This is a genomic window from Micromonospora sp. bgisy143, assembly GCF_057708145.1.
In genome coordinates this window covers 1-55,694 of the sequence record NZ_JBYIRN010000016.1, presented here as the reverse complement: position 1 = coordinate 55,694, position 55,694 = coordinate 1, and the positions used below count along the sequence as shown (strand labels likewise).

General features: G+C 72.0%; 53 protein-coding genes and 2 tRNA genes (1 of these 55 running past the window's edge). 37 read left to right on the top strand and 18 right to left on the bottom strand.

All coding sequences use genetic code 11. From position 1 onward, the window contains the following. Window positions 1–1,186 carry the 5' portion of a transglycosylase domain-containing protein gene (locus tag AC3EN4_RS19350; protein WP_422736538.1) on the bottom strand. It extends 947 nt beyond the left edge of the window, so only the first 1,186 of its 2,133 coding nucleotides appear in the window; it begins with the start codon at window positions 1,184–1,186; its stop codon lies beyond the left edge, outside the window. Window positions 1,187–1,308: 122 nt separating this feature from the next. Between AC3EN4_RS19350 and cobC the strand changes: the two genes are divergently transcribed. From cobC to cobA, 3 genes are read left to right on the top strand one after another with little or no spacing between them, the layout of a single operon-like run. After that, window positions 1,309–2,391: an Rv2231c family histidinol phosphate aminotransferase CobC gene (gene cobC, locus AC3EN4_RS19345; protein WP_435207191.1), complete on the top strand. Its 1,083-nt coding sequence runs from the start codon at window positions 1,309–1,311 to the stop codon at window positions 2,389–2,391. Next, complete coding sequence (gene cobT / locus AC3EN4_RS19340; protein ID WP_435207260.1) at window positions 2,391–3,497, top strand: nicotinate-nucleotide--dimethylbenzimidazole phosphoribosyltransferase; 1,107 nt, start codon at window positions 2,391–2,393, stop codon at window positions 3,495–3,497. The genes cobC and cobT overlap by 1 nt, the downstream gene beginning before the upstream one ends. A gap of 31 nt (window positions 3,498–3,528) precedes the next feature. Next, window positions 3,529–4,749 carry a uroporphyrinogen-III C-methyltransferase gene (cobA, locus tag AC3EN4_RS19335; protein WP_435207190.1) on the top strand — a complete coding sequence of 407 codons (1,221 nt, stop codon included), beginning with the start codon at window positions 3,529–3,531 and terminating at the stop codon, window positions 4,747–4,749. A gap of 278 nt (window positions 4,750–5,027) precedes the next feature. Here the strand turns inward: cobA and otsB are convergent, their stop codons facing one another. Further along, on the bottom strand, window positions 5,028–7,589 hold the full coding sequence (gene otsB / locus AC3EN4_RS19330; protein WP_435207259.1) for a trehalose-phosphatase: 2,562 nt from the start codon (window positions 7,587–7,589) through the stop codon (window positions 5,028–5,030). 41 nt (window positions 7,590–7,630) lie between these two features. Next, on the bottom strand, window positions 7,631–9,031 hold the full coding sequence (locus AC3EN4_RS19325) for an alpha,alpha-trehalose-phosphate synthase (UDP-forming) (RefSeq protein WP_422736535.1): 1,401 nt from the start codon (window positions 9,029–9,031) through the stop codon (window positions 7,631–7,633). A 329-nt stretch (window positions 9,032–9,360) separates the two neighbouring features. Between AC3EN4_RS19325 and ettA the strand changes: the two genes are divergently transcribed. The 4 genes from ettA (at window position 9,361) to AC3EN4_RS19305 (ending at window position 12,909) form a co-directional block, all read left to right on the top strand. Next, window positions 9,361–11,037 (top strand): energy-dependent translational throttle protein EttA, encoded by a 1,677-nt coding sequence (ettA, locus tag AC3EN4_RS19320; protein ID WP_422736534.1) that lies wholly within the window; start codon window positions 9,361–9,363, stop codon window positions 11,035–11,037. Then, window positions 11,030–11,476, top strand: a complete 447-nt coding sequence (locus AC3EN4_RS19315) for an acyl-CoA thioesterase (protein ID WP_422736533.1) — start codon at window positions 11,030–11,032, stop codon at window positions 11,474–11,476. The genes ettA and AC3EN4_RS19315 overlap by 8 nt, the downstream gene beginning before the upstream one ends. Beyond that, window positions 11,473–12,192 carry a DUF8185 domain-containing protein gene (locus AC3EN4_RS19310; protein ID WP_435207189.1) on the top strand — a complete coding sequence of 240 codons (720 nt, stop codon included), beginning with the start codon at window positions 11,473–11,475 and terminating at the stop codon, window positions 12,190–12,192. Before AC3EN4_RS19315 ends, AC3EN4_RS19310 begins: the two co-directional genes overlap by 4 nt. Window positions 12,193–12,324: 132 nt before the next feature. After that, the gene (locus tag AC3EN4_RS19305; protein WP_422736531.1) at window positions 12,325–12,909 is read left to right on the top strand and encodes a type III secretion system chaperone family protein; all 585 of its coding nucleotides are present in this window, start codon (window positions 12,325–12,327) and stop codon (window positions 12,907–12,909) included. A gap of 34 nt (window positions 12,910–12,943) precedes the next feature. Here the strand turns inward: AC3EN4_RS19305 and AC3EN4_RS19300 are convergent, their stop codons facing one another. The 3 genes from AC3EN4_RS19300 to AC3EN4_RS19290 all read right to left on the bottom strand — a co-directional run bounded on the left by AC3EN4_RS19300 (window position 12,944) and on the right by AC3EN4_RS19290 (window position 16,115). Continuing rightward, complete coding sequence (locus tag AC3EN4_RS19300; RefSeq protein WP_422736530.1) at window positions 12,944–13,372, bottom strand: globin; 429 nt, start codon at window positions 13,370–13,372, stop codon at window positions 12,944–12,946. 69 nt (window positions 13,373–13,441) lie between these two features. Next, window positions 13,442–14,821, bottom strand: coding sequence for an MFS transporter (locus AC3EN4_RS19295; protein WP_422736529.1), 1,380 nt, complete (start codon window positions 14,819–14,821; stop codon window positions 13,442–13,444). Between the two features lie 235 nt (window positions 14,822–15,056). Beyond that, the gene (locus AC3EN4_RS19290; RefSeq protein WP_435207258.1) at window positions 15,057–16,115 is read right to left on the bottom strand and encodes a mechanosensitive ion channel family protein; all 1,059 of its coding nucleotides are present in this window, start codon (window positions 16,113–16,115) and stop codon (window positions 15,057–15,059) included. Window positions 16,116–16,382: 267 nt separating this feature from the next. On the opposite strand from AC3EN4_RS19290, the gene AC3EN4_RS19285 reads away from it, so the two are divergent. Beyond that, window positions 16,383–16,919 carry an HNH endonuclease gene (locus AC3EN4_RS19285; protein WP_422736528.1) on the top strand — a complete coding sequence of 179 codons (537 nt, stop codon included), beginning with the start codon at window positions 16,383–16,385 and terminating at the stop codon, window positions 16,917–16,919. A gap of 70 nt (window positions 16,920–16,989) precedes the next feature. Here AC3EN4_RS19285 and AC3EN4_RS19280 read toward each other — a convergent pair whose 3' ends face one another. Then, window positions 16,990–18,579, bottom strand: a complete 1,590-nt coding sequence (locus AC3EN4_RS19280; RefSeq protein ID WP_435207188.1) for a DUF6194 family protein — start codon at window positions 18,577–18,579, stop codon at window positions 16,990–16,992. Between the two features lie 54 nt (window positions 18,580–18,633). Between AC3EN4_RS19280 and AC3EN4_RS19275 the strand changes: the two genes are divergently transcribed. Then, a complete protein-coding gene (locus AC3EN4_RS19275; RefSeq protein ID WP_435207187.1) occupies window positions 18,634–19,413 on the top strand; it encodes a TioE family transcriptional regulator in 780 nt (259 codons plus the stop codon). On the opposite strand, the gene AC3EN4_RS19270 is transcribed toward AC3EN4_RS19275, so the two are convergent. The 3 genes from AC3EN4_RS19270 to AC3EN4_RS19260 all read right to left on the bottom strand — a co-directional run bounded on the left by AC3EN4_RS19270 (window position 19,359) and on the right by AC3EN4_RS19260 (window position 21,553). Continuing rightward, window positions 19,359–20,210 carry a class F sortase gene (locus AC3EN4_RS19270; protein WP_435207186.1) on the bottom strand — a complete coding sequence of 284 codons (852 nt, stop codon included), beginning with the start codon at window positions 20,208–20,210 and terminating at the stop codon, window positions 19,359–19,361. The two genes, AC3EN4_RS19275 and AC3EN4_RS19270, sit on opposite strands and share 55 nt — an antisense overlap. A gap of 12 nt (window positions 20,211–20,222) precedes the next feature. Further along, window positions 20,223–20,744, bottom strand: coding sequence for a hypothetical protein (locus AC3EN4_RS19265; protein WP_422736524.1), 522 nt, complete (start codon window positions 20,742–20,744; stop codon window positions 20,223–20,225). A 371-nt stretch (window positions 20,745–21,115) separates the two neighbouring features. Next, entirely contained in the window at window positions 21,116–21,553 is a 438-nt protein-coding gene (locus AC3EN4_RS19260) for an Lrp/AsnC family transcriptional regulator (protein ID WP_435207185.1), read from the bottom strand. Between the two features lie 146 nt (window positions 21,554–21,699). Here AC3EN4_RS19260 and AC3EN4_RS19255 point away from each other — a divergent pair, with 146 nt between their 5' ends. The 14 genes from AC3EN4_RS19255 (at window position 21,700) to AC3EN4_RS19190 (ending at window position 34,875) form a co-directional block, all read left to right on the top strand. Continuing rightward, window positions 21,700–22,602, top strand: a complete 903-nt coding sequence (locus tag AC3EN4_RS19255) for a tryptophan 2,3-dioxygenase (protein ID WP_422736523.1) — start codon at window positions 21,700–21,702, stop codon at window positions 22,600–22,602. A gap of 14 nt (window positions 22,603–22,616) precedes the next feature. Further along, a complete protein-coding gene (kynU, locus tag AC3EN4_RS19250) occupies window positions 22,617–23,897 on the top strand; it encodes a kynureninase (protein ID WP_435207184.1) in 1,281 nt (426 codons plus the stop codon). Then, window positions 23,894–25,231, top strand: coding sequence for an FAD-dependent oxidoreductase (locus tag AC3EN4_RS19245; protein ID WP_435207183.1), 1,338 nt, complete (start codon window positions 23,894–23,896; stop codon window positions 25,229–25,231). The genes kynU and AC3EN4_RS19245 overlap by 4 nt, the downstream gene beginning before the upstream one ends. A gap of 23 nt (window positions 25,232–25,254) precedes the next feature. Continuing rightward, a complete protein-coding gene (locus AC3EN4_RS19240) occupies window positions 25,255–26,736 on the top strand; it encodes a 2-hydroxymuconic semialdehyde dehydrogenase (protein WP_435207257.1) in 1,482 nt (493 codons plus the stop codon). Between the two features lie 20 nt (window positions 26,737–26,756). After that, complete coding sequence (locus AC3EN4_RS19235) at window positions 26,757–27,554, top strand: 2-keto-4-pentenoate hydratase (RefSeq protein ID WP_435207182.1); 798 nt, start codon at window positions 26,757–26,759, stop codon at window positions 27,552–27,554. Further along, window positions 27,551–28,483: an acetaldehyde dehydrogenase (acetylating) gene (locus tag AC3EN4_RS19230; RefSeq protein ID WP_422736519.1), complete on the top strand. Its 933-nt coding sequence runs from the start codon at window positions 27,551–27,553 to the stop codon at window positions 28,481–28,483. The genes AC3EN4_RS19235 and AC3EN4_RS19230 overlap by 4 nt, the downstream gene beginning before the upstream one ends. Further along, window positions 28,480–29,580: a 4-hydroxy-2-oxovalerate aldolase gene (gene dmpG, locus AC3EN4_RS19225; RefSeq protein WP_435207181.1), complete on the top strand. Its 1,101-nt coding sequence runs from the start codon at window positions 28,480–28,482 to the stop codon at window positions 29,578–29,580. Before AC3EN4_RS19230 ends, dmpG begins: the two co-directional genes overlap by 4 nt. Next, window positions 29,577–30,350 (top strand): 2-keto-4-pentenoate hydratase, encoded by a 774-nt coding sequence (locus AC3EN4_RS19220; RefSeq protein ID WP_435207180.1) that lies wholly within the window; start codon window positions 29,577–29,579, stop codon window positions 30,348–30,350. The genes dmpG and AC3EN4_RS19220 overlap by 4 nt, the downstream gene beginning before the upstream one ends. After that, a complete protein-coding gene (locus tag AC3EN4_RS19215) occupies window positions 30,347–30,769 on the top strand; it encodes a RidA family protein (RefSeq protein WP_422736516.1) in 423 nt (140 codons plus the stop codon). Before AC3EN4_RS19220 ends, AC3EN4_RS19215 begins: the two co-directional genes overlap by 4 nt. Continuing rightward, entirely contained in the window at window positions 30,766–31,290 is a 525-nt protein-coding gene (locus tag AC3EN4_RS19210; RefSeq protein ID WP_355052291.1) for a 3-hydroxyanthranilate 3,4-dioxygenase, read from the top strand. The genes AC3EN4_RS19215 and AC3EN4_RS19210 overlap by 4 nt, the downstream gene beginning before the upstream one ends. Then, the gene (locus AC3EN4_RS19205) at window positions 31,290–32,297 is read left to right on the top strand and encodes an amidohydrolase family protein (RefSeq protein WP_435207179.1); all 1,008 of its coding nucleotides are present in this window, start codon (window positions 31,290–31,292) and stop codon (window positions 32,295–32,297) included. Before AC3EN4_RS19210 ends, AC3EN4_RS19205 begins: the two co-directional genes overlap by 1 nt. 348 nt (window positions 32,298–32,645) lie before the next feature. Beyond that, on the top strand, window positions 32,646–34,112 hold the full coding sequence (locus AC3EN4_RS19200; protein ID WP_435207178.1) for an amidase: 1,467 nt from the start codon (window positions 32,646–32,648) through the stop codon (window positions 34,110–34,112). 54 nt (window positions 34,113–34,166) lie between these two features. Next, window positions 34,167–34,481, top strand: a complete 315-nt coding sequence (gene ctaJ, locus AC3EN4_RS19195; protein WP_433114935.1) for an aa3-type cytochrome oxidase subunit CtaJ — start codon at window positions 34,167–34,169, stop codon at window positions 34,479–34,481. Further along, window positions 34,468–34,875, top strand: coding sequence for a DUF5130 family protein (locus AC3EN4_RS19190; protein WP_422736513.1), 408 nt, complete (start codon window positions 34,468–34,470; stop codon window positions 34,873–34,875). Before ctaJ ends, AC3EN4_RS19190 begins: the two co-directional genes overlap by 14 nt. A gap of 144 nt (window positions 34,876–35,019) precedes the next feature. Here the strand turns inward: AC3EN4_RS19190 and AC3EN4_RS19185 are convergent, their stop codons facing one another. Together AC3EN4_RS19185 and pepN are read right to left on the bottom strand one after the other, a co-directional pair. Beyond that, entirely contained in the window at window positions 35,020–35,583 is a 564-nt protein-coding gene (locus tag AC3EN4_RS19185; protein WP_435207177.1) for a Uma2 family endonuclease, read from the bottom strand. 81 nt (window positions 35,584–35,664) lie between these two features. Next, window positions 35,665–38,214, bottom strand: a complete 2,550-nt coding sequence (gene pepN, locus AC3EN4_RS19180) for an aminopeptidase N (protein ID WP_435207176.1) — start codon at window positions 38,212–38,214, stop codon at window positions 35,665–35,667. Between the two features lie 222 nt (window positions 38,215–38,436). On the opposite strand from pepN, the gene AC3EN4_RS19175 reads away from it, so the two are divergent. The 4 genes from AC3EN4_RS19175 to AC3EN4_RS19160 all read left to right on the top strand — a co-directional run bounded on the left by AC3EN4_RS19175 (window position 38,437) and on the right by AC3EN4_RS19160 (window position 41,619). Further along, complete coding sequence (locus AC3EN4_RS19175; RefSeq protein WP_435207175.1) at window positions 38,437–39,060, top strand: mycothiol-dependent nitroreductase Rv2466c family protein; 624 nt, start codon at window positions 38,437–38,439, stop codon at window positions 39,058–39,060. Between the two features lie 169 nt (window positions 39,061–39,229). Next, entirely contained in the window at window positions 39,230–39,775 is a 546-nt protein-coding gene (locus AC3EN4_RS19170) for a hypothetical protein (RefSeq protein WP_435207174.1), read from the top strand. A gap of 89 nt (window positions 39,776–39,864) precedes the next feature. Continuing rightward, window positions 39,865–41,064, top strand: coding sequence for a DUF1015 family protein (locus AC3EN4_RS19165; protein ID WP_435207173.1), 1,200 nt, complete (start codon window positions 39,865–39,867; stop codon window positions 41,062–41,064). A gap of 87 nt (window positions 41,065–41,151) precedes the next feature. Continuing rightward, window positions 41,152–41,619, top strand: coding sequence for a ribose-5-phosphate isomerase (locus AC3EN4_RS19160; RefSeq protein WP_422736507.1), 468 nt, complete (start codon window positions 41,152–41,154; stop codon window positions 41,617–41,619). Window positions 41,620–41,646: 27 nt separating this feature from the next. On the opposite strand, the gene AC3EN4_RS19155 is transcribed toward AC3EN4_RS19160, so the two are convergent. Beyond that, on the bottom strand, window positions 41,647–41,988 hold the full coding sequence (locus tag AC3EN4_RS19155; RefSeq protein ID WP_435207172.1) for a hypothetical protein: 342 nt from the start codon (window positions 41,986–41,988) through the stop codon (window positions 41,647–41,649). A gap of 219 nt (window positions 41,989–42,207) precedes the next feature. On the opposite strand from AC3EN4_RS19155, the gene AC3EN4_RS19150 reads away from it, so the two are divergent. Beyond that, complete coding sequence (locus tag AC3EN4_RS19150) at window positions 42,208–42,756, top strand: hypothetical protein (RefSeq protein WP_435207171.1); 549 nt, start codon at window positions 42,208–42,210, stop codon at window positions 42,754–42,756. Window positions 42,757–42,904: 148 nt separating this feature from the next. Here AC3EN4_RS19150 and AC3EN4_RS19145 read toward each other — a convergent pair whose 3' ends face one another. Then, on the bottom strand, window positions 42,905–45,052 hold the full coding sequence (locus AC3EN4_RS19145) for a M14 family zinc carboxypeptidase (protein ID WP_435207170.1): 2,148 nt from the start codon (window positions 45,050–45,052) through the stop codon (window positions 42,905–42,907). Between the two features lie 155 nt (window positions 45,053–45,207). Here AC3EN4_RS19145 and AC3EN4_RS19140 point away from each other — a divergent pair, with 155 nt between their 5' ends. Next, window positions 45,208–46,329: a hypothetical protein gene (locus AC3EN4_RS19140; RefSeq protein ID WP_435207169.1), complete on the top strand. Its 1,122-nt coding sequence runs from the start codon at window positions 45,208–45,210 to the stop codon at window positions 46,327–46,329. A gap of 52 nt (window positions 46,330–46,381) precedes the next feature. On the opposite strand, the gene AC3EN4_RS19135 is transcribed toward AC3EN4_RS19140, so the two are convergent. Then, window positions 46,382–46,759 (bottom strand): winged helix-turn-helix transcriptional regulator, encoded by a 378-nt coding sequence (locus AC3EN4_RS19135; protein ID WP_435207168.1) that lies wholly within the window; start codon window positions 46,757–46,759, stop codon window positions 46,382–46,384. Window positions 46,760–46,860: 101 nt separating this feature from the next. Between AC3EN4_RS19135 and AC3EN4_RS19130 the strand changes: the two genes are divergently transcribed. Next, a complete protein-coding gene (locus AC3EN4_RS19130) occupies window positions 46,861–47,484 on the top strand; it encodes an NAD(P)-dependent oxidoreductase (protein ID WP_435207167.1) in 624 nt (207 codons plus the stop codon). 44 nt (window positions 47,485–47,528) lie between these two features. Here the strand turns inward: AC3EN4_RS19130 and AC3EN4_RS19125 are convergent. Further along, window positions 47,529–47,602 (bottom strand) — tRNA-Gly (locus tag AC3EN4_RS19125). Window positions 47,603–47,918: 316 nt separating this feature from the next. Here AC3EN4_RS19125 and AC3EN4_RS19120 point away from each other — a divergent pair. From AC3EN4_RS19120 to clpX, 5 genes are all read left to right on the top strand, one after another. Further along, window positions 47,919–47,992, top strand: a tRNA-Pro gene (locus tag AC3EN4_RS19120). A 117-nt stretch (window positions 47,993–48,109) separates the two neighbouring features. Next, window positions 48,110–49,456: a trigger factor gene (gene tig, locus AC3EN4_RS19115; protein WP_435207166.1), complete on the top strand. Its 1,347-nt coding sequence runs from the start codon at window positions 48,110–48,112 to the stop codon at window positions 49,454–49,456. Between the two features lie 193 nt (window positions 49,457–49,649). After that, on the top strand, window positions 49,650–50,291 hold the full coding sequence (locus tag AC3EN4_RS19110) for an ATP-dependent Clp protease proteolytic subunit (RefSeq protein WP_088988027.1): 642 nt from the start codon (window positions 49,650–49,652) through the stop codon (window positions 50,289–50,291). Between the two features lie 10 nt (window positions 50,292–50,301). Further along, a complete protein-coding gene (locus AC3EN4_RS19105; protein WP_357133539.1) occupies window positions 50,302–50,964 on the top strand; it encodes an ATP-dependent Clp protease proteolytic subunit in 663 nt (220 codons plus the stop codon). Window positions 50,965–51,175: 211 nt separating this feature from the next. Further along, a complete protein-coding gene (clpX, locus tag AC3EN4_RS19100; protein ID WP_421472742.1) occupies window positions 51,176–52,471 on the top strand; it encodes an ATP-dependent Clp protease ATP-binding subunit ClpX in 1,296 nt (431 codons plus the stop codon). Between the two features lie 27 nt (window positions 52,472–52,498). Here clpX and AC3EN4_RS19095 read toward each other — a convergent pair whose 3' ends face one another. After that, window positions 52,499–53,119: a helix-turn-helix domain-containing protein gene (locus AC3EN4_RS19095; protein WP_435207165.1), complete on the bottom strand. Its 621-nt coding sequence runs from the start codon at window positions 53,117–53,119 to the stop codon at window positions 52,499–52,501. 41 nt (window positions 53,120–53,160) lie between these two features. On the opposite strand from AC3EN4_RS19095, the gene AC3EN4_RS19090 reads away from it, so the two are divergent. Both AC3EN4_RS19090 and AC3EN4_RS19085 read left to right on the top strand, forming a co-directional pair. Continuing rightward, on the top strand, window positions 53,161–53,994 hold the full coding sequence (locus AC3EN4_RS19090; protein ID WP_435207164.1) for an EamA family transporter: 834 nt from the start codon (window positions 53,161–53,163) through the stop codon (window positions 53,992–53,994). 39 nt (window positions 53,995–54,033) lie between these two features. Beyond that, a complete protein-coding gene (locus AC3EN4_RS19085) occupies window positions 54,034–54,831 on the top strand; it encodes a carbon-nitrogen hydrolase family protein (protein ID WP_435207163.1) in 798 nt (265 codons plus the stop codon). A 3-nt stretch (window positions 54,832–54,834) separates the two neighbouring features. Here the strand turns inward: AC3EN4_RS19085 and AC3EN4_RS19080 are convergent, their stop codons facing one another. Continuing rightward, window positions 54,835–55,059: a hypothetical protein gene (locus AC3EN4_RS19080; protein WP_435207162.1), complete on the bottom strand. Its 225-nt coding sequence runs from the start codon at window positions 55,057–55,059 to the stop codon at window positions 54,835–54,837. Between the last annotated feature and the right edge of the window lie 635 nt (window positions 55,060–55,694).

Genomic DNA, 55,694 nt, shown 5'->3' with positions numbered 1-55,694 from the left:
CGGGGTTGGAGCTGGGTGGATTGTCGGCCAGGTCCAGGGAGTAGTTCCGGTTCACCGCCATCGCCTTGACCCGCCCGGTGCCCGGCTCCGAGACCACGATGCCGTTGGCGAACGGGCTGCCGGTGCCCTCCTTCGCGCCGACGTTCTTCTCGGCCGCCTCCTGGACCTTGGGGTCGAGGCTGAGCACGATCCGGTACCCGCCCCGGCGCAGCTTGTCCATCCGTTCGAGGCGGTTGCTGCCGAACGCCGGTTGGGCGCTCCACCAGTTCTTCACGTAGTCGCAGGCGAAGCCCCAGCTCTGGTACTTCTCGACGATCGAGGCGCAGTCGCTCGGTGGCGTGGTGAGCTTCAGCCGGATCGGTTCGGACTTGGCGGCGGCGGCCGAGTCGGGGGACATGTAGCCGAGCTGGCTCATCCGGTCCAGGACGTAGTTGCGCCGCCCGGTGGCCTCCTTCTGGTCGGAGTCCGCCGGGTCGTACTCGGAGGGGGACTTGACCAGGCCGGCGAGGGTGGCCGCCTCGACCGGGGTGAGGTCCTTCGGGGTCTTGGAGAAGAAGATCTCGCTGGCCGCGTAGATGCCGTACGCCCGGTGACCGAAGTACGCCGAGTTCAGGTACCGCTCCATGATGTCTTCCTTGCTCATCTCCTTCTCCAGGTCCAGCGCCATGCGCATCTCCTTGACCTTGCGCAGGCTGGTCTGCTGGGTGGCCTCCTGGACCTCCTTGGGGGTGGTGGCGCTGTCCCGCAGGGCCATCCGGACGTACTGCATGGTCAGCGTCGACGCGCCCTGGGACACCCCACTGGAGTGGGCGTTGGCCACGAACGCGCGGGCCACGCCCTTCGGGTCGACACCGTGGTGCTGGTAGAAGCGGGAGTCCTCGGCGGCGACGATCGCCTGCTGGATGTTCGGCGACATGTCCGACAGCTTCGTGTACTGCCGGTACTCCTCGTAGAACATGGTCAGCACGGTCTTGCCGTCCGGGGCGTACAGGTAGGAGGTCTCGGCGGGCAGGGCTCTGGTCAGCAGCCGGGTCTTCTGCTCCGTGGCGTGGGCGGTGGCCTTCGCGCCGAGCCCGGTGAGGGCGACCAGCGGATAGGCGGCGGCGGCGATCACGATGCCGGCGATGAGCCCGGCGCGCAGGAGAGGAACGAGTCGACCGGCGGCAGCAAGGGGTCGGTTGCTCACGTCGCCAAGTTATGACATTTCCGATTCGTACATGAGAAGAACTCATAAACCCGCGAGGTGGTGACATGGCTTACGTCGACATCGACTGTCCTGGCGGCCACCTTCCCGGCAGGATCGCGGACATGCGTGATCAGCCGAGCGGCATGTCGCCGTTCGCCGGTGCCGGGCCCGACCTGGCGCACCACGGCGACGCCGAGGCCAGCGCCGGTCTGGTCGACCTCGCCGTCAACGTCCGCCGGGCACCGATGCCGGCCTGGTTGGCCGATCCGATCGCCGCCACCCTCACCGATCTGGCCCGCTATCCGGACCCGGCGCCGGCCCGCGCCGCCGTCGCCGCCCGGCACCGGCGTCCCCCGGACGAGGTACTGCTCACCGCCGGGGCCGCCGAGGGCTTCGTGCTCATCGCCCAGGCGCTGCGCGGCGTCCACCGGCCCGTGGTGGTGCACCCGCAGTTCACCGAACCGGAGGCGGCGTTGCGGGCCGCCGGGCACCCGGTGGAGCGGGTGCTGCTGGACCCGGCCGACGGCTTCCGCCTCGACGCGTCCCTGGTGCCCGCCGACGCGGACCTGGTCATGATCGGCAACCCGACGAACCCCACCTCGGTGCTGCACCCCGCGCGGACCATCGCCGCGCTCGCCCGTCCCGGCCGGGTGCTGGTGGTCGACGAGGCGTTCGCCGACACCACGGACGGCGGGGACACCGGCGAACCGGAGTCGCTCGCCGAGCGGCGCGACCTGCCCGGGCTGCTCGTCCTGCGCAGCCTCACCAAGACCTGGGGCCTGGCCGGGCTGCGGATCGGCTACCTGCTCGGCGAGGCGGCCCTGCTGTCCCGGCTGGCCGCCGTCCAGCCGCTCTGGGCCGTCTCCACGCCCGCGCTGGCCGCCGCCGCGGCCTGCGCGACGCCCGTCGCGGTCGAGGCCGAACGCGCGATCGCCGCCGAACTCGCCGCCGACCGCGACCACCTGGTCGCCCGCCTGTCCGACCTGCCGGGGGTACGCGTCGCCGGCCGCCCCGCCAGCGCGTTCGTCCTGCTGCGCCTGCCCGACGCGACAGGGGTACGGGTCGCCCTGCGCGAGCGGGGCTGGGCGGTCCGCCGGGGTGACACCTTCCCCGGGCTGGGCCCGGACTGGCTGCGGGTGGCGGTACGGGACCGACACACCACCGACGCGTTCATCGCGGTGCTGCGCGAGATCATGGAGGCATGATGCTGGAGACCACGACGTCGGCGATCCGGCCCCCGGACGAGGCGGCGATGGCCGCCGCCCGCGAGCTGCACAGCCGGCTGACCAAGCCGGCGGGCTCGCTGGGCCTGCTGGAGGACCTGTCGGTACGCCTCGCCGGGCTGGCCGGGGTCTGCCCGCCGCCGGTGCCCGAACCGGCCGCCGTGGCGATCTTCGCGGGCGACCACGGGGTGCACGCCCAGCGGGTCACACCGTGGCCGCAGGAGGTCACCGCGCAGATGATCGGCAACTTCCTGGCCGGCGGCGCGGTCGTCAACGCGTTCGCCCGGCAGGCCGGCGCGTCGGTCACCGTGGTCGACGTCGGGGTGGCCCATCCGCTGCCCGTGCCTGAGCCCGCCGGGTCCGAGCCCACCGAGCCCGCCGGGTCCGCGTCGGACCTGGCCGCGCCGCGGCTGATCGACGCGTCCGTGCGGCGGGGCACCCGGGATCTGTCGGTGACCGCCGCGCTCACCCGGGACGAGGCGCTGGCGGCGGTCCTGACCGGCGTCCGGGTCGCCGACGAGCTGATCGACGCCGGCGCCGGCATCCTGCTCACCGGGGACATGGGCATCGGCAATACCACCCCGGCCGCCGCGCTGATCGCCGCGTTCACCGGCGCCGACCCGCTCGACGCCACCGGTCGCGGCACCGGCGTGGACGACGAGACGTACGCCCACAAGGTGGCCGTGGTGCGGGCCGCGCTGGCCCGGCACACCCCCGACCCGTCCGACCCGCTCGGAGTGCTGGCTGCCGTCGGTGGCCTGGAGCACGCCGCGCTGGCCGGGCTGATCCTGGGTGCGGCCGCGCGCCGTACGCCGGTCCTGCTGGACGGGGTGATCGCGGTGTCCGCCGCGCTCGCCGCCGCCGCGTTCGCGCCGGACGCGGTCGCCGCCATGGTCGCCGGACACCGCTCGGCCGAGCCGGGCGCGACGGTGGCGTTGCGGCACCTCGGTCTCGACCCGCTCATCGACCTGGGGCTGCGCCTCGGCGAGGGCACCGGCGCCCTGCTGGCGCTGCCGGTGGTCACCGGCGCGGTCCGGGTGCTGCACGAGGTGGCCACGTTCGACTCGGCCGGCGTGGCCGAGAAGTGAGCGCGTCCGGCGAGCGGTCGGGTGGTGCCGGATGAGCGCCAACCCGTACCCCCTTGGTCTGCGGCTCGACGGCCGGCGCGTGGTCGTGGTGGGTGGCGGTGCGGTCGCCACCCGGCGCGTGCCGGCGCTGCTGGACGCCGGCGCGGACGTGCTGCTGGTGGCACCGGAGCTGACCCCGGCGTTGCAGGCCCGGGTCGACGCGGGTCGGCTGCGCTGGGTGCCGCGCCGGTTCGTGCCCGAGGACCTGGACGGGGCCTGGCTGGTCCAGGTGGCGATCGACGACCCGATCGCGGCGGCCGCGGTCAGCGCCGTCGCGGCCGAGCGACGGATCTTCTGCGTACGCGCCGACGACCGGGCGGCCGCCACCGCCTGGACTCCGGCGGTGACCCGGCAGGGGCCGGTCACCGTGGCGGTGCTCGGCGGTGGCGACCCTCGGCGGGCGATGAGCGTCCGGGACGCCATCCGCGACCTGCTCGCCGTGCGCGACGCCGCACCGCCGGAGGCCCGGCGCGAGGCCGAGGCGACCGGCGGACGGGTGGCACTTGTCGGATCCGGGCCGGGGGATCCGGAGCTGATCACCGTGAAGGGTTGGCGGCTGCTCACCGAGGCGGACGTGGTGGTCGCCGACCGGCTGGTGCCCGGCCTGCTCCTGGACGAGCTGCGCCCCGATGTCGAGCTGGTGGACGCCTCGAAGATCCCCTACGGCCCGTCGCGGGCCCAGGAGGAGATCAACCAGATCCTGGTCGACCGTGCGCTGGCGGGCGCTGCCGTGGTACGGCTCAAGGGCGGCGACCCGTACGTCTTCGGTCGGGGCGGCGAGGAGCTGCTGGCCTGCGCGGCGGCCGGCGTACCGGTGACCGTGGTCCCCGGGGTGACCAGCTCGATCGCCGCGCCCGCCGCGGCCGGCATCCCGGTCACCCACCGGGGGGTGGCGCACGAGTTCACCGTGGTCTCCGGGCACGTCGCGCCCGACTCACCGGCCTCGCTGGTGCGCTGGGACGCCCTCGCCGGCCTGCGCGGCACCCTGGTGATCCTGATGGGGCTCAAGAACCTCGCCGCCATCACCGAGACGCTGATCGCGCACGGCCGACCACCGGAGACGCCGGCCGCCGTGATCCAGGAGGCCACCACGGGCTCCCAGCGGGTGCTCCGCTCGACGCTCGAAGCGGTGGCCGCCGACGTGCACACGGCCGAGGTGCGCCCGCCCGCCGTCGTCGTGGTGGGCGACGTGGTGGGCGCGCTGGACGGCTGAGCGAGCGGACACGTGCTCGAGCCCGCAGCCCTCGCCGATCATGGAGTTGTGGTGGGCAACAAAGCGCCCGTAAAGCGCCAAGTCAGGCACCGCAACTCCATGATCGCCGTACCTGATGCGCCGATCTTGCACTTTCTGTGCGGACATAAGGGGTATTCATCCCATGTCGACAACCGAAACTGCAAGATCGGCGCGATCCACGACGTACAGCGTGGACAAAGCGGTACGACGGAGGGGCCGGAGCGCTGTGTGCTCCGGCCCCTCCGTTCGTGCTGTCGTTACTGCTTGAGCATGTTGTCCAGCAGCAGGGCGCAGCGGATCAGCCCGAGGTGGCTGTACGCCTGCGGGTGGTTGCCCAGGCCGCGCTCGGCGAGCGGGTCGTACTGCTCGGGGAGCAGGCCGGTCGGGCCGGCGGTCAGCACCATCTGCGCGAACAGTTCCTCGGCGTCGGTGCGGCGTCCGGTGCGCAGGTACGCCTCGATCAGCCACGCCGTGCAGATGTGGAAACCGCCCTCGCGGCCGGGCAGGCCGTCGTCCCAGTGGTACCGGTAGACGACCGGGCCGCTGCGCAGGTCCGCCTCGATCTTCAGGACCGTGGACAGGAAGCGCGGGTCGTCACCCGGGAGCAGGCCGGAGAGGCCGATCCAGAGCGACGAGGCGTCCATGTCCTCGTCCCCGTACGCGACGCTGTACGCCTCGACGTCGCCGTGCCAGCCGTGCTCCAGCACGTTGGCGCCGATCCGGTCGCGCAGGTCCTTCCACTCGGGCCGGTCCTCGCCACCGTGCTGACGCATGACGTGCAGCGCCCGGTCGACGGTCATCCAGCACATCACCTTGGAGAACACGTGGTGCCGGGGTGGCAGCCGCGCCTCCCAGATGCCGTGGTCGGGCTCGTGCCAGCGGCGGCGGACCGCCTCGACCATGTTCTCCAGGACCCGCCACTCGTCGTCGCGGACCGAGCCGCGCGCGTCGGCGACGGCCGCGATCAGGTCCGCGATCGGGCCGAACACGTCGAGCTGGAGCTGGTGGTTGGCGAGGTTGCCGACCCGGACCGGCCGGGAACCGGCGTACCCGGGCAGCGTGTCGATGACCGCCTCGGCGCCCAGCTCGTACCCGTCGATGGTGTAGAGCGGGTGCAGCCGCTCCGGATGACCGCCGGTGCGCTCGATGCAGCCGTCCACCCAGCGCAGGAACGCCTCGGCCTCCGCGACGGAGCCGAGGTCGACGAGCGCGCGGGCGGTCAGCGCGGCGTCGCGCAGCCAGCAGTAGCGGTAGTCCCAGTTGCGGACGCCGCCCAGCTCCTCCGGCAGGGAGGTGGTGGCGGCGGCGAGGATCGAGCCGGTGGCCTCGTGGCAGAGCCCGCGCAGGGTGAGGGCGCTGCGCGCGACCAGGTCACGAGAGGTGGACGGCAGCCGCAGCGAGGCCACCCAGTCCTTCCACGGTTGCTCGGCCGCGGCCTGCCGCTCGTGGATCGGTACCCGGTGGTGCTCCAGGCTGTGCGTGCCGAAGCGCAGCTCCAGCACGACCTGCCCGCCCGCGGCGGAGAGGTCGACGACCGCCTTGGCGGTCTCGTACCCGCCGTCGTTGTTGACCTGCCACTCCACGCCGGGGGCGTAGAGGGCGACCGGCTCGTTCGAGCCGAGCACCAGCAGGCCGTCGCCGACGGGCTGCAACTGCACGGCCACCTGGCCGAACTCGGGACGCGGCGCGAACTCCACCCGGACCCGGCCGTTGCCGCTGAGCACCCGCACCAGGGTCGAGTCGCCGGTCACCACGGCCGGGCCGTCCGGCGTCGTCTCGCGGGCCGGCTTGTCCAGCCAGTCGGTGACGGTGAGGCCGGACCACCGGGTCTCGACCGTCATGGTGCCGGAGCGGTAGCGCTGGCCCAGCGGGATGCCACCCCGCTCCGGGGCGATGCTGAAGTGGCCGGCCGGGCTGCCGCCGACCAGGTCGGCGAAGATCGCCGCCGAGTCCGGCTTGGGGTGGCAGAGCCAGCTCACCTTCGCCTCGGGAGTGAGCAGCGCGACGGTACGACCGTTGGACAACATGGAGTGCCGCTCGATGGGTACCGCGCGCTCGCCGAACAGCCAGTGCCGGCGGGTCTCCAGCAGCAGCCCGAGCGCGCGGGCGGCCTCGATGGGCTCGGCCACCCGGAAGGCGGCCTTGGTCTCGCCCGGGCCGATCTTGATGCCGAGGTCCGGCCCGTGCAGATTGCCGAAGGCGTTCTCGTCGGTGACGTCGTCGCCGATGAAGAGCACCGCGCTGGCCGAGAGCTGGGTCCGTAGCTGGTCGACGGCCGTGCCCTTGTGGGTGGCCACCACGGACAGTTCGATGACCTCCTTGCCCTGCGTCACCGTGACGCCGTCGAAGGTGGCCGGGCCGTTGCGCACGGCCTCGATGGCGGCGGCGGCGACCTGCGGGTCGACGCCCCGGGTGTGCACCGCGACGCTGGCCGGCTTGCGTTCGAGCCGGATGCCCGGGTGTTCGGCGGCGATCTCGCGCAGCGCGTTGCGCACCTGGGTGCGGACCGCGACCAGCTCGGGGGAGAGGCGCTCGACGAAGCCGATGTCGAACTCGGAGCCGTGGCTGCCGACGAGGTGCACCTCGCTGGGCAGCCGGGAGAGCGCGGCCAGGTCGCGCAGGGCGCGGCCGGAGACCACGGCCACGCTCGTCTGCGGCAGGGCGGCGAGCGCGCGGATCGCGGCCACCGACTCCGGCAGCGGTACGGCGGTGCTGGGATCCTCCACGATCGGCGCGAGTGTGCCGTCGTAGTCGCAGGCGATCAGGAGCTGCGGAACCCGGGCGATCCGGCCGATGGCGGCTCGCAGCTCGGGGTCCATCACCCCGGTGTCGATCGCCGTTCCGTCGTTGACGGCCGTGTTCACGCGGCCTCCGCCTCGGAAACTCCCAGTTCGGAGAGGAAAGACTTGGCCCAGTGCCCCACGTCGTGGGTACGCAGGTGACGTTGCATTGTCCGCATCCGGCGGCGTGCCTCGGTTTTCTCCACGTGCACGGCCCGGAGCAGGGCGTCCTTGACCGCGTCCGGGTCGTGCGGGTTACAAAGGAATGCCTGGCGCAGCTCCGTTGCGGCGCCAGCGAACTCGCTGAGCACGAGCGCACCGCCCTGGTCGGCACGGGATGCGACGTACTCCTTGGCCACGAGATTCATGCCGTCTCGCAGCGGGGTAACCATCATCACGTCCGCAGCAACGTACATCGCGGCCAGTTCACTGCGACTGTACGACTGATGCAGGTAATGCACGGCCGGCACGCCGACTCGGCCGAATTCGCCATTAATCCGACCAACCTCGCGCTCGACCTTGACCCGAAGTGCCTGGTAGTGCTCGACGCGCTCGCGGCTCGGCGTGGCGACCTGCACCATAACGGCGTCCGGAACTGTCAACTTTCCGTCAGACAGCAACTCGCGGAACGCCTTGAGGCGCAACTCGATGCCCTTGGTGTAGTCGAGCCGGTCCACGCCCAGGATTATCGTCTTCGGGTCGCCCAGCTCGGCGCGGATCTGCTTGGCCCGCGCCTGGACCGCCGGGTCGGCCGCCATCCGCTCCATCTCCTGCGTGTCGATGGAGATGGGGAAGGCGCCCGCCTTCACCTGCCGGCCGTCGACCTGGATCATCTGACCCTCGTAGCGGAGCCCGAGCAGGTGTCGGGCCAGCCGAACGAAGTTCTGTGCCGCCAGTCGCTGCTGGAAGCCCACCAGGTCCGCGCCGAGCAGACCGCGCAGCAGTTCGGTGCGGAACGGCATCTGCATGAACAGCTCGATCGGCGGGAACGGGATGTGCAGGAAGAAGCCGATCCGCAGGTCCGGGCGTAGCTCGCGGAGCATGGCCGGCACCAGCTGGAGCTGGTAGTCCTGCACCCAGACCGTCGCGCCCTCGGCCGCCACGTCGGCCGCCGCCTCCGCGAACCGGGCGTTGACCAACCGGTACGCCTCGCGCCAGCGACGCTTGTACGCCGGTGTCTCCACGGCGTCGTGGTAGAGCGGCCAGATCGTCGCGTTGGACTGGCCCTCGTAGTAGCGCTCCAACTCCTCGGCGCTGAGCGGGACCGGGTGCAGCCGGATGCCCTCCAGGTCGAACGGCTCGGGCGCGGCGCCGGTGCCACCGGCCCAGCCGACCCAGGTGCCCTGGTGCTCGGCGAGTACGGGATGCAGCGCGGTGACGAGCCCGCCGGGGCTGCGTCGCCACTGCCGTCCCTCGGGTGTGCTCACCTCGTCGACCGGCAGACGGTTCGCCACTACGACAAAGGAGCTACGGACGGTCACGATCGGCCACCTCCGGGTACTGACGGGTCCACCGCGATGAGCGTACTGAGCGTAGCTGCGGTGTCTGGGCCCCCGTGCCGGAGTCTCCTACCCGCCCCGCGTGCGGCGAATCCTGAAGGTGATCTTGTCGACAGCCCGACGGTCAGGGGCGGCGCGGCTCGCCGGCGTACTCCTGGGGCGGGGTGATGTGGGCGAAGCGCGCCGTACCTGTCAGGATTGACGATGGCGTGCGCGCGGCCGGCTCCCGGCCGGCGGCGGCGGGCGGAGGTCTCAGCTCGCGCCGCGCCGCCCACTCAGGCGACAGCAAATCGACGGAGGTAGCCCGCACCGTGGCCCAGTTCATCTACGTCCTGGAAAAGGCGCGCAAGGCGCACGGCGACAAGGTCGTGCTGGACAACGTGACGCTGAACTTCCTGCCGGGCGCCAAGATCGGTGTGGTCGGCCCGAACGGCGCCGGTAAGTCCAGCCTCCTCAAGATCATGGCAGGCATGGACAAGCCGAGCAACGGCGAGGCCCGGCTCATGCCCGGTTACACCGTCGGCATGCTCGCGCAGGAGCCCCCGCTCAATGACGCCAAGACGGTGCTCGGCAACGTCGAGGAGGCGGTCGCCGAGACCAAGGCCAAGCTGGAGCGCTTCAACAAGATCGCCGAGCAGATGGCGACCGACTACTCCGACGAGCTGATGGAGGAGATGGGCAAGCTCCAGGAGGAGCTGGACCACCTCGACGCGTGGGACATCGACTCCAAGCTCGAACTGGCCATGGATGCCCTGCGCTGCCCGCCGCCGGACGCCGACGTCACCCAGCTCTCCGGTGGTGAGCGCCGCCGGGTCGCGCTCTGCAAGCTGCTGCTGGAGGCGCCCGACCTGCTGCTGCTCGACGAGCCGACCAACCACCTGGACGCGGAGAGCGTCTCCTGGCTGGAGCAGCACCTGGCCAAGTACGCCGGCACGGTCATGGCGATCACCCACGACCGGTACTTCCTCGACAACGTGGCCAACTGGATCCTCGAGCTGGACCGCGGCCGGACCTACCCGTACGAGGGCAACTACTCCACCTACCTGGAGAAGAAGGCCGCCCGGCTGGCCGTCGAGGGCCGACGCGACGCCAAGATGAAGAAGCGCCTCACCGAGGAGCTGGAGTGGGTCCGCTCCAACGCCAAGGCCCGGCAGACCAAGTCCAAGGCCCGCCTGGACCGGTACGACGAGATGGCCGCCGAGGCGGAGAAGACCCGCAAGCTGGACTTCGAGGAGATCCAGATCCCGCCGGGCCCGCGCCTGGGCGGCACGGTCATCGAGGCGAACAACCTCAGCAAGGGCTTCGGCGACCGGCTGCTCATCGACAACCTGTCGTTCTCGCTGCCGCGTAACGGCATCGTCGGCATCATCGGCCCCAACGGCGTCGGCAAGACCACGCTGTTCAAGACGATCGTCGGGCTGGAGGAGCCGACCGGCGGCGAGGTGCGGGTCGGTCCGACCGTCTCGCTGTCGTACGTCGACCAGAACCGCGAGGGCCTCAACGGCGACAAGACCGTCTGGGAGGTCGTCTCCGACGGTCTCGACTACCTGATGGTGGGCAAGGTCGAGATGCCGTCGCGGGCGTACATCGCGGCGTTCGGTTTCAAGGGCCCGGACCAGCAGAAGCCGACCAAGGTTCTCTCCGGCGGCGAGCGCAACCGGCTCAACCTGGCGCTGACCCTGAAGATCGGCGGCAACGTCATCCTGCTCGACGAGCCGACGAACGACCTGGACGTGGAGACGCTGTCCAGCCTGGAGAACGCCCTGCTGGAGTTCCCCGGCTGCGCCGTGGTCATCTCCCACGACCGGATGTTCCTGGACCGGGTCGCCACGCACATCCTGGCCTGGGAGGGTGACGACCAGAACCCGGCCAAGTGGTTCTGGTTCGAGGGCAACTTCGAGGCGTACGAGAAGAACAAGATTGACCGTCTCGGCGCGGAGGCCGCCCGACCGCACCGGGTGACCTACCGCAAGCTGACCCGTGACTGACCGTTTCATCTACCACTGCACGCTGCGCTGGTCCGACCTGGACGCGTACGGCCACGTCAACAACTCGCGCTTCCTCACCCTGTACGAGGAGGCGCGGGTGGCGTTGATGTTCGCCGGCGGCCGGGCCTGGGGAGTGGGCTCGTTCGCCGACGGGGTGGTGATCCGCCGGCACGAGGTCGACTACCTGCGCCCGGTCGACTACGCGCTGGGTCGGGCCACCGCCGAGGCCGCGCCCACGGTCCGCATCGAGCTGTGGGTGGAGGAGATCAAGGCGTCGCGGTTCACCGTCGCCTACGAGCTGTACGACGGTGACGTGCTGGCCAGCCGGGCCCGCTCGGTGCTGGTGCCGTTCGACCTGACCCGTCAGGTGCCCCGCCGCATCACCGTCGAGGAGCGGGACTTCCTGCTGACGTACGCCCCGCAGGGCGGCGGATCGTGACGCGGCCGGGAGCGGACCGGGTGGCGTCGCCGTCCGGTCACGGCCTGGCCGGCGTGGCCGACGCGGGCGCCTTCCTGGCCCGGCTGGTCCGGCTGGACCCGGTCGCGCCGGTGCGGCTGCGCCCGGCCGGCGCTCCCGGGCGGGTCGTCCTCTGGGCCCGGCTGCCGTGGCAGGTGCTGGTCACCCGCACGGTGGCCGGCGACGCCGCCGGGGACGTCACCGTGGGCGCGGCCGACCTGCTGGCCGAGCTGGGACGCGGCGGTGCGGCGCTGCCCGAGCGCCGGGACGCGCAGTGGCGCTGGCCCCTGCCGCCGTCGCGCAGCGAGCCGGTCGAGGTGCTGCCCGGCGTCGAGGTGCGTCGGATCGCCGTGGCGGCGGCGGGCACCCTGCGGACGGCGAGCCAGGAGGGGGTGGCGGGCCGCGCGGTGGGTCAGCGGGCCCTGCGCGACGCGCTGCTCGACCACGTGGCCGTGGTGGTCACCCCGGACGACCCGCCGGGCCCGCCGGTCGAGGTGCCGCAGCGGCTGGTGCAGGGGCTGGTCCGGATGGGCTTCCTCGGTACGGTCGACGACCCGAGCGCGCCTTCGGCGCGTGCCGAGGTGCGGGTACGGGTCGCCGGCCGCTGGGTGGGCCTGGTGGGACCGTACGGAGCCGCCTGGTTGCAGAAGGCCACCGACCTTGCCGTGACCCCCCTCACTCCTCGTCCGAACGGATGACCCCCGTTCATTCTTCTGGGCCGGTGGGGTCGTTGGGGGGGTGCTTCAACCCGGCTGTCCGGGTACCGTCCATCCTCGGATCCAACGCACCGTAGGCGGCTGGATCCGCTGGGGAGTGAGGTGCGACGAGCGATGCCGTGGTGGTCATGGCGCCCCGGTCCCGCCGACGGCGGTGATCCGGAAACCCGAAGCGGGATCACAGTGGAGAGCGCGGTCCGGGTCGGGCCGCCGAGTCCTCGCCAGCCGGGAGACGACTGCCCGGGCAGCGACCGACCCGCACTGGCCGAGATGGCGGCCACCATCGAGCCGGTGAGCCTGCGTCGGGTCTGCGACGCACTCGACCTGCTCGACGTGCGGTACCTGGCCGACGGCGACGGCAACCTGCTGGCCATGTGGGAGCGCCACGCCGTGCTGGTGACCCTCGAGGGCCCGGAGGACGAGATCCTGGTGATGCGGGCCCGTCCGCACGCCACGGTTCCGCCGGACTGGGCCGACCGGGCCTACCGGGTGGTCAACGAGTGGAACCACACCCGCCGCTTCTGCAAGGCGTACATCGGCGATCCGACCGAGCGCGGGCAGCTACCGATCTACGCCGAGTTGCAGGTGCCCCTCGGCGCCGGCACGCACGACGCGCTGCTGGTCGAGATGCTCGACTGCGGTGCGGCCGTGGCGACCAGCTTCGTGGACTGGCTGCACGACGAGGGCGCGCTGCTCTGACACCGGCCGCGGCCCGGGTGCCCGGTGCGCGCCGTCAGGCGCGCTCGGCCGGGTCCTCCATGACGTTGACCATGAAGTACGCGGCCCGCTCCAGGTAGTCCCAGAGGGCGACGGCGAGCTGCGGTTCCAGGTCGAGACGGTCCACCGCCTGGCGCATGTGCCGCAGCCAGGCGTCCCGCTCGGCCGCGCCGATCCGGAACGGCGCGTGCCGCATCCGCAGCCGCGGGTGCCCGCGCTGCGCGGAGTACGTGTTCGGCCCACCCCAGTACTGCATCAGGAACAGGGTCAGCCGGTCGGCCGCCGGGCCCAGATCCTCCTCCGGGTACATGGGTCGCAGCAGCGGGTCGCTGGCGACGCCGAGGTAGAACTCGTCCACCAGCCTGCGGAAGGTGGGCTCGCCGCCGACCGCTTCGAAGAGCGTCGTCGACGCGTCGGGACGGTCGGATTCACCTGCGGGGTTCACCGTTCCATCCTGCCAGGCGCGTCGGCCGTGGGCCCGACCCGGAGGCCGTGCGTCGGCTCACGCCGTGGCTCAGGTGACCGCGTGCCGGCGCTGGCCGCCGGCCGCACGTGGATCGGCGAGTGCCGGCGTGCCGCTGGCACCGACGTCGCCCGTCTCGCGGGCCTGCGCGATGTTGGCTGCCCTGGCTGTCGATATCGCGTCGTCCACCGTCTGCCGGTCCGGCCAGCGCACGGCCACGACAGTCATCAGCAGCACCCCGGCCGCGCTCCAGAGGCCGACCACCACCGGGATGGGGAACCGCTCCGCGAGCAAGCCGGTGACCAGCACGGCCATCCCCTGGATGACCTGTAGGCCGGTGGCCATCACGCCGAACGCGCGAGCCCGGAAGCCGTCCGGCAGCGCCTGGACGAACAGCCCGTTGGCCATCGGGAGCATGCCCGCGACCGCGAATCCGCACAGGGCGGCCAGCAGCGCCACCACCAGCGGTGGCGGATCGAACAGCGCCGGCACCAGCGCCAGCGGGGCGAGCACCGCGAGCGGCCGCATCAGGGCCAGCCGGCGGGTGGGGCCGAACAGCCGGCTCACCAGCAGTCCGCCGAGGACGAAGCCCACCGGACTCGCAGCCATGATCACCGCCTGCGCCGTGCCGGCGGCCATGCCGCTCCTGGTGTCCGCGTTCGCCCAGGCGGCGGCCAGCCCTTCGGGGACGATCGAGAAGAGCGTCGCGCTGAACACCAGCACCGCGATGGCCCGCAACACCGGTGTGCGGAAGACGATCCCGAAGCCCTCGGCGGTCTCCCGCAGCAGGTGGCTGCGGTGGGCGGTCCTCATCGTGGCCGGGCGGTCCCGCACGCCGAAGCGCAGCAGCAGCGCCGACAGCCCGAAGGTGGCCGCGTTGAACAGCAGCGCGACCGGCGGGTTGATCGAGGCGACGGCGGCGCCGAGCAGGTAGCCGACGACCTGCGCGGCCTGCCCGACGCTGCCGTTGAGCGACAACCCGACCACCAGCCGGTCACCGGCGAGGATCTGCGGCATCAGCGCGGACTTCGCCGCCTGGCTGGGCGGGTTGGCCAGGGTGGCGGCGAAGACGAGCACGAGCACCACCGGGACCGGCAGTCCGGGGAGGGCGATGAGCACCATGAGCGCCATCCGGACGACGTCGCACGTCACCATCACCCGCCGGTACGGGTGCCGTTCGGCCAGCGCGGCGAGCAGTGGACCGCCGAGCAGCCACGGCAGGTAGCTCACCGCGAACGCGGCGGCGGAGAGCGCGACGGACCTGGTCTGCTGGTAGACGAGGAGGGTCACGGCGGCCTTGGCCACGTAGTCGCCGACCCAGGACAGGGACCCGGCCGTGAAGACGGCCCGATACTCACGTTGGGCGAACACTTCGCGAAAAGTGGCCGGACCTTCCACGGAAGGTCGCTCGTCGGGCACCGTCGCCTCCATCGGCCCCCGGATGCGGCTGCTTGTGGCCGCCGGGCCGGGAACACTCGTCAGATTCGCGGATCAGCGAGGATGTGACCGCGCTCCAGCGGGAACGCGTGCTTCGGGATTCTGCCCGATCGTCTGACAACTAGCTAGGGCGAACGGATCGTTCGTCGCATCCCCGACTGAACGAACGGACGATACTCCAGGGGCCGGGTGGACCGCGACCCCTGGATTGCCGGCCAGTGTCGCCGGGTCAGGTGGCACCACCCTGACCGGTCTCACCGTCCGACAGCGGTCGGTTCGGGATACCGGGGTAGCTGCGGGCGGCGGCTATCTGCGCGGTGATGCCCGAGTTCTCCAACGCCTCGGCCAGCCGGCGCCGCAGCTCGCGGCCCACCGCGAACTGGCCGTCGGCGGTCGTCTTGACCACCGTACGGATCACGGCGCCGTCCACGGTCATCTGCTCGACGCCCAGCACCTCCGGCGCCTCCACGATCTCCGGCGACAGCTCCGGGTCCACCGCCACCGAGGCGGCGGCCGTCCGGAGCACCGCGTTGGCCTCCTCCGTGCCGCTGAAGCCGATCGGCAGGTCCACCACCACCAGCGCCCAGCCCTGGCTCTTGTTGCCCACCCGGATGATCTCGCCGTTGCGGATGTACCAGAGCACGCCGCGTCCGTCCCGGACTGTGGTGACGCGCAGCCCGACCGACTCCACCACGCCCGTCGCCTCGCCCAGGTCGACGTTGTCGCCCACGCCGTACTGGTCCTCGATGAGCATGAAGAGCCCGGCGATCAGGTCCTTGACCAGGCTCTGCGCGCCGAAGCCCAGGGCGACGCCGGCGATACCGGCGCTGGCCAGCAGCGGCGCCAGGTCGAAGCTGAACTCGCGCAGGATCATCAACAGCGCGATGCCGAAGACGAACGCCGTGGTCAGGCTGCGCAGCACCGAGCCGATCGCCTCGGCCCTCTGCCGCCGCCGTTCCGGCACGAACTCGGCCGGGTCGACCGCGGCGGTGGGCACCCGTTCGCGCAGCGGTCGCAGCATCGTCGGCACCGCGCCGTCGGTGGTCGTCCGGACCAGCCGGTTGATCGTCCGGTGCAGCGCCCACCGCGCCACCATCGCCAGCGCCAGGATCAGTACGACCCGCAGCGGCTTGAGCAGGATCCAGTAGCTGCCCTCGGCGAACCATTCGGACCTGGTCATGCGGTAGAGGAACTCGCAGGAGGTGCTGCCCTGACAGTTCACCGACACGGCATCGGGCAGGGCAAGGGGCGTCACGCTGGCGGTACTCACCCTGTCTTCGTACCGCAACACTCCGGGCCGGCCGCCGCCGACCCACCAGCCGGGTGAGATGCCCCGGAGCGCCGGGTCGGACCGGGGCGAACCGGCCATCGTGACAGGTGGGGAAAAGAGCTTCACATCCGACCCCGGATTAGTACGTGCAATCCGGGGTCCGATCAGGGACTATTGGCGCAACGGACGTCGGTGATCGAACGGGCGTCGACGGTGCGGGCCCTCGTGCCCAACTCCGGTCGGCGGCAGGTTCGCAGCAGCCGCTGAACCGGGAGGGTGAGCGCGATGCCTGACATACGACCCGCGGTGGGCTCCGGCGCGCTGGTTCTCAACGCCACCTACGAGCCGCTGTGTGTCGTGTCGGTGCGTCGCGCCGCGATCCTCGTCCTCTCGGCCAAGGCCGTCTGTGTCGCCGATGGCGACGGCATCCTGCACAGTGCCCGGGACGCGCTGCCGGTGCCGTCGGTCGTGCGGCTGACCCGCTTCGTCCGGGTGCCCTACCGCACCCACGTCGGGCTGTCCCGCCGTGCGATCTTCGCCCGGGACGGCTGGCGGTGCGCCTACTGCCGGGGCCCGGCCGAGACCATCGACCATGTCTTCCCGCGCAGCCGGGGTGGCCGGCACGCCTGGGAGAACGTGGTCGCCGCGTGCGCGCGGTGCAACCACACCAAGGGCGACAAGACCCCGGCCGAGCTGGGCTGGCGGCTGCACGCCCTGCCCGCCGCGCCGAAGGGCACCGCGTGGCGGGTCCTCGGACACCGCGCCCCGGACCCGCGCTGGGCCGACTGGCTCGACCTGCGCGAGCCCGAAGCGGCGGCCTGACCCGTACCCGTGCGGGCCCGGCCGCATCCGCGCGGGCCCGGCAGCCCGGGACGGCCGACGGCGGTCGCGCTCAGTCCTGTTGGTCGGCCGCCCGACGCGTCGCGCGCTCGTGTCGGTCGACCGCCCGCCGGTGCGCGATCGCGATGAGCCGGTCGATCTCGGGCAGCATCTGCGGACCGGGCATCACGATGCTGGCGAAGCCGTACAGCGCGTAGTCCGGATGCGGCGTGAGGGTGTCCAGCCGGGCGTAGTCGAAGTCGTCCCGGTGTTCCTCGAAGGCAGCCGGCGCGAAGCCGAACTTCTTTTCGAACTCGGCCCGGCCCAGCTCCAGGTTGAGCCGGAAGACCCCGGGGCGGTCGAGCTGCCCGGCCTCGTCGAAGCCCGGGACGTCGTGCTCGACGATGGTGGCGAACGGTTGACGACGGTCCGGCCCGACGTGGAAGAACCGGTCGCCCCAGGCGCCCTCGGGTGATCCGTTCTCCGCGCTCGCCACCACCTGCTCGACGCCGGGCAGCGCGCCGATCCGTTCGGCGAGCACGGCCGCGTCGACGCCGGTCGGGATGTGCAACACCGCGTCGGCGTTGTCGATGCTCGCCTGGTCCAGCGGGACGTAGCGGTAGTCGTGCGATCTGCGCTCGGCCGGCACGACGTCGCCGGCCCGCACGTACCCGGGGAGGTCGCCCCGCTGCTGGAGCCGGCCCTCGAAGGTCGACGCCGCGGGCGCGTCGATGCCGAGTGCGGGACTCACGCCGAGGCTGCCGACGACCACCGCGTACCGCTCACCGAGCAGCGCCCCGACGATCGCGCCGGCGCCGGCCCAGGACACCGTCGCCGCACCGACCGTCATGGTGCTCGGATGGCGTTGCAGGTGCGTGTTGTGCGCGAAGACCAGCGTGGGTCCCCGGTCCGCCTCGACCGCCCGGATCGCGAGCAGGTTCTCGGCCATCAGCGCGTCCCGGACCCCGGCCAGGTAGGCGAACCGTTCCTCCTGGGCGAGGTCGGCCGCCGCGGCGGCGGCGTGGTAGCGCAGCAACGCGATCGCGGAGGTGGCCTGCACATGCGCCTCCCACCAGCCCGTGGGGCGGCGGTGCGCCTGGCGGTACAGCTCGGTCAGCAGGTCGTCGGCGAGGACCCGCAGCCGCTGGGCGTCGGTCGAGCGTCCGACCGACCGGCCCGGCTCCCAGACGGCGGCGGTGTCGCTCCACCGGGCCTCGTCCCCGACCAGGTCGTCGATCTCCGCCGACCGGTCGAGGCCGAGGAAGTCGCACACGAGCGTCAGGTGCCGGCGCGGGCTCGGGGCGCCCTCCATCTCCAGCGGCGCGTCGAAACCGTGAAACCTCAGCTGCTGCGCGGCGGGCCGTTCGGCGTTCCACTCGCGCATGCGCAGCAGCAGGTCGCGGTTGGCCGGTGCGGCGCCGAAACCGTGACTGAACCCCTCGGCGAGCGCGCGGTCGAGCGGCACCGCCCCACCGCGCACGAACTCGTCGGCGAGCAGTCCGGCGGCCCGGTCGCTCTCTAGGGCGATGGAGCGGTAGCCGTGCTCGGCCAGCGTCAGGAAGGTGTCGTTGCGGATCTGGAGGAAGGCGGACTCACCGTGCGTCGGCTCGCCCAGCGCGAGCAGGGTCGGTCGGCCGGCCAGCAGGTCGAGAAGAGTGGTCATTGCATCGACCGTATCGTTGAACCAGCGGTTGAGACTTTTCAGTGACGGAGCACGGTGGCAACCACGAAACCCTCAAACCCAGGGGTACGGCGACCGATCGACCTCGCGCGGCGGCACGGGCTGTCGGCACAGGCCGTCCGCAACTACGAACGCGACGGTGCGCTGCCACCGGCCGAGCGCACCGGCACCGGGTACCGCCGGTTCACCGAGGTGCACGCCCGGGCGCTGGACGCCTACCTCGCCCTCGTCGCGGGCCACGGTCACGCGGCCGGCGGCGACATCATGCGCGCCGTCAACCGGGGCGAGATCGACGCGGCGTTCCGGACCATCGACCACGGCCACGACCTGCTGCGACGCGACCGGGAGACGCTGGACGCGGTCGAGGCGGCGGTCACCACGCTCACCGCCGGCACGCCCGCGCCGCCGACCCGGCAGGCGGTACCCATCAGCGTGCTCGCGCACCGACTCGGCGTACGACCGGCGACGCTGCGCAAGTGGGAGTCGGCCGGGATCCTGCGACCGGAGCGTGATCGGGTCACCCGCCACCGCGTCTACTCGCCCGACGACGTCCGGGACGCCGAACTCGCCCACCTGCTGCGCCGGGGCGGGTACCGACTGAGCCACATCGCCGACGTGCTGCGCCGGGTACGGGACGCCGGCGGCGCCGAACCACTGGCCGCGTCGCTCGCGCAATGGCGGGCACGGCTCACCGAGCGCGGCCGGGCCATGCTCACCGGTGCCGCCCGGCTCGCCGCGTACCTCGACGGCGGCGCGGGCGGTCACCCGTCACGGGCCTTGACCAGCGAGGCGAAGACCACCAGGTTGTCCGAGTAGCCGGTCTCACCGCCCACCCACCGGCCACCACAGGTGATCAGCCGCAGGCTGGGACGGCTGAAGTCGCCGTACACCTCGTCCACCGGCAGCCGTTCCTTGTCGAACCGCTCCACCGAGTCCACCTCGAAGACCGCCACCCGACCGTCGGCCCGGGTGATGTCGACCTCGTCGCCGGAGCGCAGTTCCCGCAGCCGGTGGAAGACCGCCGGCCCGGTGGTGGTGTCCACGTGCCCGACGACCACCGCCGGTCCGTACTGCCCCGGGGTGGGACCCTGGTCGTACCAGCCGGCCTCCTGGGCGCGGGCCACATCGGGCACCGCGATGGTGCCGTCCGGGGCGATGCCCACGTCGTGCAGCGGCGCCCGCAGGTCGATCGTGTCGATGGCGAGGGCGGTCGGTGGGCTGGCCGGCAGCACCGGAAACTTCTTCGGTGGCGGCCGCAGGCCGGCGCTGATCCGGTCCGGCAGCAGACTCACCCCGGTCACCCGCTCGACGCCGAGCATCGCCACGATCACCACCATCAGTGCGGCGATGACCAGCACCGGCAACCCTGGCCGGTCGGCGAGCCGATGCCGGGCCAGCGGTGGCCCGCCGGGACGGCGCGGCGGCAGCGGTCGGGCGTCCGGGTCGGTGGTGGCGACACTTGCGGAGACCGCCTGCCCGGCGACCCGGCGCAGCCGGGCCATCAGCCTGCGGGTGGCGCGCAGCGCCCTCGCGGCCCGGACGCGGGCCGGATGGCCCGACCGCGTGGAGCGGGCAGGGCGATCCGACCGCGCACGCGCGGATCTGCGGGTCATGGCAGCTCCGGGTCAGGAGCCGGCTCCGGGCCGACGCCGACTGCCCACCATGCCGAGCGCGACCGCGGCGGCCACCAGGGCCACGCCGCCGAGGACCAGGACCGAGCCGGTGCCCCGTCCGCCGGCGGTGCCGCCGCCCCCGGTCGCCGGCCCCTTACTGGGCGAGGCCATGTTGAGCACGGTCAGCATCGTCTGGGCCGTCTGGTTGTTCTGGCAGCGCAGGTCGACCTGGTAGTCACCGGGCTCCTTGTTGCCCGGAACGGTGACCTCACCCTTGAGGAAGCCGTTGTCCGGCCTGAGCATCACGTGCCCGAACGCGTCAGAGTGCACGTTGGCCTGCCGGTCGTTGTTGTTGTCGCAGCTCGCCCGGATCGTCACCCGGCCGCCCGCCGGGACGCTGTTCGGTGTCACCTCGACGAAGGTGTTCTCACCGGCGCGCGCCGGTGCGACCGACAGCAGGACGAACGCCCCGATGAGCCCGACCAGCGTCAGTGCGGACGAGAGCGCGCGGTTGATCGTGCGAAGACCCTGCATGATTTCCCCCCAACCGGCGACGACCGCCGGAACCCTCCCCTGGGCACGCGCGCTGCTTTCCCCGTCCCGCAGAGGCAAACCCCGCCCCACCCCGCGCCCGGGCCCACGCGCCCTCCCGCCCCACCCCGCGCCCCCGCCCCGCGTCGATCATGGAGTTGTGGAGCCCCGCAAAAGGTGCATCTCGTCACCACCCACCCAGCAAGACTGCATGATCGACCCCGTGCACCGCTCGGGTCCCCGCGATCTTGCACTTGCTGTTGCGACAAAGCGGGGCACAAGGGGCTTTTCGGCAACAGAAAGTGCAAGATCGGCGGGGGAGGGAGGGCGGGGTGCGGCGGGTGCGCGGGGCGGGGGGAGGGAGGGGTGCGGGGTCAGGGGTGGGGGGTTATGGGGTGCCAGGGGAGGGGGGAGGAGAGGACCATGGTGCTCGACGGTTGGCCGTACGGGGCCAGACGGTCGATGACCGCCTCGAAGTCCCCGATCGAGCCGGCGGCGACCTTGAGCATGCTGCACGCGTCGCCGGTGATCCGGTGGATCTCCAGGATCTCCGGCCAGTCGGAGACCTCCGGGTCGTGCAGGATGCAGCGGGCCCCGTAGCAGGACATCCGGATCAGGGCGACCACCGTACGGCCGGCCCGGGTCAGGTCGACGTGGGCGTGGTAGCCGGTGATCACACCGGTCTCCTCGAGCCGGCGGACCCGCTCGGCGACTGCTGGCGGGGACAGGTGCACCCGGCGGGACAGTTCGCTGAACGAGAGCCGGGCGTCGGCCTGCAATTCGCGCAGCAGCGCCCAGTCCATGTCGTCCACGCTCGAACCTTACTTTCGTGAACCGGATTCGCCCAGCTGCCTTCTGTTCGTCAGGTCAGGACGGCAAGTCCCGTTGATCCGGCATTCCGTACGCCGATCCCACCGCGAGATCATGACGTCGGCAGTCCGGGGAAGGGAGACGACTGGTGGAATCGACGGAGCGGCGGGCCGGGAACCGCGTCGCCACGGTGCGACCGGTGACCCCGCGACAACGGGCGGCCCGGGCGGCGCGCAACGGTGGCGAGCCGACCCTTGAGTTCGCCGACCTGGTGCCGTACGACGCGTACGTACGGGCGAGCGCGCTGCACCAGTTGCAGCAACCCCTGAGCGACGACCCCGGCGAGATGTCGTTCCTCATGGTCAGCCAGATCATGGAGCTGTACTTCGGGCTGACCTGCCACGAGTTGCGGGAGACCCAGCGGCTGCTGCGCGCCGACCGGATCTGGGACGCGCTGGCCCCCCTGCGCCGCGCCACCCTGCACCTGGAAGGGCTGAACGCCGCCTGGCAGGGCCTGCGCTGGATGACGCCGGCCGACTTCAACCGGTTCCGCAACCTGCTCGGCGAGGGCAGTGGCTTCCAGTCCGCCATGTATCGGCACCTCGAGTTCCTGCTCGGGCTGCGCGACCCGGCGCTGATCCGCCCGTTCCGTCGGCAGACCGAGGTGCATGCCGCGCTCAGCGCCGCGCTGGCCGCACCGAGTCTCTGGGACGACGTCGTCGCGCTGTTGGCCCGGCGTGGCTTCGACATCCCCGCCGACCTGCTGAACCGCGACGTGGCGGTGGAACACGAACCGCAGCCGGAGGTCGAGGCCGCCTGGGTGCGGATCTACGCTGACGGCGGCCCGGACAACCACCTGCGGCTGCTCGGCGAGGCGCTCAGCGGTGTCGCCGAGGAGTTCGGCGACTGGCGCTGGAACCACGTCAAGGCGGTGCAGCGGACGATGGGCGCCAAGGTCGGCAGCGGCGGCTCCGCCGGCCTGGCCTGGCTGCAACGCAGCATGGCCCGGGTGGTCTTCCCGGAGCTGTGGTCGGCCCGCACCGCGATGTGACCGGAGAATCAGACATGCACACCCCACAACACGAGGCGCACCGCCTCGACGAGGCCGACCCCGGTCACCGGCACCTCTTCCTCGTGCCGCCCGCCGACGGGGGCGACCACCCCGAGTCGGCGTACCTGGCCGGCAACTCGCTCGGCCTGCAACCCCGGGCCACCCGCGACGAACTCCTCGCCGATGTGGACGCCTGGGGGCGGCTCGGCGTCGAGGGGCACCTGGAGGCCGAGCGCGCCTGGCTGCCGTACCACGAGCTGTTGACCGGCCCGGCCGCCCGACTGGTCGGCGCCCGGCCCGCGGAGGCCGTGGTGATGAACTCGCTCACCGTCAACCTGCACCTGCTGATGGTCAGCTTCTACCGCCCGGCCGGCGCGCGCACCCGCATCGTCATCGAGGACAGCGCCTTCCCCTCGGACAGTTACGCCGTGCGCAGCCAGGCCCGGTTCCACGGCCTGGACCCGGACGACACCGTGGTCCGGCTGCGCCCCCGCCCCGGCGAGGACGCGCTGCGTACCGAGGACGTCACCGACTACCTGGCCGCCGAGGGCGACCGGGTGGCGCTGGTGCTCCTGGGTGGCGTCAACTACCTGACCGGTGAGCTGCTGGACATCCCGGCGATCACCGCCGCGGGCCGGGCGGCCGGCGCGGTGGTCGGTTGGGACCTGGCCCACGCGGTCGGCAACGTGCCCCTCGCGCTGCACGACTGGGACGTCGACTTCGCGGCCTGGTGCTCCTACAAGTACCTGAACGCAGGTCCCGGCGCCCTGGCCGGCGTCTTCGTGCACGAGCGCCACCTCGGCGATCCCGACCTGCCCCGCTTCGAGGGCTGGTGGAGCACCGCGGCGGCCACCCGGTTCGAGATGACGCCGGTGTCCCGCCCACCGTCCACCGTGGAGGCGTGGCAGATCTCCAACCCGCCGATCTTCGCGATGGGTCCGGTGCGTACCTCGCTGGAGCTGTTCGAGGCGGTCGGCATGCCGGCGCTGCGCGCCCGCAGCCTGCGCCTCACCGGCTGGCTGGAGTCGCTGCTCGACGAGGTCACCGCCGACCGGCCGCTGCGGGTGGTCACCCCGCGCGACCCGGCCCGGCGGGGCTGCCAACTCTCGGTCCGTGTCGGTGCCGGCAACGCCGCCGAACTGACCAAACGCCTACGGTACGAACACGGCGTGATCGCCGACGCCCGGGAGCCGGACGTGGTCCGTTTCGCCCCGGTGCCGCTCTACTCGACGTACCTGGACTGTTGGCGGGCCGCCGCCGCACTGGAGGCCACCGTGGGACAGGTGAACCCGTGACGGCCCGGCGCGACGAGGTCGCGATCATCGGCGCCGGCCTGGCCGGCTGTCTGGCCGCCTGCTTCCTGGCCCGGCGGGGCTATCCGGTGGCGCTCTACGAGCGGCGGCCGGACCCGCGCACCGGAACGGCCGAGCGGGGGCGTTCGATCAACCTGGCGCTCTCCGAGCGCGGGCTGGACGCGCTGCGCCGGATCGGCCTGGCCGACCAGGTGATGGCCGACGCGCTGCCGATGCGCGGCCGGATGATCCACCCGGTCGAGGGGGAGCCGCAGTTCCAGTCGTACAGCGCGGCCGGTGACCGGGCGATCAACTCGATCAGCCGGGGCGCGTTGAACAACGCCCTGCTGGACGCCGCGAACGCGCTGCCCGGGGTACGGGTCGTCTTCGACCACCGTCTCGTCGGGCTCGACCCGACCGACGGCTCGCTGAGCTTCGACACCCCGCACGGCACGGTCGCCGCCAAGGCGTCCGTGGTGCTGGGCGCGGACGGCGCCGGCTCCGCGGTACGCGGGCAACTCCTGGCACACGGGTCGCTGCGCGAGAGCGTGGACTTCCTGGACTACGGCTACAAGGAGCTGACGATCCCGCCGCTGGGTGGGGACTTCGCCCTGGACCCGGACGCCCTGCACATCTGGCCCCGGGGCACCTCGATGATGATCGCGCTGCCGAATCCGGACCGCTCGTTCACCTGCACGCTGTTCTGGCCCAACGAGGGGGCCGGCAGCTTCGCCGCCCTGGACAACCCGGCCGCGATCAGGGCGCACTTCGCGCAGCGGTATCCGGACGTGGTCCCGCTGGCCCCGAACCTGGTGGACGACTACCAGCACAACCCGGTGGGCGTGCTGGGCACGGTCCGTGCCACGCCCTGGCAGGTCAACGGCACCGTCGGCCTGATCGGCGACGCCGCGCACGCCATCGTGCCGTTCTACGGCCAGGGCGCGAACTGCGCCTTCGAGGACGTCGTCGAACTGGACCGCTGCCTGGACGAGTGCGCCGACGAGTGGGCGGCGGCGCTGCCGCTGTTCCAGCGTCGCCGCCAGGAGAACGCCGAGGCCATCGCGCAGATGGCGCTGACCAACTTCGTGGAGATGCGCGACAAGGTCGCCTCACCGGTCTTCCAGACCCGGCGACGGGTGGAGCACGCACTGGAACGGGCCCTGCCCGGCCGGTACGTTTCGCAGTACGAACTGGTGTCCTTCTCCACCACCCCGTACGCCGAGGTGCGCCGCCGGGTGCGCCGGCAGCACCGGGTGCTCGGCGCGGTCGCCGGTGGGGCGGCGCTGCTGCTGGCCGGCGCGATCACGGCGGTGCTCAACCGAGGGAGGCGCGCGTGACGAACTTCTGGGACCCGACGTTGATGACCGGCCGCGCGCCGGCCGGGCCGCCCCGGCTGCGCAACTTCGTGGCCGGCGGGTTCGTCGACGGCGGAACGACGTTCACCAAGGTCAGCCCGGTGACCGGGGAGCCGGTCTTCGAGGTGGCCGAGGCGTCCCGGTCCACCGTGGACGACGCTGTCGCCGCCGCCCGCGCGGCGCTCGCCGGTCCGTGGGGTCGGATGGGCGAGCGGGAGCGCGCCGAGGTGCTGCGTCGCGTCGCCGACGAGTTGGAACGCCGCTTCGACGACCTGGTGACCGCCGAGGTCGCCGACACCGGCAAGTCCATCGCTCAGGCCCGCACGCTGGACATTCCGCGCGGTGCCGCGAACTTCCGGGCGTTCGCCGAGATCGTGGCGACCGCGCCCACCGAGTCGTTCACCACGGTCACCCCGACCGGCGGGCGCGCCCTGAACTACGCGGTCCGCAAGCCGGTCGGCGTGGTCGCGGTGATCGTGCCGTGGAACCTGCCGCTGCTGCTGCTCACCTGGAAGGTCGCCCCGGCACTGGCCTGCGGCAACGCCGTGGTGGTCAAGCCCAGCGAGGAGACGCCCGCCTCGGCGACGGTGCTGGCCGAGGTGATGGCCGCCGCCGGCGTACCCGAGGGGGTGTTCAACCTCGTGCACGGCTTCGGTCCGGACTCGGCGGGGGAGTTCCTGACCCGCCACCCCGGCGTGGACGCGATCACCTTCACCGGCGAGTCGGCGACCGGCGGCGCGATCATGCGGGCCGCCGCCGACGGGGTGAAGGCGGTCAGCTTCGAGCTGGGCGGCAAGAACGCCGGCCTGGTCTTCGCCGACGCGGACCTGGACGCGGCGGTCACCGGCTCGGTGCGGTCCAGCTTCACCAACGGTGGCCAGGTGTGCCTCTGCACCGAACGCATCTACGTGCAGCGGCCGGTCTTCGAGGAGTTCACCGCCCGGCTGGCCAAGCGGGCCGGCGAGCTGGCGTACGGCTGGCCGACCGACGAGGCGACCGCCACCATGCCGCTCATCTCCCTGCAGCACCGGGCCAAGGTGCTCGGGGCGTACGACCTGGCCCGGTCCGAGGGCGCCGAGGTGCTGACCGGCGGGGGTACGCCCACCTTCGGCGACGCCCGGGACGGTGGCTCGTACGTGCAGCCCACCGTGCTCGCCGGCCTCGACGCGGACGCCCGCACCAACCGGGAGGAGATCTTCGGCCCGGTCGTGCACGTCGCGCCGTTCGACACCGAGGACGAGGCGTACGCGCTGGCCAACGGCACCGACTACGGCCTGGCGGCGACGGTGTGGACCCGGGACGTCGGGGTGGCGCATCGGGCCGGGGCGCGGCTGGACGCCGGCATCGTCTGGGTCAACACCTGGTTCCTGCGGGATCTGCGGACCCCGTTCGGTGGGGTGAAGGCGTCCGGCATCGGCCGCGAGGGCGGCGTGCACTCGCTGGACTTCTACTCCGAGCTCACGAACGTCTGCGTGGACCTGTCGTGAGCCGTAACGAGGGAGCGGGCATGGAAGCCGACATCGAGGCCGCGAACCGGGAGTTGGCCGAGGCGCGGAGCAGCGGCAAGCCCTGCCCGCCGCTGCGCGGCCGGTTGCTGCCGGAGGGGGACGTCGAGTCCGCGTACCGCGTGCAGCAGTTGCAGACGCGGGCCTGGCAGGGCCGGGGCGAGCGCCGCGTCGGCGCGAAGATCGGGCTGACCTCCCGGGCGGTGCAGGAGAGCTTCGGGGTGTTTCAGCCGGACTTCGGGATGCTGACCGACGAGATGGCCGTCGGCGACGGGGTCGAGGTGCCCATCGACCGGCTGCTCCAACCGCGGGTCGAGGCGGAGGTCGCGTTCGTGCTGGGCGGCGACCTCACCGAGGAGCGGATCACCACTGTCGACCTGATCCGCGCGGTCGACCATGTGCTGCCGGCCATCGAGATCGTCGACTCACGGGTCGCCGGCTGGGACATCTCCATCGTGGACACGATCGCCGACAACGCCTCCAGCGGACTGTTCGTGCTGGGTACCACGCCGCGTCGGCTCGCCGACGTCGACCTGCGGCTGTGCGGGATGGTGCTGGAGCACGCCGGTGAGCCGGTGTCGGTCGGCGCGGGCGCGGCCTGCCTGGGCAACCCGCTGCACGCCCTGCACTGGCTGGCCGCGACCCTCGCCCGGGCCGGTGATCCGCTGCGCGCCGGGGACGTGGTGCTCTCCGGGGCGCTCGGCCCGATGCTCCCGGTCACCCCCGGGGCCGCGTACGAGGCACGGATCTCCGGGCTCGGCTCGGTCCGCACGTCCTTCAGCAAGGAGGTCTCGTCATGACCACCGGTGTGGCGGTCCTGGGATCGGGAAACATCGGCACCGACCTGATGATCAAAGTGTTGCGACTGAGCGACACTCTGCGGATGGTGGCGATGGCCGGCATCGATCCGGCCTCGGACGGCCTGGCCCGGGCCCGCCGCCTCGGTGTCGTCACCACCGCCGACGGCGTGGACGGCCTCGTCGCGTTGCCCGAGTTCGCCGACGTGGAGCTGGTCTTCGACGCCACCTCGGCCGGCGCGCACCGCCGCCACGACGAGGTGCTGCGGGCACACGGCCGGACCGTGGTCGACCTGACCCCGGCCGCGATCGGCCCGTACGTGGTGCCGCCGGTCAACCTCGACGAGCACCTGCACGAGCCGAACGTGAACATGGTGACCTGCGGCGGGCAGGCGACCGTGCCGATCGTCGCCGCCGTCGGTCGGGTGACCCCGGTGGCGTACGGCGAGATCGTCGCGTCGATCGCCTCGAAGTCCGCCGGGCCGGGTACCCGGGCCAACATCGACGAGTTCACCGAGACCACCGCCCGGGCGATCGAGGTGGTCGGCGGGGCCGAGCGGGGCAAGGCGATCATCGTGCTGAACCCGGCGGACCCGCCGCTGCTCATGCGGGACACCGTCTACTGCCTCTGCCCGGACGCCGACGCCGACCGCGCCGCGATCGCCGCCTCGGTCGGCGAGATGGTCGCCGCGGTGCAGGAGTACGTCCCCGGCTACCGGCTCAAGCAGGACGTGCAGTTCGACCGGGTGCAGGCGTACCTGCCGTCGCTGGGGCGTCAGCTCACCGCCCTGCAGGTGTCGGTCTTCCTGGAGGTCTCCGGCGCCGGGCACTACCTGCCCGCGTACGCCGGCAACCTGGACATCATGACGTCGGCCGCGCTGCGCACCGCCGAGCGGCTGGTGGCCCTGCGCGCGACGGGAGCGGTGGCATGACCGACCTGTACATCCAGGACGTGACCCTGCGCGACGGCATGCACGCCATCGCCCACCGCTACACCGTCGACCAGGTACGCACCATCGCCGCCGCGCTGGACGCCGCCGGTGTGGCCGCCATCGAGGTCGCGCACGGCGACGGGCTCGCCGGGTCCAGCGTCAACTACGGCCACGGCGCGGCCAGCGACGCCGAGTGGATCTCCGCGGCGGCCGAGGTGCTGACCTCGGCAAAGCTGACCACCCTGCTGCTGCCCGGCATCGGCACCATCGCCGACCTCAAGGCGGCCAAGGCGCTCGGGGTGACGAGCGTCCGCATCGCCACCCACTGCACGGAGGCGGACATCTCCGCCCAGCACATCTCCTGGGCCCGGGAGAACGGCATGGACGTGGCCGGGTTCCTGATGATGTCGCACATGAACGATCCGGCCGGGTTGGCCGGGCAGGCCAAGCTCATGGAGTCGTACGGGGCGCACTGCGTCTACGTCACCGACTCCGGCGGCCGGCTGCTGATGTCCGACGTGGCGCAGCGGGTCGACGCGTACCGGCAGGTCCTCGACCCGGACACGCAGATCGGCATCCACGCCCACCACAACCTGTCCCTCGGGGTGGCCAACAGCGTGCTCGCCGTCGAGCACGGCCGCGTCCTCGGGGCCGCACCGGCCGGCCCCGACGCTCCGCACGGCCGGACCGTCCGCGTCGACGCGTCCCTCGCCGGGATGGGCGCGGGCGCCGGCAACGCCCCGCTGGAGGTCTTCGTGGCGGTCGCCGAACTGCACGGCTGGAAGCACGGCTGTGACGTCTTCGCGCTGATGGACGCCGCCGACGACCTCGTCCGCCCGTTGCAGGACCGGCCCGTGCAGGTCGACCGGGAAACCCTCTCCCTGGGCTACGCCGGGGTCTACTCCAGCTTCCTGCGGCACGCCGAGCGGGCCTCGGCGAAGTACGGCGTGGACGTGCGCTCGATCCTGGTCGAGCTGGGTCGGCGTCGGATGGTCGGCGGCCAGGAGGACATGATCGTCGACGTGGCACTGGACCTGGCCGGTGCGGAGGCTGGTGCGCGCGCCCCGCAGCCGCGAACGGAGGATGACGCAGCATGATCGGACCGGACATCGCGGGGATCGCCGAGAAGTTGGGCGCGGCCGCCGCCACGGCCACCGCGATCCCGCAGCTCGCCGCCGAGACCGGCCTCGACGTGGACGGCGCGTACGCCGTGCAGGCCGCGCTGGTCCAGCGTCGGGTCGACGCCGGCGAGCGGCTGGTCGGGCTGAAGATGGGGCTGACCAGCCGGGCGAAGATGGCCCAGGTCGGCGTGGACGAAATGATCTGGGGACGGCTCACCGACTCGATGCGGATACCCGACGGGGGCGCGGTCGAGGTGTCCGCGTACATCCATCCCCGGGTCGAGCCCGAGGTGGCGTTCCTGCTGGACCGGCTGCCCGAGCCGGGCGAACCGGTCGGCGACTTCGCCACGGCGGTCCGCGCGGTCGCCCCGGCCATCGAGCTGATCGACTCCCGGTACGCGGACTTCCGCTTCTCGCTGCCGGACGTCGTCGCGGACAACACCTCGGCCGCCGCGTTCGTGATCGGCCCGTGGTCCCCGGTGCCGGCCGGGCTGGACAACCTGGGCGTGCTGTTGGAGGTCGACGGGCGGGTGGCCCAGGTCGGCTCGACGGCGGCGATCCTCGGCGATCCGCGCCGAGCGCTCGACGAGGGCATCCGGCTGGCCGGCCGGCACGGGGTGCGACTGGAGTCGGGTTGGGTCTTCCTGGCCGGCGCGGCCACCGCCGCCGTGCCGCTGCGCCCGGGCGCGCACGTCCGTGCGGTCGTCGAGAAGCTCGGCACCGCCTCGTTGCGGGCGTCGTCGTGAGCGGGGTGGTGGTGGCCGGCAAGGCCGTGCCCCGGGGGGCGTTTCCGCACGTCAAGGTGGCGGGTGGGTTCGTCTTCGTCTCCGGTACGTCGTCCCGCCGGCCGGACAACAGCTTCGCCGGTGTCGAGGTGGACGAGTTCGGCACCACGAACCTCGACATCCGGGCGCAGACCCGGGCCGTGATCGAGAACATCGGTGACCTGCTGCGCTCGGTCGGCGCGGACCTCACCGACCTCGTCCAGGTGACGTCGTACCTGGTCAACATGAACGACTTCGGTGGCTACAACGAGGTCTGGGCGGAGTTCTTCGACGCGTCCGGGCCGACCCGTACGACGGTGGCGGTGCACCAGTTGCCGCACCCGCACCTGCTCATCGAGATCCAGGCCGTGGCCCTTCTTCCCTCGGGAGGTCAGTCGTGAGTGAGATCGCCGAGCCGTTCAGCTTTCCGGGCTGGATCGCGGAAAACCAGCACCTGCTGAAGCCTCCGGTGGGCAACAAGGAGATGTTCCCCGGCGGGGACGACTTCATCGTGATGGTGGTGGGCGGGCCCAACCAGCGCACCGACTTCCACGTGGACCCGTACGAGGAGTTCTTCTACCAGGTCAAGGGCAACATGCACATCAACCTGATGACCCCGCAGGGGCCGCGTACGGTGCATGTGCGCGAGGGTCAGATGTGGATGCTGCCGCGCAACACCCCGCACTCGCCGCAGCGACCGGAGGCCGGCTCGATCGGTGTGGTCGTGGAGCGGGTCCGCGAGGAGGGCACGCTGGAGACGTTCCAGTGGTACTGCCCGGAGTGCGGGCACAAGGTGCACGAGGTGGAGCTGCAGGTCCGCGACATCGCGGCCGACCTGCCCCCGGTGTTCCAGGCGTTCTACGCCGACGAGTCGGCGCGTACCTGCGCCAACTGCGGCACCCTGCACCCGGGCAAGGGCTGATGCCGGCTGGTGTGGTCGACGTGCACACGCACGTCGTACCCAAGGGATGGCCGGACCTCGGCGCGGCGTGCGGCGGGTCCGGCTGGCCGTGGTTGCGGGTGGACTCCGAACGCGCCGCCATGATCATGGTGGGGGAGACGGAGTTCCGCCCGATCGGCGCGGAGTGCTGGGACGCGTCCCGCCGACTGGCCGACATGGACGCCGACGGTGTCGCCGTGCAGGTGGTCTCGCCGACGCCGGTCTTCTTCAGCTACGACCGGCCGGCCGACCAGGCGGTGAAGGTAGCCCGGATCTTCAACGACCTGACCCTGGAGGTCACCGCCGGCGGTGGCGACCGGCTGGTGCCGTTCTGCCAGGTGCCCCTGCAGGACCCGGACGCCGCCTGCGCCGAGCTGGACCGCAGCCTGGCCGCCGGGCACGTGGGCGTGGAGATCGGCAACCACGTCGGGGACCGGGACCTGGACGACGCCGGGGTGGTGACGTTCCTTCAGCACTGCGCCGAGGTGGGTGCCCCGGTCTTCGTCCACCCGTGGGACATGCCGGGCAGCCCTCGGCTGGACCGCTGGATGGCCCGCTGGCTGACCGGGATGCCCGCCGAGACACACCTGTCGGTGCTGGCGATGATCCTGGGCGGGGTCTTCGACCGGGTGCCGGAGACGCTGCGGATCTGCTTCGCGCACGGCGGGGGCAGCTTCCCGTTCTGGCTCGGCCGCGCCGACAACGCCTGGCACCGCCGGGGTGACCTGGTCCGGGGTGCGTCCGCCGCCCCGCCGAGCAGCTACCTCGACCGGTTCCTCGTCGACTCGGTCGTCTTCGCGGCACCGGCGCTGCGGCTGCTGGTGGACACGCTCGGGGAGGACCGGGTGCTGGTGGGCAGCGACTACCCGTACCCGCTGGGGGAGCGGCCCGTCGGCGCGGTCGTCGAGGTGGCCGACTTCCTCACCGACGCCCAGCGCGACAAGCTGCGATCCACCAACGCCCTGCGCTTCCTGTACGGGCGGCGCTGAGGCGACCCGAGACTGTCCCCGCGCTGGGTCGCCCTGCTGGCGGCCCGCCGGGGCGGCGTCCCTGCGTTCGGTCGGCGGGGGCGGGCACGTGTTCTGCTTCCTTTGCTCTGCTTCACCCCACGCAACACCGGGTGTCCGGTAATCGGACGTCTGCTGTTGCCTCTGTTGAAGCAGAGCAAAGGACCGACAGGGAGGTGCGGCGGTCGGCAGCGCGGCGGGACCCGGCGGCCGGGCTGCGCCGAGCGGGTCGGGCGCGGCCGGGGCGGGCCGGGCGGATTCCGGAGCTGCCGCAGAGGCCCACGCCGTGTCGGCCCGCCGACGGCCGCTCCCAGCGGGCAGGATGAGGAGATGGCCGAGCCGCACGACCTGACCGCGTTGGAGCAGGCCGCCGCCGTCGCCCGCGGCGAGCTGTCCAGCGTCGAGCTGGTCGAGCATTACCTGCGCCGGGTCGCGGCGCTCGGCGACACCGTGGGCGCGTTCGTCACGGTCACGCCGGACCTCGCCCGGCAGGCCGCGCGCGCCGCCGACGCGGTGCCCATCGAGGCGCGCGGCCCGCTGCACGGCGTACCGACCGCCTTCAAGGACCTCACCCTGACCGCCGGGGTACGCACCACCTTCGGTTCGGCCGCCTTCGCCGACTTCGTTCCGCCGGTCGACGCCGACGTGGTCCGGTTCATCAAGGCCGCCGGCCTGGTCAGCCTCGGCAAGACAACCACCTCCGAGCTGGGCTGTTCGCTCTACTCGGAGGGCCGCGTCGCGCCACCGGCCCGCAATCCGTGGCAGTTGGCGTACACCGCCGGTGGTTCCAGCGGCGGCGCGGCGGCGGCGGTCGCGGCCGGCCTGGTGCCGGTCGCCCAGGGGTCCGACGGTGGCGGCTCGCTGCGCATCCCGGCGTCGCTCTGCGGTCTGGTCGGCTACAAGCCGAGCCGTGGCCTGGTCTCCGGCGGGCCGCTCGGCTCCGGCGCGTTCGGGCTGCCCACCAGCGGTCCGCTCGGGCGGACGGTGGCCGACGTCGCCGCGCTGCTCGACGTCATGGCCGTCCCGGTGCCCGGCGAGCCCTACCTGCCGCCGCCCGCGCCGCCCGGCGGATACCTGGCCGCCGCCCGCCGGGCCGAGCCCGGCCGCCTGCGGATCGGCCGGTTCACCACGCCGATGCTCGCCGACGAGCCGGTGCACCCCGACTGCGTCGCGGCCGTCGACTCCGCCGCCGCGCTGCTCACCGCCGCCGGCCACGAGGTGGTCGAGGTGCCGCCGCCGCTCACGCCGGCGGTGTGGCCGCTGTTCGAGATCATCTGGTACGTCCTGGCGCTCGCCCCGGTGCCGACGCACCGTGAGCCGGAGTTGTTGCCGCTGACCCGGCTGCTGCGCGCCCGGGGCGCCGAGGTGTCCGCCGGGACGCTCACCGCGACCCTCGGCGAGCTACAGGCGCAGGTACGCCTCGGCGCGGCCCGCACCGCCGACTGCGACCTGCTGCTCTGTCCCACCCTGGCCGCCCCGCAGGCGCCCGTCGGCTGGTTCACCGCCGACGGCGACCCGGCGGCCGATTTCGACCGGCAGCGCCGCTTCTCGCCCTACTGCGCCATCTTCAACGTCACCGGCGACCCCTCGGTCTCGCTGCCCCTGGCCACCACGACCACCGACGGCCTGCCCGTCGGGGTGCTGCTCACCGGCCGGTACGGCGACGACGCGCGGCTGATCGCTACCGCTGCGCAACTGGAGTACGCCAGTGACGGATGGGATCGGCACCCCGCAATCTGGCGGGCCGTCGACTCCGCTAACGTGAATGGCGACGGAGTTGGCCGGTCGCCATCATGATCGTCCATCCGACCCGCTTGTTCGAGGTCCTTCTTCCGCCTGGGGGCGTTGGGATTGTCTGTTACCGAGACGGTGCTGGTCTTCGTCGGCATCCCGTTGGCGGCAGTGCTGGTGATCGCCGGCCTGTCGTACGCCGGTAGCCGTGGGGGTGCCACCGGCGGTGGTGGTGGCGCCAAGCGCTACCGGCCGGGCCGGCCCTTCGACTTCACTCCGGTCTGGTTCCTGGGCCGCCCGGAGCAGCTGGCCGACTCGGCCGGCACCGCGCTGACGGCGGGCGCGCAGGCGCCCGCGCTGACCAGCCACAAGCTTGAGCAGGCCAGCGTCGAGGCGCCGGCCGGTGGAACCGGAGGCGCAAGTGACCGTTGGTGAGAAGCAGACCGGGACGGAGAATCCGCCCGAGGTGCTGGACGGGCCCTTCTCGACCCGACAGCTGCTGCGCATCGACGAGGCCCTGCGCCTGGCCGACCAGGGCACCGGGCTGGTCTTCTCGGTGTTCGTCGGCGGCCTCGACGAGCCGATCCGCGAGCACGCCCAGCGGCTGCACCGCCAGCTCGCCGACCCGGACAAGTCGGTGCTGATCGCCGTGTCGCCGAACCAGCGCCAGCTGGAGATCGTCACCGGGCGGCACGCGCGCAAGCGCATCCCCGACACGTACGCCAAGCTGGCCGCGCTCTCGATGGTCGGCGCGTTCAGCGGCGGCGACCTGGCCGGCGGCATCATCAACGGCCTCGACCAGCTCGCCAGCCACGCCGGCAAGGGCTGATCCGGCCGCGCCGCACGCGCAAGATCCAGGAAATAGGGGCATCCGCGACGTGGGATGCCCCTATTTCCATGTTCGAGCGTGATCTCGTACGACGAAGCCCGACCCACCGCACGGTGAGTCGGGCTTCAACGTCTCAGGCTTGCCTCAGCGCGGCCAGGAGGACGGGTCCAACCTCATCTGCCACGGCTCGTCCACGGTCACCGCGTCATCCGGTCCGATGGTGCCGACCAGGTCGTAGTGCACGTCCTTGACGAGGCGGTAGCGGTAGACGACCGGGCCGAAGTCGCCACGCTCCACCCGCCAGTAGTGCGCGATACCCGCCTCGGCGTAGAGGGCCGGCTTGGTGAAGCGATCGTGGCGACGGCTCGTCGGCGACTCCACCTCGACAACGAGGCTGACGCCCTCCGGTTGATGCCAACGCACACCACGTGGGGTGTGCGGCTTCAATACGGTCACATCCGGAATGAGGTTACCCGACGGCAGCTTTAGCCCGATCTCACGAATGACCCGCCAGCCATCTGGTGCCGCAGCTCCCATGGCAGTCCGGATGTGGTCGGCCAGTTCGTGGTGATCATCGTCGGCCGGAGGGGTCACGTGCAGGCTCCCGTCGATGATCTCGTAGCGGTTCCCATCCTCAGGCAGGTCGGACAGGTCCTGCTCGCGCCACGCACCCGCGGGGGGCCGCCACTCGTAGGTCGGCTGTGCCATCACGTCCACCTCCTCCTGTCACGATAATGCCCGAGGCCGGCGCGGGATTGCATCCACGCCGGCCCCGGGCTGGAACGATGCTCAGGCGGTCGCGGCGTCCTTCGCGCGGGCCTTGAGCGCCCGCAGCACGCCGTCCCGGCCTTCGGCGACCAGGCGACGCAGCGGCGCCGGGTTGCCGTCCCCGGCCAGCCACGCGTCGGTGGCGGCCACGGTGTCGTCGTCCACCAGGTACGTCGGGTACGCGAGCTGGGCGAACTCCTGCGCCGGCTCGCTGTCCCGGCTCGCCCACACCTGGCCGACCGTCGCGAAGTACTTCTCCCGGTACGGGGTGACCAGCTCCACCTGCGCCGGGTGGGCCAGGCCCTGCAACAGCGCCCGGTTCCGCCAGTTCGGCAGCGCGTCCGGGCCGGTCAGCAGCGCCCACACGGCGGCCTTGTTCTCCGCCGTCGGCACCAGCGCGTGCGCGTACGCGGCCTCCCGCTCGCCGCTGGCCGTACGGTCGCCGGCCAGTTCCGCCTCGATCTCGGGGGCGCCGGCCGCGCCGTTGGCGACCAGCGCGCCGAGCACCGTCCAGCGCAGCTCGGTGTCCACGGTCAGCCCGTCCGGCGTGCCGGTTCCGTCCAGCCAGCCGCGCAGGGTGGCCAGGTCCTCCTCGGAGCGGGCCGCCGAGGTGAACGCCCGGGCCCAGGCGAGTTGGAAGCCGCTGCCCGGCTCGGCGGCGGCGAGCGCGTCCTTGGCCGTGCGGGCCAGCCCTGCCCAGCCGGTGGCCGCCCACGCCGGGTCGGCGTAGAGGGTCAGCGCGGTGGTGGCCTGGCGCAGGGTGGCGGTGACCAGGTTGATGTCGGTCTCGGCGGGCAGCCCGGCCAGCACCAGCGCCACGTAGTCGCGGGTCGCCAGCTCGGCGTCCCGGGTCATGTCCCACGCCGCGGTCCAGCACAGCGCGCGGGCCAGCGACGATTCGAAGCCACCGATGTGCTGCACCACCGTCGCCATCGACCGGTCGTCCAGGCGCAGCTTGGTGTAGCTCAGGTCGTCGTCGTTGAGCAGCAGCACGTCGGCCGCCCGGACGCCACGCAGTTCGGCGAGGTCGGTCCGCTCACCGGTCACGTCCACCTCGTACCGTTCGCGGCGGACCAACCGGCCGTCGGCCAGGTCGTACAGGCCCACGCCGATCCGGTGCGTACGCAGCGTCGGGTACGCTGTCGGCGCCTCCTGCCGGACGACCACCTGCTCGTACGTGCCGTCGGTGCCGATGGTCACCTCCGGGCGCAGCGTGTTCACCTGCGCGGTCTCCAGCCACTGCGCCGCGAACTTGCGCAGCTCCCGGCCCGAGGCCGCCTCCAGCTCGGTGAGCAGATCGTCGAAGGTGGCGTTGCCCCACGCGTGCTTGCCGAAGTACGCCCGCAGCCCGGCCACGAACGGCTCCTCGCCCACGTACGCGACGAGCTGCTTGAGCACGCTCGCGCCCTTGGCGTAGGTGATGCCGTCGAAGTTGACCTCGACGGCCTCCATGTCCGGCATCTCGGTGTAGACCGGGTGGGTGGAGGAGAGCTGGTCCTGCCGGTAACCCCAGTTCTTGCGGATCGACAGGAACGTCGTCCACGCCTCGGTGAACCGGGTGGCGTTGGTGTTGCACCAGTGGCTGGCCCACTCGGCGAACGACTCGTTCAGCCACAGGTCGTTCCACCAGCGCATGGTGACCAGGTCACCGAACCACATGTGCGCCAGCTCGTGCAGGATCGTGTTGGCCCGCTGCTCGTACTCGTAGTCGGTGACCTGCGAGCGGTAGAGGTAGTGCGACTCGGCGTGCGTCACGCAGCCGAAGTTCTCCATCGCGCCGGCGTTGAAGTCGGGCACCCAGAGCTGGTCGTACTTCGGCAGCGGGTAGCGCACCCCGAACTTCTCGTGGAAGAAGTCGAAGCCCTGCTTCGTGATGAGGAACAGGTCGTCGGAGTCCAGGTAGCGCGACATCGACGCCCGGCAGAACACCCCCAGGTCGATGCCGTCGTGGGTGTCGCGCACCTCGTGGTACGGGCCGGCGCAGAGCGCGGTGATGTAGGTGCTCATCCGGGGCGACTCGGTGAAGTGGAGGGTCTTCAGGTCCTCGCCGGCCGGCTCCTCGCGCTGCACCGGCATGTTGGACACGACCCGCCAGTGCGCCGGGACCGTCGCGTGCCAGGTGTAGACGCTCTTGAGGTCGGGCTGGTCGAAGCAGGCGAAGACCCGCTGCGCGTCGGCCGTCTCGAACTGGCTGTAGAGGTACGTCTCCCCGTCGACCGGGTCGACCGTGCGGTGCAGCCCCTGCCCGCTGTTGGAGTAGGCGAAGTCCGCGTCGACGACCAGGGTGTTCTCGCTGGCCAGCCCGGACAGGGTCAGGCCCTTCTCGGCCGACCAGTCGGCCAGGTCCACCGGTGCGCCGTTCAGCGTGGCGGACCGCACCGACTCGGCGGCCACCTCGATGAACGTGCTCGCCCCCGGTTCGGCGCAGCGGAACCTGACCTCGGTCGTCGACCGGAAGGTGCGGCCGTCGGCGGCCAGCACGGCGGTCGACAGGTCCAGCCTGATGTCGTACCCGGTCACCTCGAGCAGGCGGGCCCGCTCGGTCGCCTCGACCTGCGTCAGGTTACGCACTCCCGGCACTGTTCGTCTCCATCCCACGTCTCGCCGTACGCCCGGCGGCGCCCGTCTGCCGACCGCTTGTGACGTCCGGCCCGGTCCGAGTCTTCCACGTACGGCCGGCCATCGGTGGTCGAGGTCACGCTCTCATTCGGGTGCCGGCCGACGCGGCGTGGGGTGAGTATTCGAGGTGAGACGCCGGACTGCCGGCGCCACCCGTCGTGAAGGGACCTCACCGTGACCGATCGTGTCACCGCCGACATGTGGTTCGACCCAATCTGTCCGTGGGCGTGGATCACCTCCCGCTGGCTGCTGGAGGTCGAGCAGGTCCGCGAAGTGGACATCCGCTACCACGTCATGAGTCTTTCGGTGCTCAACGAGGGTCGGGACCTGCCGGAGCAGTACCGGGAACTGATGGACAACGGATGGGGCCCGGTGCGGGTGTGCATCGCCGCCGAGCAGCGCTACGGCTCGGACGTGCTCCGTGCGCTCTACACCGCGCTCGGCACCCGCATCCACCTCGGCAAGGAGCAGCTCGGGCCGGAGTTGTTCGCCGCCGCGCTGACCGAGGCCGGCCTGGACCCGGCGCTGGCCGCCGCCGCCGACAGCACCGAGTACGACGAGGCGCTGCGGGCCAGCCACGAGGCCGGCATGCGCCCCGTCGGACAGGACGTCGGGACCCCGGTCGTCCACGCCCCCGGCCCGGACGGCCGTCCGGTCGCGTTCTTCGGCCCGGTGATCACGCCGCGCCCGAAGGGCGAGGCCGCCGGACGGCTCTGGGACGGCGTCCTCCTGGTCGCCGGCACCCCCGGCTTCTACGAGCTCAAGCGCACCCGCGAGGAGTCCCCGATCTTCGACTGACCACGACCGCACGCGCCCCGTCCACCCCCGTGGGCGGGGCGCGCCGCGCCGGACGCGGGGACACACCACGCGGTCCTGGCGTCACCGGTGGGCGGGCGGCGTCGTTTCCCTCGGTGTCCGCCGCAGCGACCCGCAGGGCCGCACACCGCAGCTCGTGGAGGCAATCCCGATGGCCAAGCACCGTGCGTCCGGTGACGATCAGTTGACCCGGCAGGGGGTGATCGAGACTCCCGGCGCGGCGTACTGGTCGGTCGACGGTTCCCGCTGGCCGACGGTCCGCCCCGACCTTCCCGCCGACGTGGCGGACCTGCTCGCGCCACCCATCGTGGTCGGCGTGGCCCGGGTGCCGGTCACCTCGCGCCTGACACCCGCGCGGGTCGCGCCCGTGCCGGTGTCGCCCGCGCCGGCGACGTCCACGCCGGTGCCGGCGACCTCGGTCGTGCCGACGCCGGAACCGGTCGGGGTGGCGGCCGCGCCGGCCGAGCCCGCCCCACCCCCGCCGGCACCCACCGCGCCGCGTCCCGTGCCGACCCCGCCGCTGAACCCGCGGCCCGTGCCGGCGCCGCCGCCCGAGCGTCCCGTGCCGGGGCCGCCCGCCACGCCGCGTCGCAACTCGATCGCCGGGCCCGTCGGGGGCGGCCGGCGCGGCAACGCCGGACCGGTGGTCGCCGGGCGGCACCGCCGGCACAACGGCGCGTCCGGCCGCGCCGGCTGACCGCAGACCGACGCCCCGGGCGCTTTCAACTGGTGGACGCCGCGCGGGTCCCCGTCGTCCGGAACGTCGACGCCGGTAGCGTCAGGGGCATGACGGTCGTGCATCCGATCGCCCGGGCCTGGATCACCACTGGCGGCACCGGCGCGCAGAACTACGACGAGTTCGCCGACGACGCGGAGATCACCGCGATCATCGAGGCGAACCCGCACAGTGCCCTCGGCATCGAGATGCCGCACCGTGCTCCGGAGAGCCTGGGGACGTCGTTCCTCGACGCGCTGCCGGCCTCGGTGGCCCGGCTCGCCGAGGCCAAGGACGACGGCAGCTACACCCCCGCCGAGCAGGTGATCGTGCTGTACCGGATCAGCGCCCCGGGTGAGGAGCCCGCGTACGGGCTGTTCGCGATGGTGGACACCGACCAGATCTCCACCAGCGCCGACGAGCCGGGCCTGGTCATCCGCAACGAGGACGTGTTCATCGCCAAGGTGCGCGAGCGCGTCGCCTTGGCCGAGGCGCTGGGTCACCTGCTCTCACCCGTACTCCTGCTGCAGACCGGAAGTGGCGACGAGCTGCACGCCGCGCTCGCGGCGGCGACCGACGCGGCCGGGGCGCCGGCCGCGACCGACACCGACCAGGCGGGCCGCACCCACGCCATCTGGCTGCTCGGCCCGGGCGCCGAGCAGGACGCGCTGACCGCCCTGGCGGGCGGCGGCGAGCTGGTCGTGGCCGACGGCAACCACCGCAGCCTGGCCGCCCAGACCGGCGGGTTGTCGCGCTTCCTGGCCGTGGTGACCACCCCGGCGTCGGTGGCCATCCAGCCGTACAACCGGCTGGTCAGCGAGCTGACCACCACGCCGGGCGAGCTGCTCGACCGGTTGCGCGCCGCGGGCGCCGAGGTCGCGCCGATCGACGGCCCGGTCGAGGTCCCGGCGGCCGGCGGCACCGTCCACCTCCGGCTTCCCGACCAGGGGTACGCGGTACGCCTGCCCGCCACCGCCGACGCCCGCCTGGAAAACCTGGACCACGCCCTGGTCGAGCGGCTGCTGCTGCGCGACGCCCTCGGGCTGGACCCGGGCGACAAGCGGATCACCTACGTGGGCGGCGACTACCCGGCGAGCTGGCTCACCGGGGAGGTCGACGCCGGCCGGGCCGAGCTGGCCATCCTCATCGCGCCGGTGACCGTGGCGGACTTCGTCGCGGTGAACCTGGCCCGAGAGAAGATGCCCCGCAAGAGCACCTGGTTCACCCCGAAGGCACGCGGCGGCCTGGTGGTCGCCGAACTGCCGCACTGACCGCGCACCGCCCGACCGTGTGACGTACCCGCCTCCGAAGCGCCGCCCCTGCGGCGCTTCGGAACGCGGCCTGACAGACTGCCCCGTATGCGCGTCTACCTGGGATCCGACCACGCCGGTTTCGAGTTGAAGGTGCACCTGGCCAACCACCTGGCCAAGCAGGGGTACGACGTGGTCGACGTCGGCCCGCACAGCTACGACCCGGACGACGACTACCCGACGTTCTGCCTGCACACCGGTGACCGGGTGGTCGCCGACGAGACCTCCCTGGGGGTCGTCATCGGCGGCTCCGGCAACGGCGAGCAGATCGCCGCGAACAAGGTCGCCGGGGTCCGTGCCGCCCTGGCCTGGAGCGTCGAGACGGCTCAGCTCGCCCGGCAGCACAACGACGCGAACGTCGTCGCGGTGGGCGCCCGCCAGCACACCCTGGATGAGGCCACCGGCATCGTCGAGGCGTTCCTGAACACGCCGTTCTCCGGCAACGAGCGGCACGCCCGCCGGATCACCCAGGTCGCCGCGTACGAGCAGACCCGGGAACTGCCCGACCTGCCCTGACCGTGTTGTTGTCTGGCCCGTTCGCCGTCAGCGCGGCGAGCGGGGCAGGTCCTCGCGGGGCACCCAGTTGCGGCGCACCACCACCACCCGGGCCTCCGCTTCGGCGAGGTCGTCGTCGCTCGGCCGGGCGGCGTCCCGCGCCCGTAGCGCCGCGCTCAGACCCACCTGGGACGAGCCGGAGCCGACCAGCCCGCGTAGTCCCCGCTCGCCGTCGCGATCGTCGCCACCGGTCCCGCGACGGCGCGGCGGTGGGTCCCCGCCGTCGTGGACGCCGGCCGTGCTGGCCGTCGAGCCGTCGGTGCTCCGCGCGGCCGGGTCGGAGTCGGAGTGGTGGCGCAGCCGTCGCCTGCGTCGGTCCGGGTCACCCATCGTCCGACCGTACCTCCCGACGCCGTCAAGATCCGCACAAGATCGGGGATACCGCTGCCTTCCGAGCGTCGGAGGCAGCAGTATCGGGGACGTTGTGCCGATCTTGACCGCCAGAACCTCGTGCCGGGTTCGCGCCGGACGGCGGTCGGCGACCGATTTGCCGGCTGGCTACCCTCGGATTCGGGCGGTGCTGACGCCGCCCGTCAGGGGGAGGACGAGATGGCAGACCAGACGCAGCCGTGGGCGGAGCGCACCGTCGAGGTTCCACCGCAGGCCGGCGTCGGGGTGCCGCCGCAGCGGGACGGCTTCCGCCGGGGTGTGGCGCCGGTGGGCCAACCGCGCAGCCCACGTACCGAGCCGTTCCCGGTGGTCGAGCAGGAGCCGACCGGTACCGGTTGGCCGGGCGAGCCGACCCCGCGCCGGCCGCTGAGCTGGCGTCTGGCGCAGTTGCGGCGCGGCGGCGAGTGGAGCGCGGCGGGTGGACTGTTCGCCTTCGTGTGCTGGGGCATCTGGGCGCTCTCCGGCGGCGGCGACCTGTCCGGCCCGCTGCTGGTGCTGGTGCTGAGCCTGCTGGTGGCGGTCGGCCTGTTCGCGCTGGCCCGGGTGGTCGGCCGGTTGGTGCTGGAGCGGCAGCTCGGGCGGGTACGACGCAGCGCGCGGGGCGCGCACCTGGCCACCGCGGTCTTCCTCGTCGGTCTGGGCGTGGCCTGGCTCCAGCAGACCGAGTGGGTCGTCTCGGCCTGGAACTGGATCACCTCGAACGTGTGACGAGCGTGCACGGGCGGGCCGGCGAAGCGCCGCCCGCCCGTGCACCCGGTCGTCTCCCCACCAGGCAAGGCCGCTGCTTACCCGTCCGGCCACGGTTCATCCGCGGCCGGCCGGTGCGTCCGTCGTTCGGGGTCCACGGCCGGGGAGGTCAGCCCCGGGAGGCCTCGGCGGCGGCGTGGTCGCGGGCCACCCGGACCAGTTCGACCAGGCCGCCCGCGTACTCCTGGGACTCGCCGTGCGCCTCGTCGAACGGCGGCTGGAAGCCGACGCCCTCCCACTCGCCGGTGGTCGGGTTCCAGCGGTCGTTGCCGACCTCGAAGTCCCAGGCAAAGATGCCCAGCTCGTAGTAGAGCTGGTCGGCCGAGTTGCCGGCGGCGGAGTAGAGCACGTCGGCGACCGGGCCGGTCTGCGACGGCCAGGTGACCGTGCCGCGTTCCTGCGCGATGGCGCTGACGATCCGCCGGGCGCTGTTCAGGAACAGCGTCGACTCGTCGATCGACGGCCGGGGCAGGGTGATCCGCCCGTCGGCCCGGTACGCGCCCGGCGGCCACATGAAGTACCCGCCGTAGGAGTGCACGTTCATCGCGAACCTGATGTTCGGGTGGGCCCTGGCCAGCGCGATCACGTTGCCGCTCTCGGCCTCGGACAGCTCCGCGGTGCCGGCGTAGTTGCCGGAGAGGCAGTTTCCGCTGGCCCCCACGTACCCGTCGAAGTACGACCCGACGGTGTAGTTGCGGTTCAGGTCGACGCCCCACGAGGTGCGGTACCTCGGGTCCCGGGCCGACCCGGTGCAGTGGTTGACCAGGTTCTTGCGTTGGAAGTTGTAGTCGTTGAACGAGTAGTTCGCCCCGTCCGGGTTGACCGTCGGGATGACGAACACGTCGACCTGTTCCAGCAGCTCACGGGTGGCCGGGTCGGTACGGGCGTTCGCCAGCATCCGTTCGGCGAACTCCAGCGTCACCAGCGGGGTGGCCCACTCCCGGGCGTGCTCCTGGGAGTACGCCAGCACGCCGATCCGGGAGCCGTCCCGGTGCACGCCGAGGCGTAGCGCCTGCACCGTCCACGGCTTCGCCGGCACCTCGGTGCCCTGGAGCCCGTCGTCGAGCCGGGCCGGTCCGGCGACCGGCATCGGCAGCCCGGTCGAGCCGTCCTCGACGGTGGCCCGGAACCGGTTCGCCTGCCGGCCGTTGATGGCCGCCGCGACGTCGTCGGTGGTGCTCACCGTCTTGCCTGCGGCGTCGGTGGCGAGGCTGACCGTGAGGACCCGGTCGCGGTAGCCGACGGACAGTGGCCGGTTGGGGCGACCCGGGTCGACCGTGCGCACCTGGACACCGTTCATGCCCTGGTCGCCGAAGCGGACCGACTCCACGACCACGGCGGCGACCGCCGGGTCGCCCAGGTACGCGACGGCGGTCCGGCGGTACCCCTGGGTCCTGTTCGGCAGGTCGATGACGTCCACCAGGTCCCGGTACTGGCGGGCGAGCCGCTTGATCCGCGCCTGGATGTCCACCGGCGTCAGGTACGCGTCGATGAAGTCCTTCTGGTAGCCGGCGGGCAGCGGCGGCGGGGTGGCGTTCGGCCACAGCGTCGGTGTGACGGCCCGACTGACCCCGCCGAGGCTGGAGGTCGCGGTCAACTGGACCGGCCGGCTCGGCACCGGCTGGGGGAGGTTGTAGTGGTACTGGTACTCACCCGAGTCCTCGAACCGGTAGAGCGGGAACGACCCGGTGGCGCCGTCCGCGGTCCGCCAGCTGACGGTGATCTCGACGTCCGGGTCGTCGGTGGCGGTGGTGGCCACCTGCGCCTGGAGGAACGTCTGCCCACCGGTGGTCCACCAGTACGCCTGCTGCACCGCGAGGGTGTCGACCCCGACGGCCGCTGCCGTCCGCTGGCCGGCGGCCGGGGCGCCCAGTCCGGCGGCGGTACGCGCCCGCGCCGCGCGGACGCTCTCGGCGAAGTGCCGGCTGCCGTCGCCGGCCCGCTGCACGACCTGCGTGGCGGTGGCGCCCTGGGCGGTGAGGTCGGCGAGCTGCGCGCCGGTCAGCACCAGGTCGGCGAGGATCCGCCCGTCCCGGGTCCGGGGTCGGTTGGCCAGGTCGGCGCCGGTGGCGACGAGCCGGTCGAGCTGGGCCTGGTCGCGTAACTGCACCCGGACCAGCGCGGTCTCGGTGGCGGTCAGGGTGATCGGTGTGCTGTCGGCGGCGGGTGCCGCCGTCGCGGGACCGGGATGGGACAGCGCCGCGCTGATCAGGATCGCTGTGGTGGCGGCAGCCGTCCACCGTCGTCGGACGATCATGTGCCCTCCTGTGACGGACGTCGATGCGTGTGGTCCTTACACCAGTGCACGGATCGACACATGTCAAGGGCGCTGATCGGTAAGGGCGGCGTAAGGTCATCCGGCGATTTCGACCGACATCATTCCCTCATGCGTAGCCAACGAGGGGACCGTCGATGAGTCGACTACGGAGAAGTCTGGCCTTCCTGATCGTGCTCACCAGCGCGGTGGTGACCGCGCCGGGGGTTGCGACGGCAGCGGTGGCGCTGCCCACGTACACCTTCGTGGACCTGGGCACGCTCGGTGTGCCGAGTACGGGGGAGCCGCGCACCAGCGACGGCTACGCCCTCAACAACGCCCGTACCGTGGTGGGCGTCTCCACGATCGACGGTGTCTACAACTTCCACGCGTTCGCCTGGACGAACGGGGTGATGACCGACCTGGGCGCCCGGTACGCCGGCACGTACGGCGCGAGTTCCGCGGCGGGTGTCAACGAGCGGGGCGTCGTCGTCGGGGCCACCCACGTCAACGCCACCGACCCTCCGCACGCCTTCCGGTACTCCGGCGGGGTGATGGCCGACCTCGGCACCGGCTACGGGGCGGGCAGCGGTAGCGCGGCGAACGACGTCAACGACGACGGCGTGGTGGTCGGCACCCGGTTCGAGCAGCAGGGGGCACCGACCCGGGCGGTCGTCTGGCGCGACGGCAAGGTCATCGACCTGGGCACGCTCGGCGGTCAGGCGGGCCCCTGGGGCACGGACAGCATCGCGTACGGCGTGAACTCCGCCGGGCACGTGGTGGGCGGCGCCGCCGTGCCCGGCGGTGGCCTGCACGCCTTCGTCTACCGGGGCGGGGCGCTCACGGACCTCGGCACCCTGGGCGGTGTCACGGAGTCGACGTACGCCCGGGACATCAACGACCGGGGTCACGTCGTCGGCATCTCGCAGAACACGAGCGGCCAGTTGCGCGCCACGCTCTGGCGCAACGGCACCATCCGCGACCTCGGCTCCCTCGGCGGCAACTACTCCGAGGCGCGGGCCGTGAACGAGACCGGCCAGGTGGTGGGCATCGCCCGGACCAGCGGCGACGGGTCCTACAACGAGCGGGCGTTCCTGTGGCAGGGCGGTCGGATGGTCGACCTGAACACCCGCGTGGCGAACCTCCCGTCGACGGTGACGCTCCGCTCCGCCGAGGACGTCAACGACGACGGCGTCATCGTCGGCTTCGCCTGCCCGACCGACTGCGCCCAGGGCGGTGACCGCGCGCGCCGGGCCTACTTGCTGGTGCCGACGAACTGACCCGGAACAGGGGAGACCGGCGTCCGTCCCGCCCGCACGGGACGGACGCCGGTCACCGTGCGTCCGTCCCGCTGTCGTACGCCTCACGGGCGTCAAGCAGCTCGTCCCAGTGCTGCGCCACCCAGGCGCACGCGACCGCGATCGGTTCGAGCATGCTGCGGCCCACCGGCGTCAGCTCGTACTCGACGTGCGCGGCAGCTCCGGCGTGGACGGTGCGGGTGACCAACCCGTCGCGTTCGAGCGAGCGCAGCGACTGCGTGAGGACCTTGGGGGTGACGCGACGCAGCGGCACCCGCAGCTCGGAGAACCGGCGCGGCCCGTGTTCCAGGCAGCGGATGATGAGCGCCGCCCACTTGTCACCGAACCGGATCGGATTGAGCGAGGAGGGGCACAGCTCGTCGAACATGTCGGCGGGCAGGGGTTGCCTCATGGTCCGACGGTAGCTGGTATCCCGGTGGTAACCAGGCCCGGCGATAGCGTCGTCGAACCGGCCGGGCGCACGGGCTCCGGCCCTGGGGAAAGGCGTTCGGCATGAACATCGTGGTTTTCGGCGCGGGCGGCCGGGCCGGGCGGCAGGCCGTCGCCGAGGCGCACCGACGCGGCCACCGGGTCACCGCCGTGGTGCGCGACCCGGCGGCCCACGCCGACCTGGTCGACGCGCACCTGATGCCCGGTGACGTCACGGACGCCGCGAGCGTCGCGCACGCGGCCGTCGGGCAGGACGCCGCGATCAGTGCCGCCGTCGACCTGTCCCGGCCACCGCACGACTTCTTTCCGACCTCGTCCCGCGCCCTGGCCGCCGGCCTCGCGGAGGCGGGCGTACGCCGCCTGCTGGTCGTCGGCCTCGCCTCGATCATGCCCGGCGCGTCCGGCGTCGCCCTGATGGACGAGCCCGGCTACCCCGACGAGTACCGCTCCTTCTACCTCGGCCACGCGGCGGGCCTCGACGAGCTCCGGGCCTGCGACCTCGACTGGGCATACGTGGCACCCGCCGGCGACTTCGAGCACGGCGGCACGCGTACCGGCCGCTACCGGTTCGCCGAGCACGGTGACCCGGCCAGCCGGATCAGCTACCCGGACTTCGCCATCGCGCTGCTCGACGAGGTGGAGACGCCCCGCCACCACCGCGCCGCCGTGAGCGTCCACGAGGCATGACGCCGGCCGTCCAGGACAGCTCGGACGTCGGGCCGGAGGTTCCTTGGAGCGGGCGACGGGAATCGAACCCGCACCGTCAGTTTGGAAGACTGAAGCTCTGCCATTGAGCTACGCCCGCGCTCGGCCCCGCCGGAACGGGGCGCGCGCGGACAGCGTACCCAATGCCGGTCGTGGGCGCGCGACCGCGCCGCCGCCCCCGCGGCGTCGTGTCGTCGCGACGTCGCGCGACGCCCCTCAAGATCCGCACAACAACACCGAAGTTGTGGCATCCCCGCGCCGGGAAGCCGCAGTTTCCCCGATGTTGTGCGGATCTTGGGGAGTGGAGGCGCGCGGATCTCGGGGGGGCACAAAGGGGCGAGATGGGTGATCTGTCCGGGTGGCGGACGCCCCGGCACTGCCTGAGGCGCGGCGACGGCATAGACTGCACGTCGCCACGGGGTGTGGCGCAGCTTGGTAGCGCACTCGCTTTGGGAGCGAGGGGCCGTGGGTTCAAATCCCGCCACCCCGACTGTCGTCCGCGTCCGGGTCGCCCCGGGCGCTGCGAGCCGGCCCTGCCGGCTCGCCTACACTCGATGGGCCAATCGAAGGCCCAGAATCAAACCCAGATCCGTCAAGGAGTACGCCTGTGAAGAGCACCGTCGAGACTCTGAGCCCGACGCGCGTGCGGCTCGCCATCGAGGTGCCGTTCGTCGAGCTCGAGCCGAGCCTCAAGAAGGCGTACCGGGAGATCGGTTCGCAGGTCCAGGTCCCGGGCTTCCGCCGGGGCAAGGTGCCGACCGCGGTGATCGACCAGCGGGTGGGCCGGGGCACCGTCCTCAACGAGGCGGTCCAGGAGGCCATCCCGGAGAACATCATGGCCGCGGTGCGCGAGCACGACCTGAAGACGCTGGGGCGTCCCGAGGTCGAGATCACCGAGTTCAACGACGGTGACTCGCTGAACTTCACCGCCGAGGTCGACGTCCGCCCGGAGATCACCATCCCGGACGCCTCGACCATCGAGGTGACCGTCGACGAGCTGCAGATCGACGACAGCGAGATCGACGAGCAGGTCAAGAACCTGCGGGAGCGGTTCGCCACCCTCAAGACGGTCGAGCGGGCCGCCGCCGAGGGCGACTACGTGCAGATCGACCTGAACGCCACCGTCGACGGCGAGGACGTGCCGGGCGGTCAGGCCAGCAACATCTCCCACGAGGTGGGCAGCAAGCAGCTCCTGCCGGGCCTGGACGAGGCCGTGGTCGGCCTCGCCGCCGGCGACAGCACCACCTTCACCACCCAGCTCGTGGGCGGCGACTTCGCCGGCCGCGACGCCGACGTGGCGGTGACCGTGCGCACGGTCAAGGAGAAGGAGCTGCCGGAGCTGAACGACGAGTTCGCGCAGATGGCCAGCGAGTTCGACACGATCGACGAGCTGCGCGGCGACCTGCGGGCCCGGGTCACCCAGGGCAAGCAGGTCGAGCAGATCTACGCCGCCCGCGACAAGGCGCTGGCGCAGCTGGTCGAGGCCGCCGAGGTGCCGGCGCCGGAGGGCGTGGTGCGCGAGGAGGTCGCCAGCCGTAAGCAGGCGATGGTCGACCAGCTCGAGCGGATCGGCGCCTCCCTGGAGGAATACCTCGCGGCCGAGGAGAAGACCGAGGAGCAGATCGACACCGAGCTGACCGAGGCGGCCACCGAGGGCGTCAAGGTGCAGCTCCTGCTCGACACGCTGGCCGACGCGGAGGACGTGCAGGTCTCCGACGACGAGTTCGGGCACGAGATCGTGCACCGGGCGCAGCGCGCCGGGATGGCCCCGCAGCAGTACTACGACCAGCTGGTGCGCTCCGGCGCCGCCGCCGCGGTCTTCGGTGACGTGCGGCGTGGCAAGGCGCTCGCGGCCGTCATGGAGCGCATCACGATCAAGGACTCGGCCGGTAACCCGGTCACCCTGGACGCGCTGCGCGCCGCCAACGAGGCCGAGCACAACCACGAGCACTGATCGTCGGGTGCGGCCGCCGTCCGCCGCTGCGCGGTGCACGGCGGCCAAACCCTTTCCGGGGTACGCCCGGAAGGCCCGCGCCGCGGGTGCCCGACACAGCTGCGCTGAGAGCGAACAGTGCCCCGACCGGGACTCTGCCGCCCCGCACAGCGGTTAGTGTCGGGAAAGACGGTACGGAGAGCGAAGGGCTGCCATGACCGACATGCACATCCCCAAGAAGTCGCTCCGGGCGATTGACGCGCGCGGTGGCGACTCCATTGGCAACCTCGACGACTCGGTCTACAACCGGTTGCTCAAGGAGCGCATCATCTTCCTGGGCAGTGAGGTGACCGACCAGGTCGCCAACCGCATCTGCGCGCAGCTGCTGCTGCTCGCCGCGGAGGACCCGGACCGCGACATCAACCTGTGGATCAACTCGCCGGGTGGTTCGGTCTACTCGGGCATGGCGATCTACGACACCATGCAGTTCATCGACAACGACGTGTCGACCGTGGCGATGGGCATGGCGGCCTCGATGGGTCAGCTGCTGCTCTGCGCGGGCACCAAGGGCAAGCGCTACGCCCTGCCGCACGCCCGGATCATGATGCACCAGCCGTCCGGTGGTCTGGGCGGCACGGCGTCCGACATCGCCATCCAGGCGGAGCAGATGCTCTACACGAAGCGGATGTTCCAGGAGCGGGTCGCGCACCACACCGGCCAAGACCAGTCGCAGATCGAGGCGGACTCGGACCGGGACCGTTGGTTCACCGCCCAGGAGGCCATGGACTACGGCTTCATCGACAAGGTGATCATCGGGGCCGCTCAGGTTCCGGATGGCGCCGGGACCCTGAGCTGAGGAGCTGACGATGACCGACCTGAGCCTGCCGCCCCAGTTCGCGGCCGTGCACAACCGCTACGTGCTGCCGTCGTTCGTCGAGCGTACGTCGTACGGGGTCAAGGAGTCGAACCCGTACAACAAGCTCTTCGAGGACCGGATCATCTTCCTCGGCGTCCAGGTGGACGACGCGTCGGCCAACGACGTGATGGCCCAGCTGCTGACGCTGGAGGGCACCGACCCGGACCGCGACATCATCATGTACATCAACTCGCCGGGTGGCTCGTTCACCGCGATGACGGCGATCTACGACACCATGCAGTACGTCCGCCCCGACATCCAGACGGTCTGCCTCGGGCAGGCGGCCAGCGCCGCGGCCGTGTTGCTGTCGGCGGGCACCCCGGGCAAGCGGATGGCGCTGCCGAACTCGCGGATCATCATCCACCAGCCGGCCACCGAGGGCGGCTACGGGCAGGGCTCGGACATCGAGATCCAGGCCCGGGAGATCCTGCGGATGCGGACGCAGCTGGAGGACATGCTGTCCCGCCACTGCAACCGTCCCATCGAGCAGGTCCGCAAGGACATCGACCGTGACAAGATCATGACGGCCGAGGAGTCCAAGGAGTACGGGCTGGTCGACACGATTCTGACCAGCCGGAAGAAGGGTCTGCTGGCGACCCACTCCGCCAGCTGAGCTGTACCGGGTCAGAGGTTGGCCGGGGCGTGTAGTTCCCGGCCGGCCTCTGACACACCCGTTTTGGGGGTCGGAGAATGCCCCGCCAGCGGGTAACGTCGGGTCCGTACCGCTTCGCCGGTCGGGTCGACGAAGTGAACCAAGCCGGGCGGCGCGCAGCGTCCGCAGGTCAGGGCCGGGTCTCCGGCCGACGAGTGCAGGGAGAACGTAGGTGGCACGGATCGGTGACGGCGGCGACCTACTGAAATGCTCCTTCTGCGGTAAGTCGCAGAAGCAGGTCAAGAAGCTCATCGCGGGCCCCGGGGTCTACATCTGCGACGAGTGCATCGATCTCTGTAACGAGATCATCGAAGAGGAGTTGGCCGAGTCCGGCGAGGTGAAGTGGGAAGAGCTTCCCAAGCCGATGGAGATCTGCCAGTTCCTCGACAACTACGTCGTGGGGCAGGACCAGGCCAAGAAGGCGCTCGCCGTCGCGGTCTACAACCACTACAAGCGCATCCAGGCCGAGGCGGCCGGCGCGCCGGGCTCCGGCAGTGACGCCGTCGAGCTGGCGAAGTCCAACATCCTGCTGCTCGGCCCGACCGGGTGCGGCAAGACCCACCTGGCACAGACCCTCGCCCGGATGCTGAACGTCCCGTTCGCGATCGCCGACGCCACGGCGCTGACCGAGGCGGGCTACGTCGGCGAGGACGTGGAGAACATCCTCCTCAAGCTGATCCAGGCCGCCGACTACGACATCAAGCGGGCCGAGACCGGCATCATCTACATCGACGAGGTCGACAAGATCGCCCGTAAGTCGGAGAACCCGTCGATCACCCGGGACGTCTCCGGCGAGGGTGTGCAGCAGGCCCTGCTCAAGATGCTCGAGGGCACGGTCGCCAACGTCCCGCCGCAGGGCGGTCGTAAGCACCCCCACCAGGAGTTCATCCAGATCGACACCACGAACGTGCTGTTCATCTGCGGTGGCGCGTTCGCCGGCCTCGACCAGATCATCGAGTCCCGCACCGGCCAGGGCGGCACCGGCTTCGGTGCCCGGCTGCGGTCGGTGTCCGAGCGGTCGACGGATGACATCTTCAGCCAGGTCATGCCGGAGGACATGCTCAAGTTCGGGCTAATCCCCGAGTTCGTCGGCCGGCTCCCCGTGATCACCAACGTGCGCAGCCTGGACCGCAGCGCCCTGGTGCGCATCCTCACCGAGCCGCGTAACGCCCTGGTCCGGCAGTACCAGCGCCTGTTCGAGCTGGACGGCGTCGAGCTGGAGTTCGACGAGGCGGCGCTGGAGGCCATCGCCGACCAGGCCATGCTGCGGGGCACCGGCGCCCGTGGCCTGCGGGCCATCATCGAGGAGGTCCTGCTCTCCGCGATGTACGAGGTGCCGAGCAACCCGGACGCCGCCCGGGTGCTGATCACCCGCGAGGTCGTCCTGGAGAACGTCAACCCGACGATCGTTCCGCGCGAGTTCACCGGCCGTCGGGCCCGGCGGGACCGCGAGGAGAAGTCGGCCTGAACCGCTCCACGTCACGCCGGCCGTTCGTCACTGACGCGGCCGGCGTGACCGTGTCCGGCGGTCCCACTCGCCCGACGGGGTGACCGTCACCATCATCAGCCGAACCGGTTCGTCGCCGTCGTTGCGGTAGCCGTGCTCCCGGTCGGCGTGGAACTCGATCGTCTCCCCGGCCCGCACCGTGTGATCCTGCCCGTCCACGTGGACGACCACCGCCCCGGCGAGGACGTGCAGGACCTCCCGGGTGCCCCGGGGATGGTCGGCCGAGCGGTGTCGCTCTCCGGGTTCCAGCCGCCAGTCCCACAACTCGACGAGGTCGGGCTCGCCGAGCCCGCTGAGCAGGTGTCCGGTGCCGCCGTGCTCGCCCTGCCAGAGCACGGGTGCGTCGGCCGTGGAGCTGATCCGTACGGTCTGCTCCTCGTCGGGCTCGAGCAGCCGGGCGATGTTGACGCCGAACGCGTCGGCGACCCGGCACAGTGTGCCGACGCTGGGGTTGGTGCGCGAGTTCTCGATCTGCACGAGCATCGCCTTGCTCACCCCGGACCGGCCGGCCAGCTCCTCGAAGGACCAGCCGCGGGCGGCGCGCAGTTCCCGTACCTGTCGGGCCACCGCGGCTGTCACGGCACTGACCCGGTCACCTGCCTCGGTCATCAAACTATCCTTCACGGTCACTATTGTGGTACGACAGTGCTATGTTCTCCATTCTCCTGGCAGCGGTGTCCGCAGTCGCGTTCGGCACCGCCGACTTCTCCGGCGGCAAGGCGTCCCGCCGCGCCGACCCGATCGCGGTGACGGTGGTCTCCCAGTTGCTGAGCGTCCCGCTGCTGGTCGCTCTGGTGCTTGTGGTGCCAGGGTCACCGACCGCCACCGACATCGCCTGGGGACTCTGCGCGGGGGTAGCGGGCGCCGGCGGCATCGTGCTGCTCTACCGGGCACTCTCCGGCGGGATGATGGCCGTGGTGGCACCGGTCACCGCGATCACCGCCGCCGTGGTGCCGATCGTCGCGGGCCTGTTCACCTCGACCTTCCCCGGCGCCCCGGCGCTCACCGGCGCCGGCCTCGCGGTGGTCGCGATCGCCCTGGTCAGCCTCGGCGAGGGCGGCGGTCGCCGGAGCGTCCCCGCCCGACTGGTCGGGCTCGCCCTCGCGGCCGGCGCGCTCTTCGGCGTCTTCTTCACCCTGCTCGGACAGGCCAGCGAGAACGCGGGCATGTGGCCGGTGGCGGCGGTCCGGGCCAGCTCGATCGCGTTCGGCCTGCTCCTCGCCGCCGGCACCGGGGTACGGCTGCGGCTCGGACGACGGGTGCTGGGCTGGGCGGCCGTCGCCGGCCTCCTCGACAGCGCCGCCAACGCGCTCTTCCTGGCCGCCGCCGCCCGTGGACACCTCAGCATCGTGGCGGCGATCGCGGCGCTCTACCCCGCCAGCACGGTACTGCTCGCGCTCGCCGTCGACCGCGAACGGCTCCGGCCGGTCCAATTCGCCGGCCTCGGGTTCGCCGCGGGCGCGCTGGTGCTGGCCAGCATCTGAGGCTGTCCACACCGGCCTGTCCGGTCGTACTCTGGGCTCATGCGCGTCGCCGTCTGCCAGCTCAACGCCCGGGACGACCGCAAGGCCAACCTGGCCGCCGCGGAGCTGCTGCTGGAACGCGCCGCCGCCGGCGGCGCGGACCTGGCCATCCTTCCCGAGTACGTCGACTACCTCGGCCCCGAGGCCGGACTGCCCGAGCCGGAGCCGGTCGACGGCGAGGTGGGCAGCTTCTTCGCGGGCGTCGCGCGGCGGCTGGGCATGTGGGTGTTGGCCGGGTCGTTCCACGAGGCCGGCCCCGACCCGGCTCACACCTGGAACACGTCCCTGGTCTTCGACCGCGCCGGCAGCCTGGCCGCCAGCTACCGCAAAATCCACCTGTACGACGTGGAGATCCCCGGCCGCGTCTCCTACCGGGAGTCGGAGACCGTCGCGCCCGGCAGTCAGCCCGTCGTGGTGGACGTGGAGGGTCTCCGGGTCGGGCTGTCGATCTGCTACGACCTGCGCTTCCCGGAGCTGTACCGGAGGCTCGCCACCGAGGGCGGCGCACAGCTCCTGGTGGTGCCGGCGGCGTTCATGATGCACACCGGGCGGGATCACTGGGAGGTTCTGCTGCGGGCGCGGGCCATCGAGAACCAGTGCTTCGTGGCGGCGGCCGGTCAGACCGGTGACCACGAGCCGGGCCGCACCTGCTTCGGGCGCAGCATGGTGGTCGACCCGTGGGGGACGATCCTGACCCAACTGCCCGACGGGCCGGGGGTGGCCGTGGCCGACCTCGATCTCGACCGGCTCGCCGTGATCCGGGCCGAGCTGCCGAGCCTCGCCAACCGCCGGCTCTGAGGCTCAGCCCTCCAGCAGAACGCCGATCGTCGCGAGGCCGGCGATGACGGCGGCGGTGACCAGCAGGGCGGTGGTCATCCGGGATCGGCCCCGGCGGGCCAGTCGGCCCACCGAGAAGACCAGGACCACCAGCACGACCGCGCCGATCACCAGTTGCCAGAACGGCAGCAGGACGCCGAGCAGTGCTTCCTCGGCGAACACCGCGGTTTCCAGCCCGGACTCATCCATGACTGACACTCTGGCACGTCGACGCGCGTCGCGTCGCCGACCACGGCGCACACCGCGCCGATCGGCTCGCCCCGAACCAGTGATGAACCCTGATTTGCCTTCTCCGGGCCGTCCGCGTAACTTTCTCTCTGCACGAGGGAGGCCGGACAAACCGGCCGAGAGCGGGCGCCAGGCTCGTGGCGGAGACGCCGAGCGAGACTGAGATCGGGCGGTGCGAAACACCTCGGAGACGGGGTTGCGGACGCGAAGCCGACCGGGTAGAGTTCTGAAGCCGGCAGGAGCCGGGCGGAGAGCCGCGAAGCGGCGATCGGCCGGTCTGCGGCTTCCCACGACAGTAACGACCGCCGGATACGGCGTGCGTCATCGTGGGTCCGGACGAACCAGATTGATCGCCTCGAATACGAGGTTGACAATGAAAGTTCGACCAAGTAGGTTTGAGCGGTTGCCCCGAAACGGGGTTCCACGGAATGTGGGGCTTCTGATCGGTGTGTGGTTGTTCTTTGAGAACTCAACAGGGTGCTTGTAAAGCCAGTGCCAATTATGATTGATACCCCGGACTGGCAGCCTGCTTTGGTGGGTTGTTGGTTGGGATTCCTTTGGCAACATTTTGTTGTCAGGGTTTGCTGTTCGACAAG

Excerpts from the sequence above, each read along its gene's own strand:
- cobC (WP_435207191.1), top strand. The coding sequence starts at position 1,309 with ATGCGTGATCAGCCGAGCGGCATGTCGCCGTTCGCCGGTGCCGGGCCC.
- cobT (WP_435207260.1), top strand. The coding sequence starts at position 2,391 with ATGCTGGAGACCACGACGTCGGCGATCCGGCCCCCGGACGAGGCGGCG.
- cobA (WP_435207190.1), top strand. The coding sequence starts at position 3,529 with ATGAGCGCCAACCCGTACCCCCTTGGTCTGCGGCTCGACGGCCGGCGC.
- otsB (WP_435207259.1), bottom strand. The coding sequence starts at position 7,589 with ATGGACCCCGAGCTGCGAGCCGCCATCGGCCGGATCGCCCGGGTTCCG.
- AC3EN4_RS19305 (WP_422736531.1), top strand. The coding sequence starts at position 12,325 with ATGCCGTGGTGGTCATGGCGCCCCGGTCCCGCCGACGGCGGTGATCCG.
- AC3EN4_RS19295 (WP_422736529.1), bottom strand. The coding sequence starts at position 14,821 with ATGGAGGCGACGGTGCCCGACGAGCGACCTTCCGTGGAAGGTCCGGCC.
- AC3EN4_RS19285 (WP_422736528.1), top strand. The coding sequence starts at position 16,383 with ATGCCTGACATACGACCCGCGGTGGGCTCCGGCGCGCTGGTTCTCAAC.
- AC3EN4_RS19280 (WP_435207188.1), bottom strand. The coding sequence starts at position 18,579 with ATGACCACTCTTCTCGACCTGCTGGCCGGCCGACCGACCCTGCTCGCG.
- AC3EN4_RS19270 (WP_435207186.1), bottom strand. The coding sequence starts at position 20,210 with ATGACCCGCAGATCCGCGCGTGCGCGGTCGGATCGCCCTGCCCGCTCC.
- AC3EN4_RS19265 (WP_422736524.1), bottom strand. The coding sequence starts at position 20,744 with ATGCAGGGTCTTCGCACGATCAACCGCGCGCTCTCGTCCGCACTGACG.
- kynU (WP_435207184.1), top strand. The coding sequence starts at position 22,617 with ATGCACACCCCACAACACGAGGCGCACCGCCTCGACGAGGCCGACCCC.
- AC3EN4_RS19240 (WP_435207257.1), top strand. The coding sequence starts at position 25,255 with ATGACCGGCCGCGCGCCGGCCGGGCCGCCCCGGCTGCGCAACTTCGTG.
- AC3EN4_RS19235 (WP_435207182.1), top strand. The coding sequence starts at position 26,757 with ATGGAAGCCGACATCGAGGCCGCGAACCGGGAGTTGGCCGAGGCGCGG.
- AC3EN4_RS19230 (WP_422736519.1), top strand. The coding sequence starts at position 27,551 with ATGACCACCGGTGTGGCGGTCCTGGGATCGGGAAACATCGGCACCGAC.
- dmpG (WP_435207181.1), top strand. The coding sequence starts at position 28,480 with ATGACCGACCTGTACATCCAGGACGTGACCCTGCGCGACGGCATGCAC.
- AC3EN4_RS19220 (WP_435207180.1), top strand. The coding sequence starts at position 29,577 with ATGATCGGACCGGACATCGCGGGGATCGCCGAGAAGTTGGGCGCGGCC.
- AC3EN4_RS19205 (WP_435207179.1), top strand. The coding sequence starts at position 31,290 with ATGCCGGCTGGTGTGGTCGACGTGCACACGCACGTCGTACCCAAGGGA.
- AC3EN4_RS19200 (WP_435207178.1), top strand. The coding sequence starts at position 32,646 with ATGGCCGAGCCGCACGACCTGACCGCGTTGGAGCAGGCCGCCGCCGTC.
- AC3EN4_RS19185 (WP_435207177.1), bottom strand. The coding sequence starts at position 35,583 with ATGGCACAGCCGACCTACGAGTGGCGGCCCCCCGCGGGTGCGTGGCGC.
- AC3EN4_RS19170 (WP_435207174.1), top strand. The coding sequence starts at position 39,230 with ATGGCCAAGCACCGTGCGTCCGGTGACGATCAGTTGACCCGGCAGGGG.
- AC3EN4_RS19165 (WP_435207173.1), top strand. The coding sequence starts at position 39,865 with ATGACGGTCGTGCATCCGATCGCCCGGGCCTGGATCACCACTGGCGGC.
- AC3EN4_RS19160 (WP_422736507.1), top strand. The coding sequence starts at position 41,152 with ATGCGCGTCTACCTGGGATCCGACCACGCCGGTTTCGAGTTGAAGGTG.
- AC3EN4_RS19155 (WP_435207172.1), bottom strand. The coding sequence starts at position 41,988 with ATGGGTGACCCGGACCGACGCAGGCGACGGCTGCGCCACCACTCCGAC.
- AC3EN4_RS19150 (WP_435207171.1), top strand. The coding sequence starts at position 42,208 with ATGGCAGACCAGACGCAGCCGTGGGCGGAGCGCACCGTCGAGGTTCCA.
- AC3EN4_RS19145 (WP_435207170.1), bottom strand. The coding sequence starts at position 45,052 with ATGATCGTCCGACGACGGTGGACGGCTGCCGCCACCACAGCGATCCTG.
- AC3EN4_RS19140 (WP_435207169.1), top strand. The coding sequence starts at position 45,208 with ATGAGTCGACTACGGAGAAGTCTGGCCTTCCTGATCGTGCTCACCAGC.
- AC3EN4_RS19135 (WP_435207168.1), bottom strand. The coding sequence starts at position 46,759 with ATGAGGCAACCCCTGCCCGCCGACATGTTCGACGAGCTGTGCCCCTCC.
- AC3EN4_RS19130 (WP_435207167.1), top strand. The coding sequence starts at position 46,861 with ATGAACATCGTGGTTTTCGGCGCGGGCGGCCGGGCCGGGCGGCAGGCC.
- AC3EN4_RS19110 (WP_088988027.1), top strand. The coding sequence starts at position 49,650 with ATGACCGACATGCACATCCCCAAGAAGTCGCTCCGGGCGATTGACGCG.
- AC3EN4_RS19105 (WP_357133539.1), top strand. The coding sequence starts at position 50,302 with ATGACCGACCTGAGCCTGCCGCCCCAGTTCGCGGCCGTGCACAACCGC.
- AC3EN4_RS19095 (WP_435207165.1), bottom strand. The coding sequence starts at position 53,119 with ATGACCGAGGCAGGTGACCGGGTCAGTGCCGTGACAGCCGCGGTGGCC.
- AC3EN4_RS19090 (WP_435207164.1), top strand. The coding sequence starts at position 53,161 with ATGTTCTCCATTCTCCTGGCAGCGGTGTCCGCAGTCGCGTTCGGCACC.
- AC3EN4_RS19085 (WP_435207163.1), top strand. The coding sequence starts at position 54,034 with ATGCGCGTCGCCGTCTGCCAGCTCAACGCCCGGGACGACCGCAAGGCC.
- AC3EN4_RS19080 (WP_435207162.1), bottom strand. The coding sequence starts at position 55,059 with ATGGATGAGTCCGGGCTGGAAACCGCGGTGTTCGCCGAGGAAGCACTG.